We start from the raw sequence: 57,671 nt of genomic DNA on the forward strand, positions 1-57,671 counted from the left end.
GAACAAACACATCAAGTGTTCCGTAATCTTGAGGCTGTACTTGAAGCAGCAGGTGCTTCCTTTGAAACAGTCGTGAAAGCAACTGTTTTCATCAAGGATATGGAACAATTCGCTGAAGTGAATGAAGTGTACGGTGAGTATTTCCATACACATAAGCCAGCTCGTTCATGTGTGGAAGTGGCAAGACTTCCAAAGGATGCGCTTGTAGAAATAGAAGTAGTTGCATTAGTGAAATAAACAGGCACTCTCAATGAAAGCCGTTTGGTTTCATCATATGCAGGGAAAGACATCATCATGATGTCTTTTTTTATGCTGAGAATGTAAGCGTCGTCACGAATATGACAAATAATGTATAAATATCCCGATATTTCAAAAAAAGTTTAAAAAAAGAGCAGGAGAATCACCACGATCGTTGAATACCTAAGTAATGCTTTTATATTGGGAAAAGGTGGTGAACTACTGTGGAAGTTACTGACGTAAGATTACGCCGCGTGAATACCGATGGTCGCATGAGGGCGATTGCATCCATCACGCTGGACCACGAATTTGTTGTTCATGATATTCGTGTGATTGATGGAAATAATGGGTTGTTTGTTGCAATGCCTAGCAAACGCACGCCCGATGGAGAGTTTCGCGACATTGCACATCCAATTAATTCAAGCACTCGGGGTAAAATCCAAGATGCTGTATTAAATGAATATCATCGCTTAGGCGAAGAGGAAGAAACAATTGAATATGAAGAAGCTGGAGCTTCTTAATCATACGTGAACCTAAAAAGACAGCTTTAAGAGAAAATGAATGTTTTCTTTTAAATGCTGTCTTTTTTGCGTTCTTTCTCTTGTTTCTTAAGTCTTTCACCTGTTAGAAAATTATTGTACTTCCTTATGTATCCTTGAAATCAGTCTTTATTTAGGATATATTTTTCTATGGATAATAGGGATATTGGAGGCCAATCAATGGATAAGCGGTTCGCAGTGATTTTAGCAGCGGGAAAAGGAACGAGAATGAAGTCAAAGCTATATAAAGTACTTCATCCAGTTTGCGGAAAGCCAATGGTCGAGCATGTGGCAGATGAAGCGTTAAAGCTTTCTTTAGCCAAGCTGGTGACGATTGTCGGTCATGGTGCAGAGGACGTGAAAGAGCAGCTTGGAGACAGAAGTGAGTATGCACTTCAAGCAGAACAGCTGGGAACAGCCCATGCCGTTAAACAAGCAAAGTCGTTCCTCGCGCAGGAAAAGGGAACAACCATTGTCATTTGTGGTGATACGCCATTATTGACAGCGGAAACAATGGAAGCCATGTTAAGCGAGCATCAAAAACATCAAGCGAAAGTCACTATTTTAACAGCACATGCGGATGATCCAACAGGCTATGGCCGTATTATTCGTGACGAAACAGGTGCTGTCGTGAAAATTGTGGAGCATAAAGATGCGAACGATGCAGAGCGTCAAGTGAATGAAATTAATACAGGGACTTATTGCTTTTCAAATGAAGATCTCTTCCGTGTGATTGAGCAAGTGTCGAATGAAAATGCACAGTGTGAATACTACTTGCCAGACGTTATTGAAATTCTAAAAAATGAAGGGCAAACAGTTGCAGCTTATCAAACACCGCATTTTGAAGAAACACTTGGAGTTAATGACCGTATCGCTCTATCACAAGCAGAGCAATTCATGAAGCGACGTATTAATCATCAGCATATGAAGAATGGTGTGACCTTGATTGATCCTGAGAACACGTATATTTCGCCAGATGCTGCCATCGGTGAAGATACAGTAATTTATCCTGGGACGGTCATCAAAGGGAATGTAAAAATCGGTGCAGACGCCACTATTGGGCCAAACACTGAAATTGTTGACAGCATCATCGGAGATCGAACAGTTATTAAGCAATCTGTCGTCTGCGATAGTGAGGTTGGAGTTGATGTGACAATTGGACCGTTTGCTCATATTCGCCCATTGTCGAAAATTGGCGATGAAGTAAAAATCGGGAATTTTGTCGAAATCAAGAAAACAGTTTTTGGAGACCGCAGCAAAGCATCTCATCTAAGCTACATTGGAGACGCAGAGGTCGGAACTGATGTAAATCTTGGCTGTGGTTCCATTACAGTCAATTATGATGGGAAAAACAAATTCTTAACGAAGATTGAAGACGGCGCATTTATTGGCTGTAATTCAAATCTCGTTGCACCAGTCACTGTCGGAAAAGGGGCATATGTTGCAGCCGGTTCAACGGTTACAGAAGATGTACCGCAGGATGCATTGTCTATTGCTAGAGCAAGACAAGTCAATAAAGAAGATTATGTGAAAAATATTCATAAAAAATAATCCAAATACCCGGAGGTTTACCATGTCTAATCGTTATGCTGATGCGAATTTAAAGATATTCTCTTTGAATTCAAACCCTGAACTTGCCAAAGAAATTGCCGATCGTATCGGAGTTGATGTAGGAAAGAGCTCTGTTAAACGCTTTAGTGACGGTGAAGTCCAAATCAATATTGAAGAAAGTATCCGCGGCTGTGATTGTTATGTTATTCAATCAACAAGTGCGCCAGTCAATGAGCATATTATGGAACTGCTCATTATGGTGGATGCACTAAAACGCGCTTCTGCGAAAACTGTCAATATTGTGATCCCTTATTACGGATATGCACGTCAAGATCGTAAAGCAAAACCTCGTGAGCCAATCACTGCGAAGCTTTTTGCAAACTTGCTTGAAACAGCAGGTGCTACACGTGTGATTGCGCTTGATCTTCATGCGCCGCAAATCCAAGGTTTCTTCGATATTCCAATCGATAACTTAATGGCTGTGCCAATCTTAACAAACTATTTCGAACAGAAGAACTTGAATGATGTCGTTGTTGTGTCTCCTGACCACGGTGGTGTGACACGTGCGCGTAAAATGGCAGACCGCCTGAAAGCGCCAATCGCAATTATCGACAAACGCCGTCCAAAGCCAAACGTTGCTGAAGTCATGAACATTATTGGTAACATTGAAGGCAAAACGGCCATTCTAATCGATGATATCATTGATACAGCTGGTACTATTACACTTGCTGCAAATGCGCTAGTCGAAAATGGAGCAGCTGAAGTATATGCTTGCTGTACGCACCCAGTCTTGTCTGGACCAGCAGTAGAACGCATCACAAACTCTAAAATTAAAGAATTAGTTGTAACAAACAGTATTCAATTAACTGATGACAAGAAAGCTGGAAAATTCATTCCGCTTTCAGTTGGGCCTTTGCTTGCAGAAGCCATCATCCGTGTACATGAAGAAGAATCTGTGAGCTATCTTTTTAGCTGATTTTCTGATTAAAAAAGGCCCTAGGCATCAAGCTTAGGGTCTTTTTGCTATCATCATTCACGGCAAATAGGTTTAAAATGATTCGGTTATGGGTAATTATGAGAGTAGTGACAAAAAAGAAATAGGATGGTGCTGAATATGGCAACTTTAAAAGCAAATAAAAGAACTGATTTCAAACGTTCCACACTGCAAAAAATCCGTCATTCAGGACACGTTCCTGGTGTCATATACGGAAAAAATACAGACAATCTGGCTGTTTCATTAGACAGCATCGATTTATTAAAAACCTTACGTGATGAAGGGAAGAATACAATCATCACCTTAGATGTGGGTGGTGAAACGAAATCTGTGATGGTGACAGAATTACAAACAGATCCGCTGAAAAACGAACTTGTTCATGCTGATTTCCAAGTCGTTGACTTACAGCGTGAAATTGAGGCAGATGTACCAATACAGCTGATTGGCGAGTCTAAAGGGGTAAAAGATGGCGGTGTGCTTCAGCAGCCACTATTTGAACTATCTGTTACAGCGAAACCAAAAGATATTCCGCAGAATATTGAAGCTGATATTACAAACTTAGAAGTCAATGATGTCTTAACAGTTGCTGATCTGCCTGTTCAGTCATCTTATCAAATCAATAACGATCCAGAAGAAGTCGTTGCCTCCATTCTGCCGCCTCAGCAATCAGAGGTTCCTGAGCCAGATAGCGAAGAAGAGCCGCAAGAGCCTGAGGCCATTAAAGAAAAGGATGACGATGGAGAATAACTGGTCATTTAGAGACGTAACCCTCCCGCGGTTGCGTCTTTTGTGCTAGAATGAAAAGAATTCATACGTTTTTACATGAGGCAATCTGATTGGCTCATTTTTTAGGCGTGTGCTGTGTGACAAAGGAGGTTATTGGTTTCATGATTGCATTCGTTGGATTAGGCAATCCAGGAAAAGAATATGAAAAAACAAGACATAATGTCGGGTTTATGACAATAGATGAATTATCAAAAAAATGGGACATTCCTTTAAATCAATCAAAATTCCATGGACAATTTGGAACTGGGTTTGTTTCGGGGCAAAAGGTTCTACTTGTAAAGCCGCTTACATATATGAACTTATCAGGAGAATGTGTGCGTCCGCTAATGGACTATTACGATATTCCCCTTGAACATTTGAAAGTGATCTATGATGATCTTGATTTGCCAACTGGCCGGATTCGCTTACGTACAAAAGGAAGTGCAGGCGGGCATAATGGAATCAAATCATTAATTCAGCATTTAGGTTCACCTGAATTTGACCGGTTCCGTATCGGCATTGGACGTCCTCAAAACGGCATGAAGGTCGTTGATTACGTACTAGGACGTTTCTCAGAAGAAGAACAGCCTGACATCGCATCAGCCATTCAATCGTCTGTCGAGGCTTGTGAAGCGGCTTTAAAAAAGCCATTTTTAGAAGTGATGAATGATTTTAACAAGAAGGTATAAGAATGATAAGCGAAGCACATACTGATCATAAAATCTCAGCATGGGAGGATCACGTATGGCTTTGCATTATTACTGCCGCCACTGTGGTGTAAAGGTTGGCAGTCTAGATGAATCTGCTGTCCAAAGTGAAGCACTTGGATTTCATCACTTAACAAATGAGGAAAGAAACGATATGATTTCTTATAGGGAAAATGGTGATTTACATGTACAAACCATTTGTGAGGATTGCCAAGAGGCGCTTGAAAGAAATCCTGATTACCATCAGTATCATACTTTTATTCAATAAAAAAGCTTTGGTGTAGATATTAGACCAAAGCGTTTTTCTGTTTTAAACAAACAGGGAGGAGGAGCCAAATGAAAAACATACAATCATTTATCAAACAAAGTGATGATTTTCAGTCCATTTTTAATGGGCTAAAGGAAGGGTTAAAAGAACAGCTGCTTGCCGGACTATCAGGCTCCGTCAGATCTTTATTTACAGCCGCGATATCAGACGAACTGAAGCGGCCAATGTTTATTGTGACTCACAATTTATATCAGGCGCAGAAGGTAACAGATGATCTAGCAAGTGTGATGCCGGATCGCTCGGTTCTTCTCTATCCTGTCAATGAACTCATCGCTTCAGAAATTGCAGTGGCCAGTCCTGAGCTGAGAGCACAGCGTTTGGATGTCTTGAATCGACTTGCGAATGGAGAAAACCCCATTATCGTCACTCCCGCTGCTGCGGTTCGCAGGATGCTTCCGCCAGTTGAGCTCTGGAAGGAGAGTCAGATCCATTTAAAGATCGGTGAAGAAATTGATTTGGAGGCGTTTTCAAAACAGCTCGTACAAATTGGTTATGACCGGACGTCGATGGTTGCAGCGCCCGGAGATTTTAGTGTGCGCGGAGGAATCATCGACATCTATGCGTTAACGGAAGATCATCCAATCCGTATTGAACTGTTTGATACAGAAGTAGACTCGATTCGAACGTTTCATTCGGATACACAGCGTTCATTAGAAACCCTTCAAGAAATCAAAATAGGTCCTGCAAAAGAGTTAATTGTGAGAGGTCCTGAACGAGTGAGAGCCATTGAACAGCTTGATCAAGGGCTGGCGAAGAGCTTAAAGAAATTCAACTCAGATCAGCAAAAAGAACTGCTTCATCAAAATATTTCTGCTGATCGCGAGAAGCTGCTTGAAGGCATCGTGACACAGGAAATGACGAAGTACCTGTCCTATTTCTATGAAAAGCCTGCTAGTTTGCTAGATTACACATCGCAGGATACGATTATTATTTTAGATGAAATCAGCAGAATTCAGGAGATGGAAGAACAGCTTGAACAGGAAGAAGCCGATTGGACAATTAGTCTGCTTGAAGAAGGCAATATTCTCCATGATTTATCTCTATCTTTCCCGTTCCAAGAACTGATCAATCAGCAATCGAGATCCATTCTGTACTACTCTTTGTTCCTGAGACATGTCCAGCAGACAAATCCGCAAAATATCGTCAATGTATCTAGTAAGCAAATGCAGAATTTCCACGGGCAGATGAATGTGCTGGCGAGTGAAATTGAACGCTATAAAAAACAGCAATACACGGTTGTCTTCTTAGGTGCTGATGAAGAGCGGACAGAAAAGCTGTCGTCTGTTCTGCATGATTATGACATTGAAGCCGCTCTTGCTAAACCGGACGCTGAGCTTGTAAGCGGACAGGTGTATATTTTACAAGGTGAGCTGCAAACGGGCTTTGAATTGCCGTTATCAAAAATTGCTGTAATCACAGAAGGTGAACTCTTCAAGAAACGTGTGAAAAAGCAGGCACGTAAGCAAAAGCTGACCAATGCAGAGCGGATCAAGAGCTATTCAGAGCTTCAAGTCGGCGATTATGTGGTGCACATTAACCACGGGATCGGTAAATATTTAGGAATTGAAACGCTTGAAATCGGCGGCATTCATAAAGATTATTTAAATATTCATTATCAAGGAAGCGACAAGCTTTATGTACCGGTTGAACAAATTGATCAGGTGCAGAAATATGTAGGATCAGAAGGTAAAGAACCAAAGCTGTACAAACTAGGCGGCAGCGATTGGAAACGTGTGAAGAAAAAAGTGGAAACATCTGTACAGGACATCGCAGATGATCTGATTAAACTGTACGCAGAACGCGAGGCAAGCAAAGGATATGCTTTCTCGCCTGATCATGAGATGCAGCGCCAGTTTGAATCCGCGTTCCCTTACCAGGAAACAGATGATCAAATCCGTTCGATTCACGAAATTAAACAGGATATGGAGCGGGAACGTCCAATGGACCGTCTGCTTTGTGGAGATGTGGGTTACGGAAAAACGGAGGTGGCTATTCGTGCGGCCTTCAAAGCGATTGCTGACGGGAAGCAGGTAGCCCTGCTAGTTCCGACAACCATCTTAGCGCAGCAGCATTTTGACACAATCATGGACCGATTCCAAGACTACCCTGTCAAAATTGCGCAGCTGAGCCGTTTCCGTACAAGAAAAGAAACAACTGAAACGTTAAAAGGGCTGAAAAACGGAACGATCGATATGGTTATCGGCACACACCGTCTTCTTTCAAAAGACATCGTCTACAAGGATTTAGGACTGTTGATCATTGATGAGGAACAGCGTTTTGGTGTGACGCATAAAGAGAAAATTAAACAGATGAAAGCCAATATCGACGTACTGACATTAACGGCTACGCCAATTCCGCGTACGCTTCATATGTCCATGCTAGGCGTGCGGGATTTATCAGTGATTGAAACACCGCCTGAAAATCGATTCCCTGTTCAAACCTATGTGGTCGAGTACAATGGCGCTCTAGTCAGAGAAGCGATTGAGCGAGAATTAGCACGCGGCGGTCAAGTGTACTTCCTTTATAACCGTGTTGAGGATATTGAACGAAAAGCAGACGAAATCTCCATGCTGGTCCCAGACGCAAAAGTCAGTTATGCGCACGGGAAAATGAGTGAGAACGAGCTGGAATCAGTGATGATCAATTTCCTTGAAGGTGAATCAGATGTATTGGTCAGTACCACCATCATTGAAACGGGAGTCGATATTCCAAATGTGAACACGCTCATCGTCCACGATGCCGATAAAATGGGGCTCTCTCAGCTGTACCAGCTAAGAGGACGAGTCGGGCGTTCGAACCGTGTCGCTTATGCTTATTTCACGTATCGAAAAGATAAAGTTCTTTCTGAAGTTGCGGAGAAAAGACTTCAAGCCATTAAAGAATTCACAGAGCTCGGATCTGGGTTTAAAATTGCGATGCGTGATTTAACGATTCGAGGAGCAGGGAATTTACTTGGTGCTCAGCAGCATGGCTTCATTGATTCGGTTGGATTCGATCTCTATTCTCAAATGCTGAAAGAAGCCATTGAGGAAAGAAGAGGCGATACAACGGCTCAAGATAAATTCGAGCCAGAAATTGATCTGCAAATTGATGCTTACATCCCAGACACTTATATTTCGGATGGCAAGCAAAAGATTGAAATGTATAAACAGTTCAGAGCAATTGGATCGATTGAAGAGAGAAAAGAGCTTCAGGATGAAATGATCGACCGATTTGGTGAATATCCGCAAGAAGTGGCTGACTTGTTTACGATTGCGACAATGAAGGTGTACGCTGTCCAGGAACGTGTCGAGCTGATCAAGATGGAGAAAGGCATTGTCAGAATGACCCTTGATGAGAAAGCAAGCGGTGAAATCGACGGTCAAAAATTATTTGAGCTCGGCAGTAAATATGGACGTGAAATCGGATTGGGAATGGAAGGCAGCAAGCTGATTATTTCTGTCCAAACGAAAGGCAAGAAGACAGAGGAATGGCTTGAGGTTGTTCTTAACATGCTTCGAGGCCTTCAAGATGTGAAAAAAGAAACCATTCCATCTTCATAAAATTTTGTTTGTCTCTCGTGTATATTACGTTTGATGTGACGGATACTAAACTCAGGGTCAAGTGGTGAATGTTGCATAAAGTGGACGCTTTTGTTCCATTCACCCAACACATCATCAAACGAAAGAGAGGCAGCAGTGAATGAAAGCAACTGGAATTGTACGCCGCATCGATGATCTAGGTAGAGTGGTTATTCCGAAGGAGATTCGCAGAACATTGCGCATTCGGGAAGGAGATCCGCTTGAGATTTTCGTCGACCGCGATGGAGAAGTGATTTTGAAGAAGTATTCGCCGATTAGTGAGCTAGGAGACTTTGCGAAGGAATATGCTGATGCATTATTCGACAGTTTGGGTCATTCCATCCTGATCTGTGATCGAGATACGTATATTGCTGTATCCGGCAGTTCGAAAAAAGAGTACTTAAACAAATCCATCAGTGATTTACTTGAACGAACAATGGATCAGCGTAATTCTGTGTTAGAAGAAAGCAAAAAAGAAATTCAACTTGTCGATGGTATTGATGATGACGTATCTTCTTATACCATTGCACCTATTGTTGCAAACGGAGATCCGATTGGCGCCGTCGTCTTATTTTCTAAAGAGCGTTCAATGGGAGAAGTGGAGCATAAAGCGGCAGAGACAGCAGCTGGCTTCTTAGCCCGTCAAATGGAACATTAGGTCTAATAACTCTATATCATTTTGATAAAACGAAAGAATGCCGATGAAATCATTTGATTTTGTCGGTTTTTTATATGGAATGAAACAAAACGAGACATGTGCCGTCTACTCCTTAGAAAGGAACGTCTTTTTCACGTATGATATAATGAGTGCGTTTAACTGTAGATCTATTTTAAAGGAGTCATCCATGAAAAATGCTGTGAATCAGCCGCACTGGCTTTTCCAGGGTGCGGTGATTTTGACCATCGCAGGCTTGTTATCAAAGGTACTAAGTGCCGTTTACCGTGTCCCGTTTCAAAACATCGTAGGGGACACAGGGTTTTATATTTATCAGCAGGTATATCCTTTCCTTGGCATTGCCATCATGCTTGGTACAACAGGTTTTCCTGTCATGGTGTCCAAGCTTTTGAGTGAGCATGGGGAAGAGAATCGACGGATCATTACAAGGGTATCCTTGATCTATATCACTTTACTGAGCCTGGTCTTATTTCTTTGTCTTTACATAGGAGCAGGCACAATTGCGGGTCTTATGGCAGACAGTCAATTAATTCTGCTCATCCAGATGAGTGCTTTTGTGTTTCTATTTCTGCCGCTCACTGTGATGCTGAGGGGAGTTTTTCAGAGTGACGGTCTGATGCTTCCAACGGCTGTTTCTCAGTTGGTTGAGCAGCTCATCAGGGTAGGTGTCCTGCTTGTTTTATCCTTCTATTTCGTGAGGCATGGCTATTCGCTTTATGAAACAGGGGCGGGTGCAGTGTTCTCTTCTATCGCGGGAAGTGCGGCCTCGCTCATTTTGCTTCTTTTCCTTTGGCTGACCTATCGAAAGCAGTCTGCTGCAAGTATGTCAGGCAAACAGACACTTCGAAAAAAAGATGTTATGAAGAGTTTGGTGCTGTATACATTGACGATTTGTGTCAGCGGTTTGCTCATTTTATGGATGCAAATGATTGATGCTTTTCATCTGTATGCGCTGCTGCGCAGCGAGGGTCTCAGTGAAGCGGCGGCAAAGGCGGCGAAAGGTGTATATGACCGAGGCCAGCCTTTCTTACAGCTCGGAACGGTGTTTGCCATCAGCATCGGAACCTCACTTGTGCCATTTTTATCGGCAGCTATGAGGAATGGAGAGCGTGAAACGATACGGCAAAAAGTTCGGTCATCGGTTAAGACCACGTCGGTATTAGGGATAGGGTCAGCGGTTGGATTGATTTGTATTTTAGCACCAGTAAATACAATGCTTTTTCGTAATGATTTAGGCACCGATGTCTTGCAAATATTCTGTATATCGATCGCCTTTACATCGATTGCCATTACGCAGACGGCTTTACTGCAAGGGCTCGGGCATACTGTGTACCCTGCTGTTGTGGTGGTCCTCAGCGTGCTGGTGAAATGGATTCTAACGATTGCGCTTGTACCGTTATTTGGCATCCAAGGTGCCGCATGGTCAACTGTATGTGGTTTTCTCACAGCAGCCGTGCTCAATGCCGTTTATTTGAAGCATAAAGGATGGATTTCATTGAGAGAGCTGTTCCCGGTGAAAATTCTTTTATCAGCCGCCTTCATGGCTGTGGTCTTAATAGGATATCAGGCTCTGTTTTCATGGGTCATCCCCTTTGAAAACCGTCCGTTTTCCGTTTTAGAGTGCCTGACATCAGTTTTTATTGGTGGTTTCGCCTTTTTATATAGTATTCTTAAGCTAGAAGTATTTACGGACGATGAATGGAGACTCATTCCATTAGGAGAAAAGATTTTATATTTTAAACAGATGAGAGGGAATCAAAATGGCAGGTAAGATTACCGTCGTCGGTCTCGGGGCAGGCGACATGGATCAGCTGACGCTCGGTGTATATAAGCAGCTGAAGCAGGCGAAAGAAGTATTTATGAGAACGCAGGATCATCCGCTTACCGCAGAGTTGATGCAGGAGGTCCCAGCTCTCACCTTTTTTGATGAAATTTATGAAAAGCACGATCAGTTTGATCAGGTGTATCATGAAATTACCGAAATATTATTTTCAGAGGCAGCGGAAAAAGACATTGTGTACGCAGTACCTGGTCATCCATTTGTGGCAGAAAAGACCGTACAGCTGCTCGTTTCCGGGCAGAAAGAGCGCGGGATTGAGGTGTCTGTCGCTGGTGGACAAAGCTTTCTAGATGCGACATTCAACTCCTTGCAGATTGATCCCATCGAGGGATTACAATTCGTTGATGCAGGGGATATGAGAGCGGATGATCTGAAATTAACCCAGCACGTCCTGATTTGTCAGGTATATGATCAGATGACAGCTTCGAATGTGAAACTCACACTGATGGAAAAGCTTCCCGACGATTATGAAGTTTATATTGTGACTGCAGCTGGAAGCAGTCAGGAACAGATTACTGCCGTTCCTTTATTTGAACTTGATCGAGATGTGTCGATAAATAACTTAACGAGTGTTTATGTTCCTCCAATTCAAGATGAACAGCTGCTTTATCAACAATTTGACACCTTCCGTGACGTCATACGTACATTAAGAGGTCCGGGCGGCTGTCCATGGGATCAAAAACAAACAAATGAATCACTCAAACCATATTTAATTGAAGAATGCTATGAACTGCTTGAAGCGATAGATGAAGATGACACAGATCATATGGTGGAAGAGCTTGGCGATGTGCTGCTGCAGGTGCTGCTTCACGCTCAAATTGGCGAAGATGACGGTTATTTCTCAATCGATGACGTCATTCAGCATGTCACAGAAAAAATGATTCGGCGGCACCCCCATGTGTTTGGTGACACGAATGTTTCTGAGGCAGCAGATGTGGTTGCCAACTGGGAAAAAATCAAGCAGCAGGAGAAGCCAGAGCGGACCGGTTCTATTTTGCAATCGATTCCGGCGACACTTCCAGCACTAACAAAGGCATATAAGCTCCAAAAGAAAGCTGCCAAGGTAGGCTTTGATTGGACAGATGTTCAAGATATTTGGAACAAATACGAAGAAGAAAAGCAGGAATTTCTCGATGAAGTGGCAGAGAAGACGGACGAAGGTGCAACGAAGCAGATGAAAGATGAATTTGGAGATCTTTTGTTTGTTCTCGTCAATATTGGCCGGTTCTATCACTTAGAGCCTGAAACGGCACTCGCTTCTGCCAACACAAAATTTATACGGCGCTTTCAGCATATCGAACAAAAAGCAAAGGACATAGGCCGTTCATTAGATGACTTAACGCTAGAGGAAATGGACGATCTATGGAACGATGCGAAACGCATAGAAAGAGGTGAAGACACATGAGACTAGATAAATTTTTAAAAGTGTCCCGTTTAATTAAAAGAAGAACATTGGCAAAAGAAGTAGCTGATCAAGGCAGGATTTCTATTAACGGAACACAGGCGAAAGCAAGCTCTGACGTGAAAGAAGGAGATGAGCTGCAAATCCGCTTTGGTCAAAAACTAGTGACTGTTCAAGTCAACGAGTTAAAGGACACGACGAAAAAAGAAGAAGCGGCTGGCATGTATACTGTGCTAAAAGAAGAAAAAACAGCAGAATAGGGCTTGTTCTAAATGACCCTCTTATCACATACAATGCAGTAACATGCAAGTATGAGATATGGGGGATGTATAGATGAATCAATATTATAATCAACCTCAAGGCACGAAGCTGTCATCAGACGCAGAGCATAATGTCACAATGCGAAACAGAAAGCATTTAGATATTACTGGTGTCAAACAAGTGGAAAGCTTTGATAGTGAGGAATTTCTGCTGGAGACGGTCATGGGGATTCTCGCCATCCGCGGAGAAAATCTGCAAATGAAAAACCTAGACGTCGAAAAGGGCGTTGTGTCGATTAAAGGGCGTGTTTTTGATTTAATCTATGTGGATGAGCAGCACGGGGAGAAAGCTAAAGGATTTTTTAGCAAGCTGTTTAAATGACGCTGACAGTCCAGTTTTATACGATGCTTTCCATGGCGGCGATGGGCATCTGGCTGGGCGCATCGCTTGATACGTACAAGCTGTTTGTGAATCGGGAAAAAACAGCAAAATGGCTTTTGGTTATCCACGATCTCCTTTTTTGGATGGTACAGGGTCTCTTATTCTTTTACGTCCTGCTGCTGACAAATGAGGGAGAATTCAGGCTTTATATTTTTCTAGCCGTTGCTCTAGGTTTCTCGATGTATCAGGCATTGATGAAACATCTGTATCTTAAGATTCTCAAGTTTATCATGATGTGTGTATATCAGACCGTTCTCTTCCTGAAAAGGCTGGTCATGTCGATTGTCTTCCAGCCGATCCGCTGGATGATCACATTGGTCATAAGTGCTATACTGTTCTTGCTCCACTCGCTCTTACGTCTAGTTCGTTTTACGTTTCGGCTCGTGTGGAAGGTGCTGTCGATTGTTTGTTATCCGCTCATCTGGTTACTCAATGTGACCATTATTCATCGGATTCCCGAAAAATGGCGAACATCAATGAGATTGTTTTTCTCAAAAGGAGCAGGAATTTTACAAGGGGCCAAGAAATTATCTGGTACCATCAAAACGAAATGGAAACAATTCTGGACAAAGTGAGAGAGGAGGCCTTCAATCTTGAACAAGAGAAAAAGAAATATCGCACAAATTCAAAATGATTACCAAAAACAAATGGAACAGCAAGCGCAGCGCTTAAAACGCAAACGTCGCGGACTCCTTAGAAGGCTTACCGTGTTTGGTGTAATCGTGCTCATGTTTGCTGTCTTGGTGACAAGTGCCCTCTGGTCGCAATCGTCTTCACTAAAGGAAAAAGAAGAGAAGAAGGTTGCGCTCGAAAAAGAGTTGAAGCAATTACAAACAAAGCAGGAAGATATTTCTGATGAAATTAAGAAGCTGAAAAGCAAGGAATACGTACTCGAACTGGCACGACGGGACTATTATATGTCCAAAAAAGGCGAAAAAATCTTTGATGTGGGCAATAAGAGCGATTAGCCTTGTTGACACTTAAAATTCAGTTTATGTATAATTGAACAAATGAGATTTTTTTATAAGTCTAAGGAGGAGCACTTTTTTTATGTCGATTGAAGTTGGCAGCAAGTTACAAGGGAAAGTTACGGGCATTACAAATTTTGGAGCTTTTGTGGAGTTGCCAGGCGGTTCAACTGGTCTCGTTCATATCAGTGAGGTAGCCGATAACTATGTAAAAGATATTAATGAGCATTTAAAAGTCGGTGAACAAGTTGAAGTGAAAGTGATTAACGTTGAAAAAGACGGTAAAATCGGCTTGTCCATTAAAAAAGCAAAAGATCGTCCTCAACAACAATCAAGACCAAGCAGAAATGATTTCCGTCCGAAGGAATCGTTTGAACAAAAAATGAACAAATTCTTAAAAGATAGCGAAGATCGCTTAACATCTTTAAAACGTAACACGGAATCAAAACGTGGGGGGCGCGGAGCAAGAAGAGGTTAACTTGTTGCTGCTTTCTATATATTTTCACAACAAAGCATCTGCTGTTCAGCAGGTGCTTTTTTTCATGATCCATCCGATATTTTTTGAGATTTCGTCATTTAATTTAAAACTTTCTATTGACGGACAAGCGAATCCTTTGTATTATAGTTCTTGTGCTTCTTAGCGCATTTTCATTATGGCGGTGTAGCTCAGCTGGCTAGAGCGTACGGTTCATACCCGTGAGGTCGGGGGTTCGATCCCCTCCGCCGCTATCCTTTTAACTAGAACATAAAGCAAGGCCCGTTGGTCAAGCGGTTAAGACACCGCCCTTTCACGGCGGTAACACGGGTTCGAATCCCGTACGGGTCATCTTCGAAACAGCTTTCTATAGGAAAGCTGTTTTTTTGTGCCTTCGTAAAATTCTGATGAAAGACATCGACTTTCATGAAAGTATGCCTCTTTGACGAATAAAGCGTCGAACGTTTTATGGAAACGACAACTTCTTTTGACAAAATTTCTTTTTTACCTTCGCTATAATGACAAGCAACGAATATCAGGTGGGGGATGAGAAGATGGAAAAACTAGAAAGAAGAACTGATTTAACAGGAGCGGGGTTTGAAAGAATCAGTGCGGGATTAAAAAAGATGAAAAACCTGTTTCTTCATCACACGCATTCTCTTTTTTTCTATAAAGGGTTTATTTATGTTGTTCTAGGCTTTTTATTAGGACGAGCCTTTATATTATCTGAAATTATGCCGTTTGCTCTGCCTTTCTTTGGCTCCATGCTGCTTATTAAAAGAGATAAGGCGATGCTTGCTTGTCTAGCTTTACTCGCAGGGGCGATGACGATATCACCTCAAAATGCATTGTTTGTGTTTGCGTCGCTGCTCATGTTTCTCCTTATGTCAAAGGTGGTTTCTTTCATCATCAAAGACCCAGTGAAAACATTACCGGTTGTCATTGTTCTCTCAATGCTGATCACCCGAGGAGCGTTTGTTTACCTAGAGCAAGGTGCTGTGCAAAGCTATGATTACGTCATGGCGGGTGTCGAAGCAGGACTTGCCTTCATTTTGACTCTGATTTTTCTTCAAAGCCTGCCGATTTTTACAGTCAGGAAAATTAAACACTCTTTAAAGGTCGAAGAAATTATTTGTTTTATGATTTTAATTGCCTCAGTTTTAACTGGCCTTGCTGGGATCACATTTCAAGGAATGCAGGCAGAGCATATTTTGTCACGTTATGTAGTGCTGACGTTTGCCTTTATTGGCGGAGCCAGTATTGGTTGTACGGTCGGTGTTGTGACAGGATTAATTCTCGGTCTCGCTAACATCGGAAACCTTTATCAGATGAGTCTTCTTGCCTTTTCAGGCTTATTAGGCGGATTGCTGAAAGAAGGGAAAAAAGCAGGGGCAGCCATCGGCTTAATAGTGGGTTCCTTACTCATTTCACTGTACGGGGAAGGATCAGCAGGTCTCATGACCACACTGTATGAATCACTTATAGCGGTTGTGCTCTTTTTGCTTACGCCGCAATCAGTCACCTCCAAGGTAGCGAAATACATTCCTGGTACGGTAGAGCATGTACAAGAGCAGCAGCAATATGCTCGCAAGGTACGAGACGTGACAGCAAAAAAGGTAGATCAATTCTCTCATGTATTTCATGCGCTGTCTGAGAGTTTTGCGACATTTTACGAATCCATTCCTGAAGAGAAGAAGCAGGAAGAGGATGTAGATCTTTTTTTAAGTACGATCACAGAACGATCCTGTCAAACGTGCTATAAGAAAAATAAATGCTGGGTGCAGAACTTTGATACAACCTATGAACTAATGAAACAAGTTATGCATGAATCTGATGAAAAAACGTATGAGCATAACCGAAAATTGAAAAAGAAATTTAGTCAGCACTGCTCAAAATCAAAACATGTCGAGGAATTGATCGAAGAGGAGATCGCTTACTATAAAGCCAATCAGACATTGAAGAAAAAAGTCCAAGACAGCAGACGTCTTGTGGCTGAACAGCTGATGGGGGTCTCGCAAGTAATGGAGGATTTTTCCCGGGAAATAAAACGAGAAAGAGAACAGCATTTTATTCAGGAAGAGCAGATGATAGAAGCGCTTCAGCACTTTGGCATTGAAATCCAGCAAGTAGAAATCTATAGCTTGGAGCAGGGAAATGTGGATATTGAAATGAGAATCCCATATTGCCAAGGGCATGGGGAATGTGAAAAAATCATTGCTCCAATGCTTTCAGATATTTTAGAAGAACAGATTTTAGTCAAAGCAGAGCAGTGTGCAGAGCACCCAACAGGCTATTGCCACGTTGTATTTGGCTCTGCTAAATCATACCGAGTGGCTACAGGCGTGGCACATGCAGCAAAAGGCGGAGGACTGGTATCTGGAGACAGCTACAGCATGATGGAGCTTGGTGCGGGCAAGTATGCTGCAGCTATTAGTGATGGAATGGGCAACGGAGCACGGGCTCATTTTGAAAGCAATGAAACGATTAAGCTGTTAGAAAAAATATTGGCGTCAGGTATCAATGAAAAAGTGGCGATTAAAACCATTAATAGTATTTTATCTTTAAGAACGACGGACGAGATCTATTCAACATTGGATTTATCGATCATTGATTTACAGGATGCGAGCTGTAAGTTCCTCAAAATTGGTTCAACACCCAGCTTTATTAAACGGGGTGATCAGGTGATGAAGGTACAAGCAAGCAACTTGCCAATCGGTATTATTGATGAATTCGAAGTCGAGGTTGTGAGTGAACAGATGAAGGCAGGAGATCTATTGATTATGATGAGTGACGGCATTTTTGAAGGGCCAAAGCATATTGAAAATCATGATCTGTGGGTGAAACGGAAAATGAAAAGCTTTAAAACAGAAGATCCCCAAGAAATTGCTGATTTATTAATGGAAGAGGTCATTCGAACAAGAGCAGGCCAAATTGATGACGATATGACAGTTGTTGTCATCAGGCTCGACCACAACACACCAAAATGGGCTTCCATTCCGACCGGTACATTCTATCTTGAGAAACAAGAGATTTCTTAAAATATCGTATAATATGAATTTCTTCTGGCGATGATGGGGATATAAGCATTCAGTTACAATCCCAGGAGGAATGAAGATGCGAAAAGGTCACGTCAACCAAATCTTATTGATTACAGATGGCTGCTCAAATCACGGGGAAGATCCGCTTGCGATTGCCTCATTGGCAAAGGAACAAGGGATTACAGTCAATGTCATTGGCATTATGGAAGAAAACAGACACGATCATGAAGCGATGAAGGAAGTAGAGGGGATTGCTCTCGCAGGCGGAGGCATCCATCAAGTTGTCTACGTCCAGCAGTTATCTCAAACAGTACAAATGGTCACAAAAAAAGCGATGACACAAACCCTGCAAGGTGTTGTGAATAAAGAATTGCAGCAAATTCTCGGCAAAGATGCTGAAATTGAAGAACTTCCACCTGATAAGCGCGGGGAAGTAATGGAGGTTGTAGATGAGTTAGGAGAGACGGTTCACCTTCAAGTACTCGTGCTTGTTGATACAAGTGCAAGTATGAAACCGAAGCTGCCGACCGTAAAAGAAGCACTCATCGACCTTTCCATCAGTTTAAATTCAAGAATTGGAGAAAATCAGTTTGGGATGTGTGTATTTCCCGGGAAAAACTCAGATGCTGAAATTGTGTTGAATTGGACGCCTCGATTCGATTCATTATCATCTATTTTCCCAAAACTGACCACTGGAGGAATCACCCCAACGGGACCAGCGCTTCGGGAAGCACTTCAGCATTTCAAATCAGTTCGTTCACGCAAAGGGCTGCTTGAAGCAAAGGAAGAGCATGATGATGAATTCGGCTTCTAACATCCCGTTAGGCACGGTGATTCAAGGGAAATGGCACCACCATCATTACCGTATTGTAAAAGAGCTTGGAAAAGGGGCGAACGGTGTTGTCTATCTGGCCGAATCGCCACATGGGCAAGCGGCCCTTAAAGTGAGTGATGACAGTATGCTCATTGCATCTGAAGTCAATGTTTTAAAATCCTTTTCAAAGGCTCCTGTGAAAACCATGGGGCCTTCTTTTTATGATATGGATGATGCGATTTATCCTGGTATGCCTCAAAAACGCTCTTTTTATGTGATGGAATATGTCAGAGGCCCATTACTGCTTGAATTTGTGAAACAAAAGGGTGATGAGTGGATTGTGGTTTTAATGATTCAGCTTTTATCTAGCTTGGCTCATTTACATCAGGAAGGCTGGATTTTTGGTGATTTAAAGCCGGATAATCTCATTGTTTCTGGGCCCCCGGCCACGATCCGGTGCATTGATGTGGGAGGAACGACGAAAGCGGGCAGGGCAATTAAGGAGTATACCGAGTTTTTTGATCGAGGCTATTGGGGATTCGGTACACGAAAAGCTGATCCAACTTATGATTTATTTGCTCTGACGATGGTGATGGTGAACTGTGCGTATAAGAAAGAATTCAAAAAAGGAGCAGAACCAGAAAAGCAGCTTTATCGAGCTATTGAAGGACATCCTTTATTAAAGCGATATGAAAGGGTGTTAAAGGCTGCTCTACAAGGTAAATATCAATCAGCAGCAGACATGAAAAGTGCGATGCTGAAAGAAGGACAGCTGATTGCATCAAGGAAATCGCGCCAGAAGAAGCAGCAAAAAAACGCGCCAAAACCTGCTGTTAATCAAAATCAACAAGTGACCTCACGATCGCGGGCTGCAGCAGCAAAAAGAACGTCAGTGCGTAAAAAATCAGGCGGACTTTTTGAAACCATTCTTATCGTGTGCAGTGTACTCGCTCTTTACTGTGCATATGTGGTTTTGTTCCTGTTGTAGAGCCGGAAAAAAGCAGGCTTCTTCTTTGCTTGGAGCTACTGAAAGTGATAGGATATGTATATCTTTAAATTACCTGCTCTTTTGTGAGGAGGAAGTTGTGAGTAGAATTGAATCTTTTTTGAAAAAACATGATGTTTACCTTGAAAATACGACAGTCATTGTCGGGGTTTCCGGCGGACCGGATTCCATGCTCTTACTGCATGAACTTAACAAGCGCCGCAAAGGTTCCTATCAGCTGATTGCAGCCCATGTAGATCACATGTTCAGAGGAGAAGAGTCCTTCGCTGATTTGGCATTTGTTGAGGCTTACTGTAAGGAGCACGAGATCCCTTTTGAATCGTCCCGCATACAGGTCACCCAATATGCAAAAGAAAACCGCTTAAACAAACAGGCAGCTGCAAGGGAGTGCAGATATACTTTCTTTCGTCAATTGATGGAGAAATACAACGCTCAATTTATAGCGCTTGCACATCATGGAGACGACCAAGTAGAAACAATGATGATGAGACTTGTGAGAGGGACTGTTGGTATTGGACTCGCGGGTATCCAAGCAAAACGTCCTTTTCAAGGCGGATGGCTGATTCGTCCGCTCATTGGATACTCTAAAGACGACGTGCTAAAAGCTTGTGAAAAAGAACATGTCCCCTATGTCATTGATCAAAGCAATCATACGGATGACTACTTGAGAAACCGGGTAAGAAGACATATTCTTCCCGTATTAAAAGAAGAGGCACCTCATGTACATGAAAGCTTTCAGTTTGTAAGTGACATGCTGACTGAGGATGAGCAATACTTGCAGGCTTTAACAAAGGAACAAATGAACCAAGTGATAACGAGTCAATCGCCTAAGCAAATTGAGATCAAAACGAAGCCTTTGCTTGACCTGCCTTTGCCTTTACAAAGAAGAGGCATTCAACTAATATTAAACTATCTTTATGAAAACACTCAATCAGCGTTTTCAAACCAGCATATTCTAGGGACTTTAGACTGGTTATCTCATACAGATCAACCGTCTGGATCATTAGATTTGCCAAAAGGTTTACAAGCTGTCAAGTCTTATGATCACTGTATGTTTACCTTTGAACGATCGCATGTATTAGACCAGTCTTATGCTCTTCACTTAAAGGCTGAGCTCGGAGAAGAGCTTTTTCTCCCAAATGGACAGTCTATCGTCGTATCAAATCATGTTCCGAAGGATGCACGGAACGGAAACCATTTTTTCTTGCTTCAAAAAGATCATGTTCGTCTCCCTTTGATCATTCGCTCACGAAAAAATGGTGATCGAATCAAACTTAAAGGGATGAATGGATCAAAAAAGGTGAAGGATATATTTATTGATAAAAAAGTGCCTCTTGCAGAAAGAGACAGCTGGCCGATCGTCACTGACTCGGATCATCAAATCATCTGGATCCCAGGTCTGAAAAAATCCGTTTTTGAAGAAATTGATATGACAAACAGCGATCTCATTGTATTACAATATAGACAGCACGAAAATTTGTAGGGGGCAAGCAAAAGCATGAAACAAGATATTGAAAAGATTTTGATCTCAGAAGAAGAGATCCAGCAAAAAGTGAAGGAACTGGGTGCAACATTAACCAGCGATTATGATGGTAAATTTCCCCTGGCTATTGGTGTTTTGAAAGGGGCTCTTCCATTCATGGCAGACCTGATCAAACACATTGATACATATTTAGAACTTGATTTTATGGATGTATCTAGCTACGGAAAGTCTACCGTATCTTCTGGAGAAGTAAAGATCATTAAGGATCTAGATACTTCTGTTGAAGGAAGAGATATTTTGATTATGGAAGATATCATCGACAGTGGGTTAACTTTGAGCTATCTGGTAGAGCTTTTCCGATACCGTAAAGCAAATTCCATTAAAATTGTGACATTGCTTGATAAACCAAGCGGCCGCAAAGCAGACATCAAAGCAGATTATGTTGGATTTGAAGTGCCAGATGCATTTGTTGTCGGCTATGGATTGGATTTCGCTGAACGTTACCGAAACCTCCCGTATATTGGAGTGTTAAAACCATCTGTTTACGAAGGCTGATCAGCATACGTATACATGAGGTTATTGGTTGTGTTGGAATGATTTTCTATGATACTATTGAACATAGTTGTGCTTACTGTGGGAGGAGGTAAGGAATGAATCGGGTTTTTCGTAATACGATTTTTTATATACTTATTTTATTACTTGTGATAGGGGTCGTCAGTTGGTTAGGATCCCCAAATCAAAAGCCTGAGAACATGTCTTACAGCAAATTTTCGCAAAATCTAAGTGCGGGAAAAGTGGAGAGTATCTCCATTCAGCCTGTAAGAGGGGTTTATGAAATTCGTGGTCAATTAGATGGCGCGAAGAAAGATCAATACTTCATTACCCATGTTCCAGATGGTCAAGGTGTTGACCAAATTTACAGTGCACTGAAGAATACAGATGTAAAAGTAGAACCAGCACCTGAAACAAATGGATGGCTGCAAGTTCTGACAACCATCATTCCGTTTATCATCATCTTTATCCTGTTCTTCTTCTTATTGAACCAAGCTCAGGGCGGCGGAAGCCGAGTCATGAACTTTGGTAAGAGTAAGGCGAAGCTTTACACAGAAGAGAAGAAACGTGTGAAATTTAAAGATGTTGCCGGTGCAGATGAAGAGAAGCAAGAGCTTGTAGAAGTGGTTGAATTCCTGAAGGATCCACGTAAATTTGCGGAGCTTGGCGCAAGAATCCCTAAAGGGGTTTTACTAGTAGGACCTCCAGGTACAGGTAAAACATTGCTTGCGAGAGCATCTGCAGGAGAAGCAGGCGTTCCTTTCTTCAGCATCAGTGGTTCTGACTTCGTCGAGATGTTCGTCGGTGTCGGTGCATCACGTGTACGTGATTTATTCGAAAATGCGAAAAAGAATGCACCTTGCTTAATCTTTATTGATGAGATTGATGCAGTGGGTCGTCAGCGTGGAGCCGGTCTTGGCGGTGGTCATGATGAGCGTGAACAAACGCTTAACCAGCTTCTTGTTGAAATGGATGGTTTTAGTGCCAACGAAGGTATTATTATCATTGCTGCGACGAACCGTGCAGATATTCTAGACCCTGCATTGCTGCGTCCGGGACGTTTTGACCGTCAAATTACGGTTGACCGCCCAGATGTTATTGGCCGTGAAGAAGTACTGAAAGTTCATGCGAAAAACAAACCGCTTGACGAGTCAGTCAACTTAAAAGCCATTGCAAGCAGAACACCAGGGTTCTCTGGAGCAGATCTTGAGAACTTACTAAACGAAGCAGCACTTGTTGCTGCCCGTCAAAACAAAAAGAAAATCGATATGCGTGATATCGATGAAGCGACTGACCGTGTCATCGCTGGGCCGGCGAAGAAAAGCCGCGTCATTTCGAAGAAAGAACGTAATATCGTGGCTTACCATGAAGCAGGTCATACCGTCATTGGTCTTATCCTAGACGAAGCGGATATGGTGCATAAAGTAACGATCGTTCCTCGAGGTCAGGCAGGCGGATATGCGGTCATGCTTCCAAGGGAAGACCGTTATTTCCAAACGAAACCAGAGCTTCTTGATAAAATTGTCGGCTTGCTCGGCGGTCGTGTTGCAGAGGAAATTACGTTTGGCGAAGTAAGTACAGGCGCTCACAACGACTTCCAGCGTGCAACAGGCATTGCAAGAAGAATGGTTACAGAGTTCGGTATGTCTGATAAACTTGGTCCGCTTCAATTCGGTCAATCACAAGGAGGTCAAGTATTCCTTGGCCGTGATTTCAACAATGAGCCGAATTACAGTGAAGCGATCGCTTACGAAATTGACCAAGAAGTTCAGCGTTTCATTAAGGAGAGCTACGAACGTGCGAAGCAAATTCTCACTGAGAATAAAGATAAGCTAGAAATCATCGCACAGGCCCTTCTAGAAGTTGAAACATTAGATGCTGAGCAAATTAAATCTCTTTACGAAACTGGAAAGCTTCCAGAGCGTGTATACGCAGATGACGAAGAGAAAAACGATGATGTGAAAGTAAACATCAAGAAAAAAGAAGATGAGGAGATCTAATCTCCTTCTGTGAAAGCTGCCGGGATCACCGGCAGCTTTTTTATTTCGATTCATGAATGGATCGGTTTCGAATTGTTTACAAATGGAACTCAATTCGTGTATGGTATGATAGAAAGTCGAAAAATGCTCTTTTTGAGAAACTATTCAAAGTGGTGATGAAGTTGTTACTCGTGATAGATGTAGGAAACACAAATACCGTTTTAGGTGTTTATCATAATGGCGATCTAAACTACCATTGGCGAATTGAAACAAGCCGTCATAAAACAGAAGATGAATTTGGTATGTCCATAAGGGCTTTATTCGATTATGTGGGGCTGATGTTTGACCAAATAGAAGGGATTATCATCTCGTCTGTTGTCCCGCCTATGATGTTCGCACTTGAAAGAATGTGCGAAAAGTATTTTCACATAACACCCCAAATTGTAGGGCCTGGAATGAAGACTGGTTTAAACATTATGTGTGACAATCCAAAGGAAGTCGGGGCAGATCGAATTGTCAATGCAGTAGCAGCCATTCACCTATATGGGGCGCCTCTTATTGTGGTAGACTTTGGAACAGCAACAACCTACTGTTATATCAATGAACAAAAACAATACATGGGTGGAGCGATTGCACCGGGTATTACCATTTCAACTGAGGCTTTATATACAAGAGCGGCGAAGCTGCCGAGAATTGAAATTGTCCGTCCAGATCACATTGTTGGAAAAAACACCATCAGTGCGATGCAATCCGGCATCCTTTATGGATATGTTGGCCAAGTCGAGGGAATAGTGAAACGGATGAAGCAGCAAGCCAAACAAACACCGAAAGTCATTGCAACAGGCGGTTTGTCTACATTGATTGGAAATGAATCAGACTGTATTGATATTGTCGATCCGTTCCTCACATTAAAAGGACTGCAGCTCATTTATGAACGTAATCGTGTCGGTGTATTATAGGAGGTTTAAATCAAATGGATTACTTAGTTAAAGCGTTAGCATATGACGGAAAAGTCCGCGCATATGCTGCAAACACAACAGATACAATCAACGAAGCACAAAGAAGACATCATACGTGGCCGACCGCATCAGCAGCCATCGGCAGAACGATGACAGCAACAGTCATGATGGGTGCTATGCTGAAAGGTGAGAATAAGCTAACTGTCAAAATAGAAGGCGGTGGACCAATCGGCGCCATTATTGCTGATGGAAATGCAAAAGGCCAGGTACGAGGATATGTCTCAAACCCACAAGTTCACTTTGACTTAAATGAACATGGCAAGCTGGATGTGAGGCGTGCAGTCGGAACATCTGGAACGTTAAGTGTTGTCAAAGATATCGGGCTGAAGGACCACTTTACAGGACAAACGGAAATCGTCTCAGGTGAAATTGGAGATGACTTCACTTATTATCTTGTTTCTTCTGAGCAAGTGCCTTCTTCTGTAGGCGTAGGTGTCCTTGTCAATCCAGATAATTCGATCCTCGCAGCAGGCGGTTTCATCATTCAATTGCTGCCTGGTACAGACGATGCTGTCATTGAAAGACTAGAAAAGCGCCTGTCAACCATTGAACCAATCTCTAAACTCATTGAAAAAGGGATGACACCAGAACAAATATTAGAAGAAGTACTCGGTGAAAAGCCTCAAATTTTAGAAACTGTACCCGTCGAATTTTCTTGTAACTGCTCAAAAGAACGGTTTGCAAATGGCATTATCAGCCTAGGAAAAGCCGAAATTGATGATATGATTGAACAAGACGGACAAGCAGAAGCTCAATGCCATTTTTGTAACGAAACGTATGTATTTACAAAAGAAGAGCTGGAAGAGCTACGTGAAGAATTAACCCGCTAAGCTCTAAGCAGCGGGTTTTCTTTTTAGAATGGAAAGGAGCCGAAAGATGAGACTAAAAGCAAGAGTGGTATGGACATTTATCCTCGTGTTGCTCATGATTAATGCCGTTGTCATTGCATATGTATTAACAAAGTCACAAATGTCACAGGCCTCTTCTAACGGGAAGAGCGGTGAAGAAATTGCGTCGATTGGAAAAGAGAAGGTGACGCGTCAAGAATGGCTAAAGAAAATGGAAGACCGCTACGGAAAGGCGACACTTGAGCAAATGATCAATCAAAAGGTGGTCAATCAGCTTGCCAAGCAAAACAAGCTGGAGGTGTCTTCAAAAGAGATCAATCGTGAATTGCTTATGCTCAAAGCGGTGTCTAATAATTTCTATGAAGATGGACATACAAGTGAGAAGGAATGGAAAGAACAGATTCGTTATCAAATTTTATTAGAGCAGCTTTTAACAAGAGATGCCGTCGTTTCTGAAAAAGAAGCGAAATCGTTTTATGAAAAAAACAAGGACTTATATCAATATGATGATTCATACCGCATTCGCCATATCGTCGTGAAGACAAAGAGCGAGGCTAAAAATGTATTGAAAGATTTAAAAGGTGGATCTAGCTTCGAAGCCGTAGCAGCTGAACGTTCAATCGACCGTTACACCTCACCATACGGCGGAGATCTTGGATTTGTGACAGAAGAGCAGGAAAGTATCCCGGCCCTATACATACAAGAAGCTCAAAAGCTTCAGCCAGATGAATGGACGAAAGAACCGATTCAGACCAAAAACGGGTATGCCATTATTCAGTTAAAAGAAAAATTAAATGGCCGCTCTTTCTCCTACGAAGAAGTCAAAGATCAGATTAAAAGGCAGATCGCTATGGAAGATCTAGGTGAAAAGGCGAATGTCAAAACCCTGTGGAAAGAAGCAAAAGTCACATGGTTTTACGATGGAGAGCAGGACTAAAAGCATTGACAAAATTTTTTGAAATTGATAATTTAATATTAATACAATAAAATTACTCGGAGATAGAGGTGTTAGTGATGGCTCGTATTGCAAATTCAGTTTTTGAACTAATAGGAAATACACCAGTCGTTAAATTAAACCGTTTAGTAGATGAAGACAGTGCGGATGTCTACTTGAAACTTGAATATATGAACCCGGGCAGCAGTGTCAAAGATCGTATTGCTTTAGCGATGATCGAAGATGCTGAAGCAAAAGGAACATTAAAAGCCGGCGATACGCTTATTGAACCAACAAGCGGAAACACAGGAATCGGCCTTGCAATGGTAGCGGCTGCTAAAGGAATTAACGCGATTTTGGTTATGCCGGACACAATGAGTCAGGAGCGCCGCAACCTTTTACGCGCTTATGGTGCGGAGCTTGTCTTAACACCAGGTGCAGAAGGAATGAAAGGTGCCATCAAAAAAGCAGAAGAATTGGCAGAGGAGCATGGTTACTTCATGCCTCAGCAATTTAGCAACGAAGCCAATGCGGAGATTCACCGTCGTACAACTGGGAAAGAAATCCTTGAACAATTTGACGGCGAGCTTGATGCATTTATTGCAGGTGTTGGTACGGGCGGTACGATTACAGGTGCTGGTGAAGTCCTAAAAGAAGCCATCCCATCCATCCAGCTTTATGCAGTAGAGCCGACAGATTCCCCTGTATTGTCAGGCGGGAAGCCGGGTCCGCATAAAATTCAAGGAATTGGAGCAGGTTTTGTTCCTTCAATCTTGAACACAGAAATATATGACGGCATCATCCAAGTGAAAAACGAAGATGCATTTGAGCTTGCAAGAAAAGCAGCGAAAGAAGAAGGAATTCTTGGCGGTATTTCTTCAGGAGCAGCTATTTACGCAGCGCTTCAAACAGCGAAGAAGCTTGGTAAAGGGAAAAAGGTTCTCGCCATCATCCCAAGTAATGGAGAGCGTTACCTCAGTACACCTCTTTATCAATTCGATTAAACCAATCACCCCAGCATTTGCTGGGGTTTTTTCATGATTTCTGAAGATGGAAAGCAAATACTATTTTCTAAATAAATTGGATTGCATTACAATAAGATTAATGAAAATGAAAAAGGATGATAACATGACACAACGCAGGCCGATGGGCATCAAAATTCCTTTTACGAAAGATGCATTCTTGAAAAGATACGAACAATTAACTGCTCGTGAAACACATCATGTGCTTCTTGAAAGTGCACGCGGCGGTTCATATAGCATCGCTGGTATTCACCCGATCGCTAAAGCGAAGGGGAAAGATGGGATGACGACCATCCATTATCAAGATGAGGTGCTGTTCAAAGAAGGTGATCCATTCAGAGCATTTACAGATTGGTTTCAAACCCTTCAAACCGAAACGAACGATGAATACCCCGACTTTCAAGGCGGAGCGATTGGGTTTTTAAGCTACGATTATGCTAGATACATCGAGCATTTTAAGATGCTGGCAATTGATGATCTACAAACACCAGACCTTTATTTCCTCGTGTTTAATGATGTTGCAGTTTTTGATCATGAAGAAAACGCGCTGTGGCTGATTACGCACATAGAGGAAGCGGAATCAGGGAGTGAAGCGAACCAAAGGCTTGAAGAATGGAAGCAAAAATGGACAAGCTCTTCAGAAGAATCAGCACAATCACCTGTCAATGAATCTTCCACAGAATTTGTACCAGCAGCACCTTTCACTGAAGAAACCTTTGGGGAAGCAGTAGAGAAAATTAAGCAATATATCGCAAACGGTGATGTGTTCCAAGTGAACTTATCCATCAGACAAGATGAACAGCTTCACACTCACCCGTATAATTTATACAAAACGTTACGTCAAGTCAATCCATCTCCTTATATGTCTTACCTGCATACGCCTGACTTCCAGATTGTTTGTGGATCTCCAGAGCTGCTTATTAAGAAAAAAGGAACTCAGCTAGAAACAAGACCAATTGCCGGAACAAGATCACGAGGCAAAGACGACGCTGAGGATCAGGCGCTGGCAAAAGAGCTCATTGAAAATGAAAAAGAACGCGCAGAGCATGTGATGCTCGTTGATCTTGAGCGGAATGATCTTGGACGCGTATCCACTTATGGATCCGTAAAAGTGAACGAATTTATGGCGATTGAGAAATATTCGCACGTGATGCATATTGTATCCAATGTACAAGGAGAGCTGCGTGATGAATGTGACGCGGTAGATGTCATGAGAGCTGTATTCCCAGGTGGAACGATTACAGGTGCTCCAAAAGTGAGGACGATGGAAATCATAGAAGAACTTGAGCCAACAAGACGTGGGCTTTATACTGGATCTATAGGCTGGTTTGGATTCAATCAAGATATGCACTTTAATATCGTCATTCGTACTGCGTATTGTACAGAAGGAAAAGCCTTTATGCAGTCAGGTGCGGGGATCGTCATAGATTCTGTCCCTAAACACGAATATAAAGAATCGATTAAAAAAGCCTATGCAGTGAAAAAAGCATTACAGCTGAGCAAAGAAGAGACTATTTTGAGTTAGAGGTGAGCAGAGTATGATTTTAATGATTGATAATTATGATTCATTTACGTACAACCTGGTCCAGTATTTAGGTGAGCTTGGAGAAGAATTGATCGTGAAACGGAATGATCAAGTAACCATTCAAGAAATTGAAGAGCTCAAGCCGGATTTTCTCATGATTTCTCCAGGACCATGCAGTCCTGATGAAGCGGGAATTAGTATGGAGGCGATCAAGCACTTTGCAGGAAGCATTCCAATCTTCGGTGTGTGTCTAGGTCACCAATCCATCGCGCAAGTCTTTGGCGGGGATGTCGTTCGAGCAGAGCGCCTAATGCACGGTAAAACGTCAGAGATTAAACATGATGGAAAAGGTGTTTTCACAGGACTTCAAAATCCGCTCGTCGCAACGAGATATCATTCATTAATTGTCAAAAACGAGACGCTGCCAGAGTGCTTTGACGCAACAGCCAGCACAAAGGAAGGCGAGCTCATGGCGATTCGTCATAAAGAACTGCCGATTGAAAGTGTGCAATTCCATCCTGAATCGATTATGACGTCCTTCGGAAAAGAAATGCTGAAAAATTTCATTGAAACCTATCGTAAAAAGGGGCATGAAGTAAACGCATGATCATTTATCTGAACGGTCAGTATATAGAGGAGAAAGACGCGACTCTTTCTCCTTTTGATCATGGTTTTCTATATGGCATCGGTGTATTCGAAACATTTACCAGCCTGGCAGGACAAGTCTTCCTGTTAGATTGGCATCTTGAAAGGCTCAATCAATCATTACGTGACCTTTGCATCGAATCCACAATAGAGAAACCATTTGTACTCGACATCATTCATACTTTACTAAATAAAAACCAAATAGCCGGCGGCCATGCGAGAATTCGCTTGAATGTTTCTGCGGGCAGAGGCAATGGGTTTTCTGCAGACCCTTATGAAGAGCCTGTCGTTTTTGTCATGATCTCTCCATTCCGTCCAGAATCTATTTTGGATGAGAAAAAGGGATTCGTTCTTCAAACAAGAAGGAACACACCGGAAGGACCAAGGCGCCTCAAGTCTCATCACTATATGAACAACCTGCTCGCGAAAAGAGAAGTGGGGAACGACCCGGCGTTAGAAGGCATCTTTTTAACAAAAGAAGATGATGTGGCAGAAGGCATTACCTCGAATGTATTTTGGCGAAAAGATGATGTGGTCTATACACCGTCACTTGATACAGGCATTTTAAATGGGGTCACTCGTCGATACTGTATGGAAACGCTCCACGCGATGGGGGTCTCGCTAAAGGAAGGACGATACCCAGTCTCACATTTGCTCTCAGCTGATGAGGCATGGATGACCAATTCTGTTCAGGGAGTTGTACCTTTCGGGTGTATAGGAGACATCCACTTGCTCAAAAACAGCCGGACCATCTCAACAAAGTTAAGAATGCAATACACAAAAGAACGTCAAAGACCATAAAGAGTAGGTGGACACAATGACACAACAATTGATAAAACAGCCTAAAATCATTCAGGCCAAGCATCACACCCTTAGCTATGAAGAAAAGACATTGGTCATGGGCATTTTAAATGTCACGCCTGACTCTTTTTCAGATGGAGGAAAGTTTAATCAAGTAGATAAAGCGCTGGCTCATGCAGCGCAGCTGATAGAAGACGGGGCGCATATTATTGATATTGGCGGAGAATCGACTCGCCCGGGAGCGGCACTTGTCTCAGAACAAGAGGAGCTTTCAAGGGTTATTCCTGTCATTGAGAAAATCACAAAAGAATTAGATGTACCTATCTCTATTGATACGTATAAAGCCCGTGTTGCAGATGAAGCGGTAAAAGCTGGAGCCTCCATCATTAATGATGTATGGGGAGCGAAGGCAGATCCCCAAATGGCACATGTGGCGGCGAAGCACAATGTCCCAATCATTTTAATGCACAATCGGCCAGAACGAAACTACACACATCTGATTTCAGATATGATCGCCGATTTGAAAGAAAGTGTCCAAATTGCCCAGCAAGCGGGTGTCCGTGATGACATGATCATATTAGATCCAGGTGTAGGATTTGCGAAAAATAAAGAGGACAACCTGAAGGTCATGAATGAACTCGAACATTTTTGTCACCTTGGGTATCCACTGCTGCTGGCTACATCTCGAAAACGATTCATTGGTGCTGTCTTAGACCTGCCGCCTGAAGAACGTACTGAAGGAACAGGTGCGACGGTCTGCCTTGGGATTCAAAAGGGCAGTGCGATGGTCCGTGTACATGATGTAAAAGAAATAGCAAGAATGGCAAAAATGATGGATGCCATGCTGAATAAGGGAGGCGCTTATCATCGATAAAGTATATGTAAAAGGAATGGAATTTTACGGGTACCACGGTGTATTTGCAGAAGAAAATAAATTAGGGCAGCGATTCCGCGTGGACTTAACAGCTTCACTTGATTTAAGTAAAGCCGGACAAACTGATGACCTCAATGAGACCATCAACTATGCAGAGCTTTACCAAATCTGCAAAAGCATTGTAGAAGGCGAGCCGGTCAATCTTGTTGAAACACTGACAGAAAGAATTGCAAACCAAGTGTTAAAGGACTTTCCGACAGTTCAGGAATGTACAGTGAAGGTGATCAAACCAGATCCGCCAATTCCAGGACATTATCAGTCCGTTGCAATTGAAATGACGAGATCGCGCACATGAACAATACAGCATACATCGCATTAGGCTCAAACATAGGTAAAAAAGAAACCTATTTAAAAGAAGCCGTCAAAAAACTGCATGAACATCCAGAGGTTCAAGTGGAATTAATCTCATCGATATATGAAACAGCACCTGTAGGCTATGAAAACCAAGATGACTTTTTAAACATGGCCGTGAAAATTACCACTTCACTTCGTCCGGAGGAACTACTGTCTCTTACTCAGAAAATCGAGCAGGAGTTAGGCAGAACAAGAGAAGTGAGATGGGGACCGCGAACGGCTGACCTTGACATTTTACTTTATAATCGTGAAAATATTGAAACAGAACAACTTGTAGTGCCGCATCCGAGAATGTACGAACGTTTATTCGTTCTTGTCCCGATGAGTGAGATTTGCCCAGAAATCGGCGAAGTACAAATAAATGCCGTAACAGACCAAGAAGGTGTAAGCATATGGAAAAAGACATGTGGGGTAGAAGAATTCGTGCATACCGAAAGCTAAAAGGGTATACTCAGGAAGGGTTCGCGAAAAGACTAGGCATCTCTGTCTCTGTCTTAGGAGAAATTGAGCGAGGCAATCGATTACCAACAAACCAATTGGTTGGTCAAATAGCAGATGCTTTAAATATAACGGTGGAAGAACTTTCGCCAATTCTTGAAGAAGAAAGGAGGGGGAAAAATGTTTAAAATCGGGGATATCGAGATTAAAAACAAAGTAGTGCTCGCACCAATGGCTGGTGTGTGCAACTCTGCCTTCAGACTGACGGTGAAAGAGTTTGGAGCGGGCTTAGTCTGCGCTGAAATGGTCAGTGACAAAGCGATCCTGATCAACAATGCGAGAACAATGGGTATGCTATACATTGATGAACGGGAAAAGCCTTTGAGCCTTCAGATATTTGGAGGGGAAAAAGACACACTCGTCGAAGCGGCAAAGTTCGTAGACCAGAATACCACAGCTGATATTATTGATATCAACATGGGCTGTCCTGTACCAAAAATTACGAAATGTGATGCAGGAGCGAAATGGCTCCTTGATCCAAACAAGATTTATGAAATGGTCTCTGCTGTCGTAGAAGCTGTAGACAAACCAGTTACAGTGAAAATGAGAATGGGCTGGGACGAAGATCATATCTTTGCTATCGACAATGCCCGTGCTGTTGAACGAGCTGGTGGACAAGCGGTTGCGCTTCACGGACGGACACGCGTGCAAATGTACGAAGGAACAGCGAATTGGGATATTATAAAAGAGGTTAAACAATCTGTATCAATTCCTGTCATCGGCAATGGCGATGTCAAAACCCCTCAAGATGCAAAACGTATGCTTGATGAAACAGGTGTGGACGCTGTTATGATCGGAAGAGCCGCACTTGGAAACCCGTGGATGATTTATCGAACGGTTCATTATTTAGAAACGGGTGAACTGAAAGAAGAGCCAAACGTGCGTGAGAAAATGTCAGTGTGCAAACTTCACTTAGACAGACTCATTGACCTGAAAGGCGAGCATGTCGCTGTTAGAGAAATGAGAAAGCATGCAGCATGGTACTTAAAAGGGGTCCGCGGCAACGCTGACGTAAGAAACCAAATCAATCAAAGTGAAACGAGAGCGGAGCTTGTACAAGTTCTTGATGACTTTACGATCGAAGCCGAGGCAAAAGAGCTTCAAAGTATAAAAGTAGGATAAGACTATCTTTCTTTTTGTAGCTCACTGCTAGTGCATGTACTGGCAGTTTTTCTGCTTTTCTCTGCAAAATACATTATTGGAGTGATATAAATGAGTAATGAAGGGCTTAATAACGAAGAATTAAATGACCAATTCCAGGTCAGACGTGACAAAATGAATAAAATGAGAGAAGAGGGTATCGATCCATTCGGTGAACGATATGACCGTTCTCATCAATCTGCGCAAATTATCGCTGAATATGACGAGTTTTCTAAAGAAGACTTAGAAGGAAAAGCGGCTCAAGTAACAATCGCTGGTCGTATGATGACAAAGCGCGGAAAAGGAAAAGCTGGCTTTGCGCATATTCAAGACCTAGAAGGACAAATTCAAATCTATGTTCGTAAAGATAGTGTAGGGGAAGAAGCTTATGAATTATTCAAAAGCTCAGACCTAGGCGATATCATTGGTGTAACAGGAACTGTTTTTAAAACTAATGTAGGAGAACTTTCTATTAAAGCGACTAGCTTTGAGGTTCTGACAAAAGCACTTCGCCCGCTTCCTGATAAATATCATGGATTAAAAGATGTTGAACAACGCTATCGTCAGCGCTACCTGGACCTCATTGTAAATCCAGAAAGTAAGCAGACGTTTATTATGCGAAGCAAAATCATTCAATCCATGAGAAGATACTTAGATTCTAAAGGATACTTAGAAGTTGAAACACCAACAATGCACAGCATTCCTGGTGGTGCATCAGCGCGTCCTTTCATTACTCATCACAATGCACTTGATATGCCGCTTTATATGCGTATTGCGATCGAGCTGCACTTAAAACGCCTAATTGTCGGTGGTCTAGAGAAAGTATACGAGATTGGCCGCGTATTCCGTAATGAAGGGGTATCGACTCGTCATAACCCAGAATTCACTATGATTGAGCTGTATGAAGCATACGCAGACTACAAAGATATCATGAATCTGACTGAAAACTTAATTGCCCATATTGCCCAAGAGGTGCTGGGAACAACAACCATTCAATATGGAGAAGATGAAATTGATCTCAAACCTGAATGGAAGAGACTGCATATGGTTGAAGCGGTCAAAGAAGCAACAGGTGTAGACTTCTGGCAGGAGATGTCTGTAGAAGAAGCAAAACAGCATGCTGCTGATCATGGTGTTGAAATCACGAAAAATATGACAGTAGGTCATATTATCAATGAGTTCTTCGAGCAAAAAGTAGAAGAAACATTGGTTCAGCCTACATTCATTTATGGACATCCAGTGGAGATTTCTCCATTAGCTAAGAAAAATCCTGAAGACCCTCGCTTCACAGATCGCTTTGAGCTGTTTATCGTACGCCGTGAGCATGCAAATGCATTCACAGAGCTAAACGATCCAATTGATCAAAGAGAACGCTTTGAAGCTCAATTAAAAGAACGTGAAGAAGGAAATGACGAAGCACACCTAATGGATGACGATTTTGTTGAAGCATTAGAATACGGCATGCCTCCAACAGGTGGTTTAGGAATCGGGATCGACCGATTAATCATGCTTTTAACAAATTCTCCGTCAATTAGAGATGTACTGCTTTTCCCGCAAATGAGAAACCGCTAATACATCAATCAAAGCGCCATTTTATCTATGGCGCTTTTTATTTTTCATAAAATGAAACTTTTTTTAAAAAAACTATTGCAAGGAAAGAATCCAGATGGTATATTATTATTCGTTGCCGCAAAACAGCAACGAGGTTAAAAAAAGAAATTGAAAAAAGTTCTTGACTTTAACTGACGCAAAATGTTAAGATATTAAAGTCGCTTACGAGCGATAACGAAAATGATCTTTGAAAACTAAACAAGACAAAACGTACCTGTTAATTCGAGTTTTTATAAAAAAATCCTATGATACTTCATAGGTAGTCAGTCAAACTGGCGAAAAGCAAAACTTCGGTTTTGTACTTTTTCGGAGAGTTTGATCCTGGCTCAGGACGAACGCTGGCGGCGTGCCTAATACATGCAAGTCGAGCGGACAGAAGGGAGCTTGCTCCCGGATGTTAGCGGCGGACGGGTGAGTAACACGTGGGTAACCTGCCTGTAAGACTGGGATAACTCCGGGAAACCGGAGCTAATACCGGATAGTTCCTTGAACCGCATGGTTCAAGGATGAAAGACGGTTTCGGCTGTCACTTACAGATGGACCCGCGGCGCATTAGCTAGTTGGTGGGGTAATGGCTCACCAAGGCGACGATGCGTAGCCGACCTGAGAGGGTGATCGGCCACACTGGGACTGAGACACGGCCCAGACTCCTACGGGAGGCAGCAGTAGGGAATCTTCCGCAATGGACGAAAGTCTGACGGAGCAACGCCGCGTGAGTGATGAAGGTTTTCGGATCGTAAAGCTCTGTTGTTAGGGAAGAACAAGTGCGAGAGTAACTGCTCGCACCTTGACGGTACCTAACCAGAAAGCCACGGCTAACTACGTGCCAGCAGCCGCGGTAATACGTAGGTGGCAAGCGTTGTCCGGAATTATTGGGCGTAAAGGGCTCGCAGGCGGTTTCTTAAGTCTGATGTGAAAGCCCCCGGCTCAACCGGGGAGGGTCATTGGAAACTGGGAAACTTGAGTGCAGAAGAGGAGAGTGGAATTCCACGTGTAGCGGTGAAATGCGTAGAGATGTGGAGGAACACCAGTGGCGAAGGCGACTCTCTGGTCTGTAACTGACGCTGAGGAGCGAAAGCGTGGGGAGCGAACAGGATTAGATACCCTGGTAGTCCACGCCGTAAACGATGAGTGCTAAGTGTTAGGGGGTTTCCGCCCCTTAGTGCTGCAGCTAACGCATTAAGCACTCCGCCTGGGGAGTACGGTCGCAAGACTGAAACTCAAAGGAATTGACGGGGGCCCGCACAAGCGGTGGAGCATGTGGTTTAATTCGAAGCAACGCGAAGAACCTTACCAGGTCTTGACATCCTCTGACAACCCTAGAGATAGGGCTTTCCCTTCGGGGACAGAGTGACAGGTGGTGCATGGTTGTCGTCAGCTCGTGTCGTGAGATGTTGGGTTAAGTCCCGCAACGAGCGCAACCCTTGATCTTAGTTGCCAGCATTCAGTTGGGCACTCTAAGGTGACTGCCGGTGACAAACCGGAGGAAGGTGGGGATGACGTCAAATCATCATGCCCCTTATGACCTGGGCTACACACGTGCTACAATGGACAGAACAAAGGGCTGCAAGACCGCAAGGTTTAGCCAATCCCATAAATCTGTTCTCAGTTCGGATCGCAGTCTGCAACTCGACTGCGTGAAGCTGGAATCGCTAGTAATCGCGGATCAGCATGCCGCGGTGAATACGTTCCCGGGCCTTGTACACACCGCCCGTCACACCACGAGAGTTTGCAACACCCGAAGTCGGTGAGGTAACCTTTATGGAGCCAGCCGCCGAAGGTGGGGCAGATGATTGGGGTGAAGTCGTAACAAGGTAGCCGTATCGGAAGGTGCGGCTGGATCACCTCCTTTCTAAGGATATATGGAGCAGCGTATGTTTTCGTCTTGTTTAGTTTTGAAGGATCATTCCTTCAAAACATGTCTCTAGCGAGACAGGATTGTTCTTTGAAAACTAGATAACAATAAGTAATTCATTCACATTGAATGCAATGCAAAGTTCATCACACATAGTGATTCTTTCTAAAGTAAGAAATGGTTAAGTTAGAAAGGGCGCACGGTGGATGCCTTGGCACTAGGAGCCGATGAAGGACGGGACGAACACCGATATGCTTCGGGGAGCTGTAAGCAAGCTTTGATCCGGAGATTTCCGAATGGGGAAACCCACTGCTCGTAATGGAGTAGTATCCATACTTGAATACATAGAGTATGAGAAGGCATACCCGGGGAACTGAAACATCTAAGTACCCGGAGGAAGAGAAAGCAAATGCGATTCCCTGAGTAGCGGCGAGCGAAACGGGAACAGCCCAAACCAAGAGGCTTGCCTCTTGGGGTTGTAGGACACTCTATACGGAGTTACAAAGGAATGATATAAGCGAAGAGGTCTGGAAAGGCCCGCCAAAGAAGGTAACAGCCCTGTAACTGAAATGTTGTTCTCTCCAGAGTGGATCCTGAGTACGGCGGAACACGTGAAATTCCGTCGGAATCCGGGAGGACCATCTCCCAAGGCTAAATACTCCCTAGTGACCGATAGTGAACCAGTACCGTGAGGGAAAGGTGAAAAGCACCCCGGAAGGGGAGTGAAATAGATCCTGAAACCGTGTGCCTACAAGTAGTCAGAGCCCGTTAACGGGTGATGGCGTGCCTTTTGTAGAATGAACCGGCGAGTTACGATCCCGTGCAAGGTTAAGCAGAAGATGCGGAGCCGCAGCGAAAGCGAGTCTGAATAGGGCGCATGAGTACGTGGTCGTAGACCCGAAACCAGGTGATCTACCCATGTCCAGGGTGAAGTTCAGGTAACACTGAATGGAGGCCCGAACCCACGCACGTTGAAAAGTGCGGGGATGAGGTGTGGGTAGGGGTGAAATGCCAATCGAACCTGGAGATAGCTGGTTCTCTCCGAAATAGCTTTAGGGCTAGCCTCAAGGTAAGAGTCTCGGAGGTAGAGCACTGATTGGACTAGGGGCCCCTACCGGGTTACCGAATTCAGTCAAACTCCGAATGCCGATGACTTATCCTTGGGAGTCAGACTGCGAGTGATAAGATCCGTAGTCGAAAGGGAAACAGCCCAGACCGCCAGCTAAGGTCCCAAAGTATACGTTAAGTGGAAAAGGATGTGGAGTTGCTTAGACAACCAGGATGTTGGCTTAGAAGCAGCCACCATTTAAAGAGTGCGTAATAGCTCACTGGTCGAGTGACTCTGCGCCGAAAATGTACCGGGGCTAAACGTATCACCGAAGCTGCGGACTGTTCTTACGAACAGTGGTAGGAGAGCGTTCTAAGGGCTGTGAAGCCAGACCGGAAGGACTGGTGGAGCGCTTAGAAGTGAGAATGCCGGTATGAGTAGCGAAAGACGGGTGAGAATCCCGTCCACCGAATGCCTAAGGTTTCCTGAGGAAGGCTCGTCCGCTCAGGGTTAGTCGGGACCTAAGCCGAGGCCGAAAGGCGTAGGCGATGGACAACAGGTTGATATTCCTGTACCACCTCCTCACCATTTGAGCAATGGGGGGACGCAGGAGGATAGGGTAAGCGCGGTATTGGATATCCGCGTCCAAGCAGTTAGGCTGGGAAATAGGCAAATCCGTTTCCCGTAAAGGCTGAGCTGTGATGGCGAGCGAAATTTAGTAGCGAAGTTCCTGATTCCACACTGCCAAGAAAAGCCTCTAGCGAGGTGAGAGGTGCCCGTACCGCAAACCGACACAGGTAGGCGAGGAGAGAATCCTAAGGTGATCGAGAGAACTCTCGTTAAGGAACTCGGCAAAATGACCCCGTAACTTCGGGAGAAGGGGTGCTTCTTAGGGTGTTAAAGCCCCGAGAAGCCGCAGTGAATAGGCCCAGGCGACTGTTTAGCAAAAACACAGGTCTCTGCGAAGCCGTAAGGCGAAGTATAGGGGCTGACGCCTGCCCGGTGCTGGAAGGTTAAGAGGAGCGCTTAGCGTAAGCGAAGGTGCGAATTGAAGCCCCAGTAAACGGCGGCCGTAACTATAACGGTCCTAAGGTAGCGAAATTCCTTGTCGGGTAAGTTCCGACCCGCACGAAAGGCGCAACGATCTGGGCACTGTCTCAACGAGAGACTCGGTGAAATTATAGTACCTGTGAAGATGCAGGTTACCCGCGACAGGACGGAAAGACCCCGTGGAGCTTTACTGCAGCCTGATATTGAATGTTGGTACAGCTTGTACAGGATAGGTAGGAGCCTTGGAAACCGGAGCGCTAGCTTCGGTGGAGGCATCGGTGGGATACTACCCTGGCTGTATTGACCTTCTAACCCGCTGCCCTTATCGGGCAGGGAGACAGTGTCAGGTGGGCAGTTTGACTGGGGCGGTCGCCTCCTAAAATGTAACGGAGGCGCCCAAAGGTTCCCTCAGAATGGTTGGAAATCATTCGCAGAGTGTAAAGGCACAAGGGAGCTTGACTGCGAGACCTACAAGTCGAGCAGGGACGAAAGTCGGGCTTAGTGATCCGGTGGTTCCGCATGGAAGGGCCATCGCTCAACGGATAAAAGCTACCCCGGGGATAACAGGCTTATCTCCCCCAAGAGTCCACATCGACGGGGAGGTTTGGCACCTCGATGTCGGCTCATCGCATCCTGGGGCTGTAGTCGGTCCCAAGGGTTGGGCTGTTCGCCCATTAAAGCGGTACGCGAGCTGGGTTCAGAACGTCGTGAGACAGTTCGGTCCCTATCCGTCGCGGGCGCAGGAAATTTGAGAGGAGCTGTCCTTAGTACGAGAGGACCGGGATGGACGCACCGCTGGTGTACCAGTTGTTCTGCCAAGGGCATCGCTGGGTAGCTATGTGCGGACGGGATAAGTGCTGAAAGCATCTAAGCATGAAGCCCCCCTCAAGATGAGATTTCCCATTCCGCAAGGAAGTAAGATCCCTGAAAGATGATCAGGTTGATAGGTCTGAGGTGGAAGCGTGGTGACACGTGGAGCTGACAGATACTAATAGATCGAGGACTTAACCTATATTCTAATGTGAAGTTTGAACATTGTTATCTAGTTTTGAGAGAACATTCTCTCCATCAGGTTTGGTGGCGATAGCGAAGAGGTCACACCCGTTCCCATACCGAACACGGAAGTTAAGCTCTTCAGCGCCGATGGTAGTTGGGGGTTTCCCCCTGTGAGAGTAGGACGCCGCCAAGCTTCTATTAGGATCAGTTCCAGTCGGAACTGGTCTTTTTTGTGTTTTTGAATGACTTGCTTCTATATAATAGGTTCGTAAAGTGAGAATACGTTGTTCCTTCAATTTAACACTTCAGTCATCATATGAACCAGCAGCTCAAATTATCAAGGGTCATTAAAAGCATAGAAAACCTCTCCTTGGACTAAATAGACGTAAAGAGGTGATGGTATAGGGACACGAGATAGAAAGGCACCCCACCCCAAAGGGAATAGTCAGCGATTGTTGGATTTTTAACTTAAAAGAAGTGAAAAGAAACAAACAATAATAATGATAAGACTGTTGAGTGTTTGAAGCAGCAGAAAAATTAATGTGAAACGATTTGTTGAAAAATAGTAAAGATCAGTAATTATTTTTACACTTTTTTAGGCAAAAAAGATTTCTCAGAAAAATAAAATAATAATAGAATTTCTTTTTTGGATGTTTTTTATCCAGAGATATATGAAATAAAACAAGGATAACAAAGCTTCGAAATTGCTGTTTTTGCAATGATAGAGCCATATAAGCGCTCTTTTTAACAAAAAAACATAAAAAAATGAAAAAAAGGCTTTTAAAATGATGAGACAAGTGGTAAACTTCTTTAGGTGCCTTAACGAAAAGGTAAAAAAACAGCTTTAAAATAAATTCAAAAATTATTTTAAAAAAGTCTTTACAAACAATATCTTATCGTTATATAATACTATTTGTCAGATCGAGAGACACTTCGAAACGACACAATATGGAGGATTAGCTCAGCTGGGAGAGCATCTGCCTTACAAGCAGAGGGTCGGCGGTTCGAGCCCGTCATCCTCCACCATATTTATTCTTACATAATGTTAGGATAGATAAAGCCGGTGTAGCTCAACTGGTAGAGCAACTGACTTGTAATCAGTAGGTTGGGGGTTCAAGTCCTCTTGCCGGCACCACTTTCATATGGTAAGATAGACAAGTCGCTTTTAAAGCGAGCCATTAGCTCAGTTGGTAGAGCATCTGACTTTTAATCAGAGGGTCGAAGGTTCGAGTCCTTCATGGCTCACCATGTTTCATGCGGGTGTGGCGGAATTGGCAGACGCGCTAGACTTAGGATCTAGTGTCTTTATGACGTGGGGGTTCAAGTCCCTTCACCCGCATTGCCAAATAAAATAAAGAAATCCTGTAATGCGGAAGTAGTTCAGTGGTAGAACACCACCTTGCCAAGGTGGGGGTCGCGGGTTCGAATCCCGTCTTCCGCTTATACCATCCACGCCGGGGTGGTGGAATTGGCAGACACACAGGACTTAAAATCCTGCGGTAGGTGACTACCGTGCCGGTTCAAGTCCGGCCCTCGGCATTATAAATAAGCGCCCGTAGCTCAATTGGATAGAGCGTTTGACTACGGATCAAAAGGTTAGGGGTTCGACTCCTCTCGGGCGCGCCATTAAGATCGGGAAGTAGCTCAGCTTGGTAGAGCACTTGGTTTGGGACCAAGGGGTCGCAGGTTCGAATCCTGTCTTCCCGACCATCTTTTATGGGGCCTTAGCTCAGCTGGGAGAGCGCCTGCCTTGCACGCAGGAGGTCAGCGGTTCGATCCCGCTAGGCTCCACCAATATGATCTTTGAAAACTAAACAAGACAAAACGTACCTGTTAATTCGAGTTTTTATAAAAAAATCCTATGAAACTTCATAGGTAGTCAGTCAAACTGGCGAAAAGCAAAACTTCGGTTTTGTATTTTTTCGGAGAGTTTGATCCTGGCTCAGGACGAACGCTGGCGGCGTGCCTAATACATGCAAGTCGAGCGGACAGAAGGGAGCTTGCTCCCGGATGTTAGCGGCGGACGGGTGAGTAACACGTGGGTAACCTGCCTGTAAGACTGGGATAACTCCGGGAAACCGGAGCTAATACCGGATAGTTCCTTGAACCGCATGGTTCAAGGATGAAAGACGGTTTCGGCTGTCACTTACAGATGGACCCGCGGCGCATTAGCTAGTTGGTGGGGTAATGGCTCACCAAGGCGACGATGCGTAGCCGACCTGAGAGGGTGATCGGCCACACTGGGACTGAGACACGGCCCAGACTCCTACGGGAGGCAGCAGTAGGGAATCTTCCGCAATGGACGAAAGTCTGACGGAGCAACGCCGCGTGAGTGATGAAGGTTTTCGGATCGTAAAGCTCTGTTGTTAGGGAAGAACAAGTGCGAGAGTAACTGCTCGCACCTTGACGGTACCTAACCAGAAAGCCACGGCTAACTACGTGCCAGCAGCCGCGGTAATACGTAGGTGGCAAGCGTTGTCCGGAATTATTGGGCGTAAAGGGCTCGCAGGCGGTTTCTTAAGTCTGATGTGAAAGCCCCCGGCTCAACCGGGGAGGGTCATTGGAAACTGGGAAACTTGAGTGCAGAAGAGGAGAGTGGAATTCCACGTGTAGCGGTGAAATGCGTAGAGATGTGGAGGAACACCAGTGGCGAAGGCGACTCTCTGGTCTGTAACTGACGCTGAGGAGCGAAAGCGTGGGGAGCGAACAGGATTAGATACCCTGGTAGTCCACGCCGTAAACGATGAGTGCTAAGTGTTAGGGGGTTTCCGCCCCTTAGTGCTGCAGCTAACGCATTAAGCACTCCGCCTGGGGAGTACGGTCGCAAGACTGAAACTCAAAGGAATTGACGGGGGCCCGCACAAGCGGTGGAGCATGTGGTTTAATTCGAAGCAACGCGAAGAACCTTACCAGGTCTTGACATCCTCTGACAACCCTAGAGATAGGGCTTTCCCTTCGGGGACAGAGTGACAGGTGGTGCATGGTTGTCGTCAGCTCGTGTCGTGAGATGTTGGGTTAAGTCCCGCAACGAGCGCAACCCTTGATCTTAGTTGCCAGCATTCAGTTGGGCACTCTAAGGTGACTGCCGGTGACAAACCGGAGGAAGGTGGGGATGACGTCAAATCATCATGCCCCTTATGACCTGGGCTACACACGTGCTACAATGGACAGAACAAAGGGCTGCAAGACCGCAAGGTTTAGCCAATCCCATAAATCTGTTCTCAGTTCGGATCGCAGTCTGCAACTCGACTGCGTGAAGCTGGAATCGCTAGTAATCGCGGATCAGCATGCCGCGGTGAATACGTTCCCGGGCCTTGTACACACCGCCCGTCACACCACGAGAGTTTGCAACACCCGAAGTCGGTGAGGTAACCTTTATGGAGCCAGCCGCCGAAGGTGGGGCAGATGATTGGGGTGAAGTCGTAACAAGGTAGCCGTATCGGAAGGTGCGGCTGGATCACCTCCTTTCTAAGGATATATGGAGCAGCGTATGTTTTCGTCTTGTTTAGTTTTGAAGGATCATTCCTTCAAAACATGTCTCTAGCGAGACAGGATTGTTCTTTGAAAACTAGATAACAATAAGTAATTCATTCACATTGAATGCAATGCAAAGTTCATCACACATAGTGATTCTTTCTAAAGTAAGAAATGGTTAAGTTAGAAAGGGCGCACGGTGGATGCCTTGGCACTAGGAGCCGATGAAGGACGGGACGAACACCGATATGCTTCGGGGAGCTGTAAGCAAGCTTTGATCCGGAGATTTCCGAATGGGGAAACCCACTGCTCGTAATGGAGTAGTATCCATACTTGAATACATAGAGTATGAGAAGGCATACCCGGGGAACTGAAACATCTAAGTACCCGGAGGAAGAGAAAGCAAATGCGATTCCCTGAGTAGCGGCGAGCGAAACGGGAACAGCCCAAACCAAGAGGCTTGCCTCTTGGGGTTGTAGGACACTCTATACGGAGTTACAAAGGAATGATATAAGCGAAGAGGTCTGGAAAGGCCCGCCAAAGAAGGTAACAGCCCTGTAACTGAAATGTTGTTCTCTCCAGAGTGGATCCTGAGTACGGCGGAACACGTGAAATTCCGTCGGAATCCGGGAGGACCATCTCCCAAGGCTAAATACTCCCTAGTGACCGATAGTGAACCAGTACCGTGAGGGAAAGGTGAAAAGCACCCCGGAAGGGGAGTGAAATAGATCCTGAAACCGTGTGCCTACAAGTAGTCAGAGCCCGTTAACGGGTGATGGCGTGCCTTTTGTAGAATGAACCGGCGAGTTACGATCCCGTGCAAGGTTAAGCAGAAGATGCGGAGCCGCAGCGAAAGCGAGTCTGAATAGGGCGCATGAGTACGTGGTCGTAGACCCGAAACCAGGTGATCTACCCATGTCCAGGGTGAAGTTCAGGTAACACTGAATGGAGGCCCGAACCCACGCACGTTGAAAAGTGCGGGGATGAGGTGTGGGTAGGGGTGAAATGCCAATCGAACCTGGAGATAGCTGGTTCTCTCCGAAATAGCTTTAGGGCTAGCCTCAAGGTAAGAGTCTCGGAGGTAGAGCACTGATTGGACTAGGGGCCCCTACCGGGTTACCGAATTCAGTCAAACTCCGAATGCCGATGACTTATCCTTGGGAGTCAGACTGCGAGTGATAAGATCCGTAGTCGAAAGGGAAACAGCCCAGACCGCCAGCTAAGGTCCCAAAGTATACGTTAAGTGGAAAAGGATGTGGAGTTGCTTAGACAACCAGGATGTTGGCTTAGAAGCAGCCACCATTTAAAGAGTGCGTAATAGCTCACTGGTCGAGTGACTCTGCGCCGAAAATGTACCGGGGCTAAACGTATCACCGAAGCTGCGGACTGTTCTTACGAACAGTGGTAGGAGAGCGTTCTAAGGGCTGTGAAGCCAGACCGGAAGGACTGGTGGAGCGCTTAGAAGTGAGAATGCCGGTATGAGTAGCGAAAGACGGGTGAGAATCCCGTCCACCGAATGCCTAAGGTTTCCTGAGGAAGGCTCGTCCGCTCAGGGTTAGTCGGGACCTAAGCCGAGGCCGAAAGGCGTAGGCGATGGACAACAGGTTGATATTCCTGTACCACCTCCTCACCATTTGAGCAATGGGGGGACGCAGGAGGATAGGGTAAGCGCGGTATTGGATATCCGCGTCCAAGCAGTTAGGCTGGGAAATAGGCAAATCCGTTTCCCGTAAAGGCTGAGCTGTGATGGCGAGCGAAATTTAGTAGCGAAGTTCCTGATTCCACACTGCCAAGAAAAGCCTCTAGCGAGGTGAGAGGTGCCCGTACCGCAAACCGACACAGGTAGGCGAGGAGAGAATCCTAAGGTGATCGAGAGAACTCTCGTTAAGGAACTCGGCAAAATGACCCCGTAACTTCGGGAGAAGGGGTGCTTCTTAGGGTGTTAAAGCCCCGAGAAGCCGCAGTGAATAGGCCCAGGCGACTGTTTAGCAAAAACACAGGTCTCTGCGAAGCCGTAAGGCGAAGTATAGGGGCTGACGCCTGCCCGGTGCTGGAAGGTTAAGAGGAGCGCTTAGCGTAAGCGAAGGTGCGAATTGAAGCCCCAGTAAACGGCGGCCGTAACTATAACGGTCCTAAGGTAGCGAAATTCCTTGTCGGGTAAGTTCCGACCCGCACGAAAGGCGCAACGATCTGGGCACTGTCTCAACGAGAGACTCGGTGAAATTATAGTACCTGTGAAGATGCAGGTTACCCGCGACAGGACGGAAAGACCCCGTGGAGCTTTACTGCAGCCTGATATTGAATGTTGGTACAGCTTGTACAGGATAGGTAGGAGCCTTGGAAACCGGAGCGCTAGCTTCGGTGGAGGCATCGGTGGGATACTACCCTGGCTGTATTGACCTTCTAACCCGCTGCCCTTATCGGGCAGGGAGACAGTGTCAGGTGGGCAGTTTGACTGGGGCGGTCGCCTCCTAAAATGTAACGGAGGCGCCCAAAGGTTCCCTCAGAATGGTTGGAAATCATTCGCAGAGTGTAAAGGCACAAGGGAGCTTGACTGCGAGACCTACAAGTCGAGCAGGGACGAAAGTCGGGCTTAGTGATCCGGTGGTTCCGCATGGAAGGGCCATCGCTCAACGGATAAAAGCTACCCCGGGGATAACAGGCTTATCTCCCCCAAGAGTCCACATCGACGGGGAGGTTTGGCACCTCGATGTCGGCTCATCGCATCCTGGGGCTGTAGTCGGTCCCAAGGGTTGGGCTGTTCGCCCATTAAAGCGGTACGCGAGCTGGGTTCAGAACGTCGTGAGACAGTTCGGTCCCTATCCGTCGCGGGCGCAGGAAATTTGAGAGGAGCTGTCCTTAGTACGAGAGGACCGGGATGGACGCACCGCTGGTGTACCAGTTGTTCTGCCAAGGGCATCGCTGGGTAGCTATGTGCGGACGGGATAAGTGCTGAAAGCATCTAAGCATGAAGCCCCCCTCAAGATGAGATTTCCCATTCCGCAAGGAAGTAAGATCCCTGAAAGATGATCAGGTTGATAGGTCTGAGGTGGAAGCGTGGTGACACGTGGAGCTGACAGATACTAATAGATCGAGGACTTAACCTATATTCTAATGTGAAGTTTGAACATTGTTATCTAGTTTTGAGAGAACATTCTCTCCATCAGGTTTGGTGGCGATAGCGAAGAGGTCACACCCGTTCCCATACCGAACACGGAAGTTAAGCTCTTCAGCGCCGATGGTAGTTGGGGGTTTCCCCCTGTGAGAGTAGGACGCCGCCAAGCTTCTATTAGGATCAGTTCCAGTCGGAACTGGTCTTTTTTGTGTTTTTGAGAGGTTTGATACCATATAAATGTGGAAATAATATTGTTAGTTGAGCGATTATCTTGAAAAATCGATCGAAAAAATTTATAGTAAGATTAAAGTCAAATATAGTCAAAGTCAATGGAGGAGGAGGCGGAGTGGCACAAAATATTTCTGATATCATCGAGCAGTATTTGAAGGAAGTCTTGGATCAGAACGGTCGAGAAATATTAGAAATTAAACGCAATGAAATTGCAGATAAATTTCAATGCGTACCTTCACAAATAAACTATGTTATCAATACACGCTTTACGAGCGAGAGAGGCTATATCGTTGAAAGTAAGCGTGGCGGCGGTGGCTATATCCGCATCATTAAAGTCAAAATGAATGATGAAGTCGACTTATTGAACAATATTATTTCCCAAATATATCATCGTTTATCACAGGCTGCATCTGATCATATCATCATGCGTCTTGTTGAAAATAACATATTATCTGAAAGAGAAGCTAAGATGATGATTAGTGTCATGGACCGTTCTGTATTGCATATTGATTTACCTGAACGAGATGAACTGCGGGCTCGGATGATGAAAGCGATGTTAAATGCTTTGAAATTAAAGTAAAGCGGGTGAAAAGATTGATTTGTCAAGAATGTAATGAGAGACCAGCCACTTTTCACTTTACGAAAGTTATAAATGGAGAAAAACAAGAAATGCACATATGTGAACAATGTGCAAAAGAAAACAGTGATTCATATGCTATGAGTGGAAACCAAGGTTTCTCGATTCACAACTTATTATCAGGCTTATTGAATATTGATCCTAGCTTCACCACAAGTGCTAACAAGGGCTCGTCTATTTTTCAAGAAGCGAAAGAAGTGGATCAATGTCCTAAGTGTGGCTTAACCTTTCAGCAGTTCAGAAAAACAGGCCGATTTGGCTGTGCAGAATGCTATCGTACATTTGATCAGTATCTGAACCCTGTTTTACGGAAAGTCCATAGTGGAAATACAGTCCATAATGGAAAAGTACCAAAACGAATTGCCGGCAGCCTGCATGTTCGCCGGAAACTTGAGTTAATGCAGCAAGAGCTGAAGCAGCTGATTGAACAGGAAGAGTTCGAAAAGGCAGCGGAAGTTCGAGATCAAATTCGTGCATTAGAGCATGAGCAATCTCAGCAGAGGGAGGGAGATTAACGTCATGTCGCTCCAGCATTTTATTCAAGACGCTCTTAGTCAGTGGATGAAACAAAAAGGACCAGAAAGTGACATTGTTCTAAGCAGTCGTATCCGGCTAGCTCGCAATCTAGAGCATGTTCGTTTCCCAACTCAGTTTTCTCAAGCTGAAGCTGAAGCTGTTCTTCAGCAATTCGAGCAAAAGTTTGCTAGCCAGGAAGTGAAGGACATTGGAAACTTTGTTCTGATTCGAATGAATGAAACGCAGCCTTTAGCAAAGAGGGTACTTGTTGAAAAGCATTTGATTAGCCCCAATTTAGCTGAATCAAGATTTGGCGGCTGTTTGCTTTCTGAAAATGAAGAAATCAGTGTGATGCTGAATGAAGAAGACCATATTCGAATCCAGTGCTTATTCCCAGGTTTTCAGCTAGCCAATGCACTAAAAGCGGCTAATCAGGTAGATGACTGGATTGAAGAGCAAGTGGATTACGCGTTTTCTGAAAAGCGAGGATACTTAACAAGCTGTCCGACCAATGTAGGTACAGGTATCAGGGCTTCGGTCATGATGCATTTACCAGCATTAGCGCTCACAAGACAGATGAATCGGATTATTCCGGCCATTAATCAATTAGGTCTTGTGGTCAGAGGAATTTATGGTGAGGGCAGCGAAGCAATAGGGAACATCTTTCAAATTTCAAATCAAATGACACTTGGTCAATCAGAAGAAGACATTGTAGATGACTTGAATAGTGTGACCGCTCAGCTCATTGAACAAGAGCGATCTGCACGAAAAGCGTTATATCAAACATCTAAAATTGAACTTGAGGACAGAGTGTACCGCTCTTTAGGGATTTTGGCCAATTGTCGTATGATTGAATCAAAGGAAACAGCGAAGTGTTTGTCAGATGTGCGGCTTGGAATTGATTTAGGTATCATTAAGGGGCTTTCAAGTAATATACTGAATGAACTCATGATTTTGACTCAGCCCGGCTTCCTTCAACAATATTCAGGAGGAGCCTTAGAGCCAAATGAACGAGATATAAAACGAGCAGCGATTATTAGAGAAAGGCTGCGCTTAGAAATGCATAGGAATGGACAGGAGGATGAAACGATATGATGTTTGGAAGATTCACTGAAAGAGCTCAAAAGGTATTAGCACTTGCACAAGAAGAAGCCATTCGCCTAGGCCATAAGAATATTGGTACTGAGCACATTTTACTTGGCCTTGTACGTGAAGGTGAGGGCATCGCTGCCAAAGCGTTAGAAGCACTGGGCCTTGTTTCAGATAAAATCCAAAAAGAAGTCGAAAGCTTGATTGGAAGAGGGCAAGAGGTGTCTCAAGCTATTCCTCATTATACGCCTAGAGCAAAGAAGGTCACTGAGCTTTCAATGGATGAAGCAAGAAAGCTAGGTCATTCCTATGTAGGGACAGAACATATTCTATTAGGTCTTATTCGTGAGGGAGAGGGTGTCGCTGCCCGTGTCTTAAATAACCTCGGAGTGAGCTTAAATAAAGCACGCCAGCAAGTCCTGCAGCTGCTTGGAAGCAATGAAACAGGTGCATCTGCAGCAGGCTCTAATAGCAATGCGAATACACCAACACTAGATAGTCTGGCAAGAGATTTAACAGCTATCGCAAAAGAGGACAGCTTGGACCCTGTCATTGGCCGAAGCAAAGAAATTCAACGTGTCATTGAGGTCCTAAGTAGAAGAACAAAAAATAACCCTGTGCTGATTGGTGAGCCTGGTGTTGGTAAAACAGCCATCGCAGAAGGTCTTGCACAGCAAATTATTCATAATGAAGTGCCTGAAATCCTGCGTGATAAACGAGTAATGACCCTGGATATGGGAACTGTTGTAGCTGGTACGAAATATCGTGGTGAATTCGAGGATCGTTTGAAAAAAGTGATGGACGAAATTCGCCAGGCAGGAAATATCATTCTCTTTATCGACGAGCTTCATACACTTATTGGTGCTGGTGGAGCAGAGGGCGCGATTGATGCGTCTAATATCTTGAAGCCATCCCTAGCACGTGGAGAGCTTCAATGTATTGGGGCGACAACGTTAGATGAGTACCGTAAATATATTGAAAAGGATGCTGCGCTTGAACGACGTTTCCAGCCAATTCAAGTAGATCAGCCGTCTGTTGATGAAAGTATTCAAATCTTAAGAGGGCTTAGAGACCGGTATGAAGCACATCACCGTGTGTCTATTACAGATGAAGCGATTGAGGCGGCGGTGAAGCTGTCTGACCGTTATATTTCTGACCGATTCCTTCCAGATAAGGCGATTGATTTAATTGATGAGGCAGGTTCGAAAGTCCGTTTACGTTCGTTCACAACACCGCCTAACCTAAAAGAATTAGAGCAAAAGCTGGATGAAGTACGCAAGGAAAAGGATGCGGCAGTTCAAAGTCAAGAATTTGAAAAAGCAGCTTCTCTTCGCGATACAGAACAGCGTTTGCGTGAAAAAGTAGAAGTTACAAAGAAATCATGGAAAGAAAAGCAGGGACAAGAGAATTCAGAGGTATCTGTAGATGATATCGCAATGGTCGTTTCCAGCTGGACGGGAGTGCCTGTTTCGAAAATTGCTCAAACGGAGACAGATAAGCTTCTGAATATGGAACAATTGCTCCACTCTCGCGTGATCGGACAGGATGAAGCGGTTGTCGCTGTAGCAAAAGCGGTGAGACGTGCGCGTGCTGGCCTGAAAGATCCGAAGCGCCCAATCGGCTCCTTTATCTTCTTAGGTCCAACAGGGGTTGGTAAAACGGAGCTTGCAAGAGCACTTGCTGAGTCTATTTTCGGTGATGAAGAAGCAATGATCCGTATTGATATGTCTGAATACATGGAGAAGCACTCTACATCCAGACTTGTTGGGTCACCTCCAGGCTATGTGGGCTATGATGAAGGTGGACAGCTGACTGAAAAAGTGAGAAGAAAACCTTATTCTGTCGTTCTTTTAGACGAGATTGAAAAGGCGCATCCAGATGTATTTAATATCTTACTGCAAGTGTTAGAAGATGGTCGTCTGACCGATTCTAAAGGGCGTACCGTTGACTTTAGAAATACGATTTTGATTATGACATCAAACGTTGGAGCTAGTGAGCTGAAGCGCAATAAATATGTTGGGTTTAACGTGCAGGATGAAAGTCAAAATTACAAGGATATGAAAGGCAAAGTGATGGGCGAGTTGAAACGTGCGTTTAGACCTGAGTTTATCAACCGTATTGATGAAATCATTGTCTTCCACTCGCTTGAGAAGAAACATCTAAAAGAGATCGTGTCTCTCATGTCTGATCAATTGACAAAACGATTAAAAGAACAAGACCTATCAATTGAATTGACGGAAGCAGCAAAAGCGAAGATTGCCGACGAAGGAGTAGATCTTGAGTACGGTGCGCGTCCGTTAAGAAGAGCGATTCAAAAGCATGTAGAAGATCGACTTTCTGAAGAGCTTCTGAAGGGGAATATTGAAAAAGGTCAACATATCGTATTAGATGTGGAAGATGGAGAGATTGTCGTAAAAGCGACGGCTGCTACGAACTAATATAGTAAGAAAAAGTGTGAGGCATACCAGTAAGGTGTATGCCTCCCTTTACTTATTTTCTGACCAGTATAAGGAGTTGTATTCTTCAATCTATGGCTAAGACAAAATCAAAATTTATATGCCAATCGTGCGGTTATGAGTCAGCCAAATGGATGGGGAAATGTCCAGGCTGCGGCACGTGGAACAGTATGACAGAAGAGGTCGTTCGCAAAGAGCCGGCAAACCGTCGAAGTGCTTTTAATCATTCTGTTCAAACCATTCAAAAACCTTCACCTATATCTGCAATTGAAACATCCGAAGAACCCCGAATTAAAACAAATTTAGAAGAATTTAACCGAGTATTAGGAAGTGGAATTGTCAAAGGTTCTCTTGTTCTCATCGGCGGAGATCCTGGGATTGGGAAGTCCACATTATTATTACAAGTATCAGCACAGCTCTCAGACAAAAATCAGAATGTGTTATACATATCTGGTGAGGAGTCCATTAAACAAACGAAGCTAAGAGCGGACCGCCTTGGCATTGAAAGCGCCTCTTTACATGTTTTGGCTGAAACCGATATGGAGTATATAACGTCTGCTATACAGGAGATGAAACCTGCTTTTGTTGTGGTGGATTCGATTCAAACCGTTTACCAAAGCGATATCACGTCAGCTCCCGGCTCTGTATCTCAAGTTAGAGAATGTACAGCGCAGCTGATGAAGATTGCCAAGACAAATGGTATTCCTATTTTTATCGTTGGTCACGTGACCAAAGAAGGCTCGATCGCAGGTCCACGCCTTTTAGAGCATATGGTGGACACAGTTCTTTATTTTGAAGGCGAGCGTCATCATACGTTTCGTATCTTACGGGCGGTCAAAAACCGATTTGGTTCAACGAATGAATTGGGAATTTTTGAAATGAGAGAGGAAGGGCTCACGGAAGTATTAAACCCATCAGAAATCTTTCTAGAAGAGCGGTCGGCAGGTGTATCTGGTTCGTGTGTTGTTGCCTCAATGGAAGGAACAAGACCCGTACTTGTCGAGATACAGGCGTTAATTTCCCCGACAAGCTTTGGGAATCCGCGAAGAATGGCCACTGGCCTTGATCATAATCGAGTATCGCTGCTCATGGCAGTTTTAGAAAAACGCGTGGGGCTGCTGCTGCAAAACCAAGATGCGTATTTAAAGGTCGCAGGCGGTGTGAAGCTTGACGAACCGGCGATTGACTTAGCTATTGCCGTCAGTATTGCATCAAGCTTTAAAGATGCAGCGCCGCATCAAGCGGATTGCTTTATAGGAGAGGTCGGTCTGACGGGAGAAGTCAGAAGAGTATCAAGAATTGAACAGCGAGTGCAGGAAGCTGCAAAACTAGGATTTAAGCGAATGTTTATTCCTCAGGCGAATATAGACGGATGGAAAAAGCCGAGAGGGATTGAGTTAGTTGGTGTAGAAAATGTAGCGGAGGCACTTCGAATTTCACTAGGGGGATCATAGAAATGGAAAAAGAGAAAAAAGGAGCGAGAGAACTCGATCTCTTAGATATTGTACAGTTTGTGGCACCAGGAACACCTCTGCGGGCAGGGATTGAAAACGTCCTGAGAGCCAATACTGGCGGGCTCATTGTTGTTGGTTATAATGACAAAGTAAAGAGTGTGGTAGATGGAGGGTTTCACATTAATTCGGCCTTCTCCCCAGCACATTTATATGAATTGGCGAAGATGGACGGGGCCATTATTCTTAGCGATTCTGGTCAAAAAATCTTGTATGCGAATACACAGCTGATGCCAGATGCAACCATTCATTCATCGGAAACAGGCATGAGGCACCGGACGGCTGAACGTGTAGCAAAGCAGACAGGCTGCTTAATCATTGCCATTTCTGAACGGAGGAACGTCATTACCTTATACCAAGGGAATCGTCGTTATACGCTGAAAGATATTGGCTTTATTTTAACAAAGGCCAATCAAGCCATTCAAACACTTGAGAAATATAAAACGATTTTAGATCACGCCATTTCTGCGTTAAGCGCCCTAGAATTTGAAGAGCTTGTGACCTTTGGTGATGTATTATCCGTGCTGCACCGCTACGAAATGGTACTCAGGATCAAAAATGAAATCAATATGTATATCAAAGAGCTCGGAACAGAGGGACACTTGATCCGTCTGCAAGTCAATGAATTGATTACAGATATGGAGCAGGAAGCAGCTTTATTTATTAAAGATTACGTGAAAGAAAAGATCAAAGATCCGTATGTGCTGCTCAAACAACTTCAAGATATGTCGAGCTTTGAGCTTTTAGATGATTCCATTCTGTACAAGTTACTTGGATATCCAGCTTCTACAAATATTGACGAATATGTGTACACAAGAGGATATAGATTGCTCCATAAAATCCCTAGACTGCCAATGCCAATCGTCGAAAATGTGGTTGAAGCATTCGGTGTGCTAGATCGAATTATGGAAGCAGATGTACAAGAATTGGATGAAGTAGAAGGAATTGGAGAAGTAAGAGCGAAAAAGATAAAAAAAGGATTAAAAAGGTTACAAGAAAAACATTACATTGACCGTCAGCTTTAAGAAGAGAAATTTTTCTCTATGACGGTTAAAAATGGATGAATATGGGTATATTAATGATGGTTTTGTTTTCTGTTGCTCATGATAGGAAACTTAAACATATATTAATGTCAGATGAAGGTGGATTGACAGATGAAAAATAAAGGAGGTGAAGGTATGTTAAAAAGAATCGTTCAGGCGTTTTTTATCATTTTGGGTGCAGTTGTAGGGATTTTTATCATTCCAGAGTTATTTCTGCTTTTAAATGTAAAGGACATACCTTTCATAACAAATGCTTACTCATCAGCACTAATAGGAGCCGTTGTGTTCTTCATCATTGGTAAATGGTGCACAGGTTATGTGGTAAATTGGGTGAAATGGATCGAGGATTCTCTATTGAAGGCGCCTCTTCCTGATCTTATATCTGGAAGTTTCGGATTAGTATTTGGACTTATTCTAGCATATCTTATTGTAAACGTGATCCCGCTAAACAATATCCCATATCATATTTTTGGTACCATTATTCCGATTTTCCTGGCTTTCTTTTTAGGATACCTTGGATTTCAGGTAGGATTTAAGAAGAAGGATGAAATGATAGGGCTGTTCTCCCGATCTGCAAAGGTCACAAAGAAAAAGGGAGCAGCTGATGATGAACCTGAAATAGAAGATAAAAAGCTGAAAATTTTAGACACAAGTGTTATCATTGATGGAAGAATCGCAGATATTTGTCAAACTGGATTCTTAGAAGGCGTCATGGTCATTCCTCAATTTGTACTCGAGGAATTACAGCATATTGCAGACTCTTCAGATGTATTAAAGAGAAATAGAGGCCGAAGAGGTCTAGATATTTTAAATCGTATTCAAAAAGAATTGGATATCAAAGTTGAAATTTACGAAGGTGACTTCGAAGACATTCAAGAGGTTGATAGCAAGCTTGTGAAGCTGGCGAAATTAACTTCAGGTGTTGTTGTGACCAATGATTTTAATTTAAATAAAGTATGCGAACTTCAAAAAGTAGCAGTGTTAAACATCAATGATCTAGCCAATGCCGTTAAACCGGTTGTACTGCCTGGGGAAGAAATGAAGGTACAGGTCATCAAAGATGGAAAAGAGCATAACCAAGGTGTTGCTTACTTAGATGACGGTACGATGATTGTGGTCGAAGAAGGACGCAATTACATTGGAAAAGACATTGACGTGCTCGTCACAAGTGTGCTGCAGACTGCTGCTGGAAGAATGATTTTTGCGAAGCCAAAACTTCTGGAGAAGGCGCTCTAAAGGGAGAACGAACATGTATTATGAAGTAGTTATTCCGGCTGCGGGGCAGGGGAAACGAATGAAGGCCGGCCGTAATAAGCTTTTTATTGAGCTGAAAAGAATGCCGGTCATCATTCATACACTAAAGGTGTTTGACGCTCATGCGCAATGCAAACGCATGATCCTAGCGATCAATGAAGAGGAGCGTCAAGACTTTGAAAGGCTACTCAAGGTACACGCTTTTCAAACGCCTGTTTCACTTGTCACTGGCGGTGAAGAACGTCAGCAAAGTGTATACGAAGGATTAAAGGCTGTGAAAGATGCGGACATCGTGCTTGTTCATGATGGAGCAAGGCCTTTTATTAAGCATACACAGATTGACTTGCTCGTTAAAGCAGCGATTGAAAAAGGCTCCGCAGTTGTAGCGGTACCAGTGAAAGACACAATCAAACGCGTTCAAGAAGGCAAAGTGGAACAAACCATTGAACGTCAGAGCTTGTGGGCAGTCCAGACCCCACAAGCTTTTCGTCATTCTATTTTAAAAGAGGCGCATGAATATGCGGAGCGGACAGGCTTCTTTGGAACAGACGACGCCAGTCTTGTTGAACAATTACAGGGTGAGAATGTGTATATTGTCCAAGGAGACTATACCAATATTAAGCTGACAACACCGGATGATTTATTGGTTGCCAAGGCAATTATGGATGCGGAAAGAGGGTACTAGATCATGTTGAGAATAGGACAAGGTTTTGATGTACATCAATTAACAGAGGGGAGACCTCTGATTATTGGCGGGGTCACCATCCCTTATGAAAAGGGACTGCTAGGTCATTCAGACGCTGACGTACTGCTTCACACAGTGGCAGATGCATGCCTGGGTGCGATTGCTGAAGGAGATATCGGCAGACATTTCCCAGACACAGATCCTGAGTTTAAGGATGCAGATTCTTTTAAATTATTGCAGCATGTGTGGGCACTTGTGAAAGAAAAGGGCTACACACTTGTGAATATTGACTGCACCATCATGGCGCAAAAGCCAAAAATGGCACCTTACATTCAACCAATGTGTGAGAAAATTGCAGAAGCGCTTGAGGCAGATGTCACACAGGTGAATGTCAAAGCAACAACGACAGAGAAACTTGGATTTACAGGAAGAGGCGAAGGAATTGCCTCTCAGGCAACAGTGCTTCTTCAGAAAAAGTAAAATCCATTTTGATGAGAATGGGTTTTGATGATAAAATACGTTTATAAAAAATTGGTGTCAGACAACATGATGCAGATGAAAGGAAGTTAAACTCATGGGAAATGAAGTGCGTGTTCGTTATGCACCGAGTCCAACTGGTCATTTACATATTGGGAATGCTAGAACGGCTCTTTTCAACTATTTGTTCGCACGCAGCCAAGGCGGCAAATTTATTATTCGAATCGAGGATACGGATCAAAAGCGTAATGTAGAGGGCGGGGAGGAAAGCCAGCTTCGCCACCTGCAATGGCTCGGTATTGATTGGGATGAGAGCATTGATAAAGATGGCGGCTACGGTCCTTACAGACAATCAGAGCGTAATGATATTTATAAAAAATATTATGATGAGCTGCTAGAGAAGGACTTGGCGTATAAGTGCTATTGTACGGCAGAAGAGCTAGAGGCAGAGCGTGAAGCACAGATCGCCCGCAGCGAAATGCCTCGATATTCTGGTAAATGCAGTCATTTATCAAAAGAAGAAGAGGACAAGCTGATTGCTGAAGGAAGAGAGCCAAGCATCCGCTTCCGAGTACCAAAAGGAGAAATCATCAAATTTGACGACATGGTCAAAGGTGATATTTCATTTGAAACAGACGGCATTGGTGACTTTGTTATTGTGAAGAAAGATGGCACGCCAACTTATAACTTTGCAGTTGCCGTGGATGATCATTTGATGAAAATGACTCACGTTCTTCGCGGAGAAGATCATATTTCAAATACCCCTAAACAAATCATGATTTTTCATGCATTTGGCTGGGATGTTCCGCTATTCGGACATATGACGCTGATTGTGAACGAGAACCGCAAGAAATTAAGTAAACGTGATGAATCGATTATTCAATTCATCGAGCAATATAAGAATTTAGGCTATTTACCTGAAGCCCTGTTTAACTTCATTGCATTACTTGGATGGTCTCCAGTAGGCGAAGAAGAACTGTTTACAAAAGAGCAATTCATCGACATTTTTGATGTGAACCGACTTTCTAAGTCACCAGCTCTATTCGATATGCATAAACTAAAATGGGTGAACAACCAATACGTGAAAGCTCTTGATCTTGATCAGGTTGTGGCACTAACACTTCCACATCTTCAAAAGGCAGGCAAGGTAAGTGAGCAGCTGACTGAAGAAGAAAACACGTGGGTACGCAAGCTTATTTCTCTGTATCACGAACAATTAAGCTACGGAGCAGAAATTGTTGAGTTGACAGAGTTGTTCTTTAAGGAGCAAATTGAGTATAATCAAGA

The 57,671-nt window shown here is 44.0% G+C and carries 45 protein-coding genes, 11 tRNA genes and 6 rRNA genes (2 of these 62 cut by a window edge); all 62 read left to right on the forward strand.

All coding sequences use genetic code 11. The annotated features are described in order from the left end of the window. On the forward strand, positions 1-237 hold the 3' portion of the coding sequence (gene ridA / locus NSS65_RS00310; protein WP_024425639.1) for a 2-iminobutanoate/2-iminopropanoate deaminase. The gene continues 141 nt to the left of window position 1, outside the view; the window shows 237 of its 378 coding nt (coding positions 142-378); its start codon lies beyond the left edge, outside the window; the stop codon is at positions 235-237. Between the two features lie 224 nt (positions 238-461). After that, positions 462-758, forward strand: coding sequence for a septation regulator SpoVG (gene spoVG / locus NSS65_RS00315; RefSeq protein ID WP_008357439.1), 297 nt, complete (start codon positions 462-464; stop codon positions 756-758). Between the two features lie 198 nt (positions 759-956). Further along, positions 957-2,327 carry a bifunctional UDP-N-acetylglucosamine diphosphorylase/glucosamine-1-phosphate N-acetyltransferase GlmU gene (gene glmU / locus NSS65_RS00320; protein ID WP_326135445.1) on the forward strand — a complete coding sequence of 457 codons (1,371 nt, stop codon included), beginning with the start codon at positions 957-959 and terminating at the stop codon, positions 2,325-2,327. Positions 2,328-2,349: 22 nt separating this feature from the next. Then, positions 2,350-3,303, forward strand: coding sequence for a ribose-phosphate diphosphokinase (locus tag NSS65_RS00325; RefSeq protein ID WP_101676974.1), 954 nt, complete (start codon positions 2,350-2,352; stop codon positions 3,301-3,303). Positions 3,304-3,441: 138 nt separating this feature from the next. Further along, on the forward strand, positions 3,442-4,068 hold the full coding sequence (locus NSS65_RS00330) for a 50S ribosomal protein L25/general stress protein Ctc (protein ID WP_034284155.1): 627 nt from the start codon (positions 3,442-3,444) through the stop codon (positions 4,066-4,068). 140 nt (positions 4,069-4,208) lie between these two features. Beyond that, positions 4,209-4,775 (forward strand): aminoacyl-tRNA hydrolase, encoded by a 567-nt coding sequence (gene pth / locus NSS65_RS00335; RefSeq protein ID WP_024425643.1) that lies wholly within the window; start codon positions 4,209-4,211, stop codon positions 4,773-4,775. Between the two features lie 55 nt (positions 4,776-4,830). Next, positions 4,831-5,061 (forward strand): anti-sigma-F factor Fin family protein, encoded by a 231-nt coding sequence (locus NSS65_RS00340; RefSeq protein WP_003217967.1) that lies wholly within the window; start codon positions 4,831-4,833, stop codon positions 5,059-5,061. Between the two features lie 68 nt (positions 5,062-5,129). Continuing rightward, entirely contained in the window at positions 5,130-8,663 is a 3,534-nt protein-coding gene (gene mfd / locus NSS65_RS00345) for a transcription-repair coupling factor (RefSeq protein WP_041115203.1), read from the forward strand. Between the two features lie 139 nt (positions 8,664-8,802). After that, on the forward strand, positions 8,803-9,339 hold the full coding sequence (spoVT, locus tag NSS65_RS00350; RefSeq protein ID WP_034284159.1) for a stage V sporulation protein T: 537 nt from the start codon (positions 8,803-8,805) through the stop codon (positions 9,337-9,339). Between the two features lie 187 nt (positions 9,340-9,526). After that, a complete protein-coding gene (locus NSS65_RS00355; protein WP_326135446.1) occupies positions 9,527-11,128 on the forward strand; it encodes a polysaccharide biosynthesis protein in 1,602 nt (533 codons plus the stop codon). Then, entirely contained in the window at positions 11,118-12,602 is a 1,485-nt protein-coding gene (mazG, locus tag NSS65_RS00360) for a nucleoside triphosphate pyrophosphohydrolase (RefSeq protein WP_326135447.1), read from the forward strand. Before NSS65_RS00355 ends, mazG begins: the two co-directional genes overlap by 11 nt. Then, positions 12,599-12,859 carry an RNA-binding S4 domain-containing protein gene (locus NSS65_RS00365; protein WP_008341839.1) on the forward strand — a complete coding sequence of 87 codons (261 nt, stop codon included), beginning with the start codon at positions 12,599-12,601 and terminating at the stop codon, positions 12,857-12,859. The genes mazG and NSS65_RS00365 overlap by 4 nt, the downstream gene beginning before the upstream one ends. A 73-nt stretch (positions 12,860-12,932) precedes the next feature. Next, positions 12,933-13,241, forward strand: a complete 309-nt coding sequence (gene yabP / locus NSS65_RS00370) for a sporulation protein YabP (RefSeq protein WP_024425646.1) — start codon at positions 12,933-12,935, stop codon at positions 13,239-13,241. Continuing rightward, complete coding sequence (yabQ, locus tag NSS65_RS00375) at positions 13,238-13,876, forward strand: spore cortex biosynthesis protein YabQ (RefSeq protein ID WP_041115217.1); 639 nt, start codon at positions 13,238-13,240, stop codon at positions 13,874-13,876. The genes yabP and yabQ overlap by 4 nt, the downstream gene beginning before the upstream one ends. Before the next feature lie 18 nt (positions 13,877-13,894). Continuing rightward, positions 13,895-14,269 carry a septum formation initiator family protein gene (locus tag NSS65_RS00380; protein WP_003217952.1) on the forward strand — a complete coding sequence of 125 codons (375 nt, stop codon included), beginning with the start codon at positions 13,895-13,897 and terminating at the stop codon, positions 14,267-14,269. Between the two features lie 82 nt (positions 14,270-14,351). Then, a complete protein-coding gene (locus NSS65_RS00385) occupies positions 14,352-14,747 on the forward strand; it encodes a S1 domain-containing RNA-binding protein (RefSeq protein ID WP_008357409.1) in 396 nt (131 codons plus the stop codon). Between the two features lie 177 nt (positions 14,748-14,924). Continuing rightward, positions 14,925-14,998 (forward strand) — tRNA-Met (locus NSS65_RS00390). 25 nt (positions 14,999-15,023) lie between these two features. After that, positions 15,024-15,095, forward strand: a tRNA-Glu gene (locus NSS65_RS00395). 203 nt (positions 15,096-15,298) lie between these two features. Then, positions 15,299-17,782, forward strand: coding sequence for a stage II sporulation protein E (gene spoIIE, locus NSS65_RS00400; protein WP_326135448.1), 2,484 nt, complete (start codon positions 15,299-15,301; stop codon positions 17,780-17,782). A gap of 76 nt (positions 17,783-17,858) precedes the next feature. Further along, positions 17,859-18,596, forward strand: coding sequence for a VWA domain-containing protein (locus NSS65_RS00405; protein WP_034284249.1), 738 nt, complete (start codon positions 17,859-17,861; stop codon positions 18,594-18,596). Further along, complete coding sequence (locus NSS65_RS00410; RefSeq protein WP_211044128.1) at positions 18,580-19,584, forward strand: protein kinase family protein; 1,005 nt, start codon at positions 18,580-18,582, stop codon at positions 19,582-19,584. Before NSS65_RS00405 ends, NSS65_RS00410 begins: the two co-directional genes overlap by 17 nt. A 97-nt stretch (positions 19,585-19,681) precedes the next feature. Then, positions 19,682-21,085 (forward strand): tRNA lysidine(34) synthetase TilS, encoded by a 1,404-nt coding sequence (gene tilS / locus NSS65_RS00415; protein ID WP_326135449.1) that lies wholly within the window; start codon positions 19,682-19,684, stop codon positions 21,083-21,085. A 15-nt stretch (positions 21,086-21,100) separates the two neighbouring features. Continuing rightward, on the forward strand, positions 21,101-21,640 hold the full coding sequence (hpt, locus tag NSS65_RS00420) for a hypoxanthine phosphoribosyltransferase (protein ID WP_008357399.1): 540 nt from the start codon (positions 21,101-21,103) through the stop codon (positions 21,638-21,640). A gap of 95 nt (positions 21,641-21,735) precedes the next feature. After that, positions 21,736-23,637: an ATP-dependent zinc metalloprotease FtsH gene (gene ftsH, locus NSS65_RS00425; protein ID WP_034284252.1), complete on the forward strand. Its 1,902-nt coding sequence runs from the start codon at positions 21,736-21,738 to the stop codon at positions 23,635-23,637. A gap of 161 nt (positions 23,638-23,798) precedes the next feature. Next, positions 23,799-24,575 carry a type III pantothenate kinase gene (locus tag NSS65_RS00430; RefSeq protein ID WP_024427185.1) on the forward strand — a complete coding sequence of 259 codons (777 nt, stop codon included), beginning with the start codon at positions 23,799-23,801 and terminating at the stop codon, positions 24,573-24,575. A gap of 14 nt (positions 24,576-24,589) precedes the next feature. Then, positions 24,590-25,465 (forward strand): Hsp33 family molecular chaperone HslO, encoded by an 876-nt coding sequence (gene hslO / locus NSS65_RS00435; protein WP_061109549.1) that lies wholly within the window; start codon positions 24,590-24,592, stop codon positions 25,463-25,465. Between the two features lie 46 nt (positions 25,466-25,511). Then, complete coding sequence (locus tag NSS65_RS00440) at positions 25,512-26,420, forward strand: peptidyl-prolyl cis-trans isomerase (protein WP_326135450.1); 909 nt, start codon at positions 25,512-25,514, stop codon at positions 26,418-26,420. A gap of 77 nt (positions 26,421-26,497) precedes the next feature. Continuing rightward, positions 26,498-27,421 (forward strand): cysteine synthase A, encoded by a 924-nt coding sequence (gene cysK, locus NSS65_RS00445; protein WP_024425655.1) that lies wholly within the window; start codon positions 26,498-26,500, stop codon positions 27,419-27,421. A gap of 124 nt (positions 27,422-27,545) precedes the next feature. Beyond that, complete coding sequence (locus NSS65_RS00450; protein WP_081123873.1) at positions 27,546-28,964, forward strand: anthranilate synthase component I family protein; 1,419 nt, start codon at positions 27,546-27,548, stop codon at positions 28,962-28,964. A gap of 13 nt (positions 28,965-28,977) precedes the next feature. Beyond that, positions 28,978-29,571 carry an aminodeoxychorismate/anthranilate synthase component II gene (gene pabA, locus NSS65_RS00455; RefSeq protein ID WP_024425656.1) on the forward strand — a complete coding sequence of 198 codons (594 nt, stop codon included), beginning with the start codon at positions 28,978-28,980 and terminating at the stop codon, positions 29,569-29,571. Further along, positions 29,568-30,410 (forward strand): aminodeoxychorismate lyase, encoded by an 843-nt coding sequence (gene pabC, locus NSS65_RS00460; protein ID WP_144496862.1) that lies wholly within the window; start codon positions 29,568-29,570, stop codon positions 30,408-30,410. Before pabA ends, pabC begins: the two co-directional genes overlap by 4 nt. A gap of 16 nt (positions 30,411-30,426) precedes the next feature. After that, positions 30,427-31,284 (forward strand): dihydropteroate synthase, encoded by an 858-nt coding sequence (folP, locus tag NSS65_RS00465; RefSeq protein ID WP_144496863.1) that lies wholly within the window; start codon positions 30,427-30,429, stop codon positions 31,282-31,284. Continuing rightward, positions 31,277-31,639 carry a dihydroneopterin aldolase gene (gene folB, locus NSS65_RS00470; protein ID WP_144496864.1) on the forward strand — a complete coding sequence of 121 codons (363 nt, stop codon included), beginning with the start codon at positions 31,277-31,279 and terminating at the stop codon, positions 31,637-31,639. Before folP ends, folB begins: the two co-directional genes overlap by 8 nt. Then, positions 31,636-32,139 (forward strand): 2-amino-4-hydroxy-6-hydroxymethyldihydropteridine diphosphokinase, encoded by a 504-nt coding sequence (gene folK, locus NSS65_RS00475; RefSeq protein WP_024425660.1) that lies wholly within the window; start codon positions 31,636-31,638, stop codon positions 32,137-32,139. The genes folB and folK overlap by 4 nt, the downstream gene beginning before the upstream one ends. Then, positions 32,091-32,324, forward strand: a complete 234-nt coding sequence (locus NSS65_RS00480) for a helix-turn-helix transcriptional regulator (RefSeq protein WP_024425661.1) — start codon at positions 32,091-32,093, stop codon at positions 32,322-32,324. The genes folK and NSS65_RS00480 overlap by 49 nt, the downstream gene beginning before the upstream one ends. Further along, a complete protein-coding gene (gene dusB / locus NSS65_RS00485; RefSeq protein ID WP_024425662.1) occupies positions 32,317-33,318 on the forward strand; it encodes a tRNA dihydrouridine synthase DusB in 1,002 nt (333 codons plus the stop codon). The genes NSS65_RS00480 and dusB overlap by 8 nt, the downstream gene beginning before the upstream one ends. A gap of 90 nt (positions 33,319-33,408) precedes the next feature. Continuing rightward, the gene (gene lysS / locus NSS65_RS00490) at positions 33,409-34,908 is read left to right on the forward strand and encodes a lysine--tRNA ligase (RefSeq protein WP_034284259.1); all 1,500 of its coding nucleotides are present in this window, start codon (positions 33,409-33,411) and stop codon (positions 34,906-34,908) included. A gap of 342 nt (positions 34,909-35,250) precedes the next feature. After that, positions 35,251-36,799, forward strand: a 16S ribosomal RNA gene (locus NSS65_RS00495). A gap of 182 nt (positions 36,800-36,981) precedes the next feature. Then, positions 36,982-39,912 (forward strand): 23S ribosomal RNA (locus NSS65_RS00500). Positions 39,913-39,973: 61 nt separating this feature from the next. Further along, positions 39,974-40,089: ribosomal RNA gene (gene rrf, locus NSS65_RS00505) — 5S ribosomal RNA — on the forward strand. Positions 40,090-40,846: 757 nt separating this feature from the next. Next, a tRNA-Val gene (locus NSS65_RS00510) sits at positions 40,847-40,922 on the forward strand. 33 nt (positions 40,923-40,955) lie between these two features. Beyond that, positions 40,956-41,031 (forward strand) — tRNA-Thr (locus NSS65_RS00515). Between the two features lie 37 nt (positions 41,032-41,068). Beyond that, a tRNA-Lys gene (locus NSS65_RS00520) sits at positions 41,069-41,144 on the forward strand. A gap of 8 nt (positions 41,145-41,152) precedes the next feature. Next, a tRNA-Leu gene (locus tag NSS65_RS00525) sits at positions 41,153-41,235 on the forward strand. A 30-nt stretch (positions 41,236-41,265) separates the two neighbouring features. Next, positions 41,266-41,337 (forward strand) — tRNA-Gly (locus tag NSS65_RS00530). Positions 41,338-41,349: 12 nt separating this feature from the next. Beyond that, a tRNA-Leu gene (locus NSS65_RS00535) sits at positions 41,350-41,435 on the forward strand. A 10-nt stretch (positions 41,436-41,445) separates the two neighbouring features. Continuing rightward, a tRNA-Arg gene (locus NSS65_RS00540) sits at positions 41,446-41,522 on the forward strand. A 7-nt stretch (positions 41,523-41,529) separates the two neighbouring features. After that, positions 41,530-41,606 (forward strand) — tRNA-Pro (locus tag NSS65_RS00545). Between the two features lie 8 nt (positions 41,607-41,614). After that, positions 41,615-41,690: transfer RNA gene (locus NSS65_RS00550), tRNA-Ala, on the forward strand. 125 nt (positions 41,691-41,815) lie between these two features. Continuing rightward, positions 41,816-43,364: ribosomal RNA gene (locus NSS65_RS00555) — 16S ribosomal RNA — on the forward strand. A gap of 182 nt (positions 43,365-43,546) precedes the next feature. After that, positions 43,547-46,477 (forward strand): 23S ribosomal RNA (locus NSS65_RS00560). Positions 46,478-46,538: 61 nt separating this feature from the next. Further along, positions 46,539-46,654, forward strand: a 5S ribosomal RNA gene (gene rrf, locus NSS65_RS00565). Together the 16S, 23S and 5S rRNA genes with 9 tRNA genes alongside form the textbook arrangement of a ribosomal RNA operon. A gap of 177 nt (positions 46,655-46,831) precedes the next feature. Further along, on the forward strand, positions 46,832-47,296 hold the full coding sequence (locus NSS65_RS00570) for a CtsR family transcriptional regulator (RefSeq protein WP_003217184.1): 465 nt from the start codon (positions 46,832-46,834) through the stop codon (positions 47,294-47,296). Positions 47,297-47,310: 14 nt separating this feature from the next. Continuing rightward, positions 47,311-47,868, forward strand: coding sequence for a UvrB/UvrC motif-containing protein (locus NSS65_RS00575; RefSeq protein WP_024425862.1), 558 nt, complete (start codon positions 47,311-47,313; stop codon positions 47,866-47,868). Between the two features lie 4 nt (positions 47,869-47,872). Then, entirely contained in the window at positions 47,873-48,964 is a 1,092-nt protein-coding gene (locus tag NSS65_RS00580; protein ID WP_024425579.1) for a protein arginine kinase, read from the forward strand. Beyond that, positions 48,961-51,396, forward strand: coding sequence for an ATP-dependent protease ATP-binding subunit ClpC (gene clpC / locus NSS65_RS00585; RefSeq protein WP_007496263.1), 2,436 nt, complete (start codon positions 48,961-48,963; stop codon positions 51,394-51,396). Before NSS65_RS00580 ends, clpC begins: the two co-directional genes overlap by 4 nt. Before the next feature lie 92 nt (positions 51,397-51,488). Then, on the forward strand, positions 51,489-52,868 hold the full coding sequence (gene radA, locus NSS65_RS00590) for a DNA repair protein RadA (protein WP_025092231.1): 1,380 nt from the start codon (positions 51,489-51,491) through the stop codon (positions 52,866-52,868). Between the two features lie 2 nt (positions 52,869-52,870). Then, complete coding sequence (gene disA / locus NSS65_RS00595; RefSeq protein ID WP_024425581.1) at positions 52,871-53,950, forward strand: DNA integrity scanning diadenylate cyclase DisA; 1,080 nt, start codon at positions 52,871-52,873, stop codon at positions 53,948-53,950. A 153-nt stretch (positions 53,951-54,103) separates the two neighbouring features. Next, positions 54,104-55,204, forward strand: a complete 1,101-nt coding sequence (locus NSS65_RS00600) for a PIN/TRAM domain-containing protein (RefSeq protein WP_024425582.1) — start codon at positions 54,104-54,106, stop codon at positions 55,202-55,204. Positions 55,205-55,217: 13 nt separating this feature from the next. Next, positions 55,218-55,907, forward strand: coding sequence for a 2-C-methyl-D-erythritol 4-phosphate cytidylyltransferase (gene ispD, locus NSS65_RS00605; RefSeq protein ID WP_041115162.1), 690 nt, complete (start codon positions 55,218-55,220; stop codon positions 55,905-55,907). 3 nt (positions 55,908-55,910) lie between these two features. Further along, complete coding sequence (ispF, locus tag NSS65_RS00610; protein WP_003216928.1) at positions 55,911-56,387, forward strand: 2-C-methyl-D-erythritol 2,4-cyclodiphosphate synthase; 477 nt, start codon at positions 55,911-55,913, stop codon at positions 56,385-56,387. 94 nt (positions 56,388-56,481) lie between these two features. Next, on the forward strand, positions 56,482-57,671 hold the 5' portion of the coding sequence (gene gltX, locus NSS65_RS00615) for a glutamate--tRNA ligase (protein WP_070326870.1). It continues 262 nt past the right edge of the window; 1,190 of the gene's 1,452 nt are visible here — the first part of the coding sequence; the start codon lies at positions 56,482-56,484; the stop codon falls past the right edge of the window.

Origin of the sequence: Bacillus sp. FSL K6-1006 (assembly GCF_038593175.1) — a bacterium.
Taxonomy (GTDB): Bacteria; Bacillota; Bacilli; order Bacillales; family Bacillaceae; genus Bacillus; species Bacillus safensis.

Coding starts and splice junctions, on each gene's coding strand:
- NSS65_RS00330 (WP_034284155.1), top strand. CDS start 3,442: ATGGCAACTTTAAAAGCAAATAAAAGAACTGATTTCAAACGTTCCACA.
- NSS65_RS00365 (WP_008341839.1), top strand. CDS start 12,599: ATGAGACTAGATAAATTTTTAAAAGTGTCCCGTTTAATTAAAAGAAGA.
- folK (WP_024425660.1), top strand. CDS start 31,636: ATGAACAATACAGCATACATCGCATTAGGCTCAAACATAGGTAAAAAA.
- NSS65_RS00600 (WP_024425582.1), top strand. CDS start 54,104: ATGTTAAAAAGAATCGTTCAGGCGTTTTTTATCATTTTGGGTGCAGTT.
- dusB (WP_024425662.1), top strand. CDS start 32,317: ATGTTTAAAATCGGGGATATCGAGATTAAAAACAAAGTAGTGCTCGCA.
- hpt (WP_008357399.1), top strand. CDS start 21,101: ATGAAACAAGATATTGAAAAGATTTTGATCTCAGAAGAAGAGATCCAG.
- pth (WP_024425643.1), top strand. CDS start 4,209: ATGATTGCATTCGTTGGATTAGGCAATCCAGGAAAAGAATATGAAAAA.
- glmU (WP_326135445.1), top strand. CDS start 957: ATGGATAAGCGGTTCGCAGTGATTTTAGCAGCGGGAAAAGGAACGAGA.
- lysS (WP_034284259.1), top strand. CDS start 33,409: ATGAGTAATGAAGGGCTTAATAACGAAGAATTAAATGACCAATTCCAG.
- NSS65_RS00385 (WP_008357409.1), top strand. CDS start 14,352: ATGTCGATTGAAGTTGGCAGCAAGTTACAAGGGAAAGTTACGGGCATT.
- folP (WP_144496863.1), top strand. CDS start 30,427: ATGACACAACAATTGATAAAACAGCCTAAAATCATTCAGGCCAAGCAT.
- NSS65_RS00580 (WP_024425579.1), top strand. CDS start 47,873: ATGTCGCTCCAGCATTTTATTCAAGACGCTCTTAGTCAGTGGATGAAA.
- NSS65_RS00355 (WP_326135446.1), top strand. CDS start 9,527: ATGAAAAATGCTGTGAATCAGCCGCACTGGCTTTTCCAGGGTGCGGTG.
- spoVT (WP_034284159.1), top strand. CDS start 8,803: ATGAAAGCAACTGGAATTGTACGCCGCATCGATGATCTAGGTAGAGTG.
- yabP (WP_024425646.1), top strand. CDS start 12,933: ATGAATCAATATTATAATCAACCTCAAGGCACGAAGCTGTCATCAGAC.
- ftsH (WP_034284252.1), top strand. CDS start 21,736: ATGAATCGGGTTTTTCGTAATACGATTTTTTATATACTTATTTTATTA.
- yabQ (WP_041115217.1), top strand. CDS start 13,238: ATGACGCTGACAGTCCAGTTTTATACGATGCTTTCCATGGCGGCGATG.
- ispD (WP_041115162.1), top strand. CDS start 55,218: ATGTATTATGAAGTAGTTATTCCGGCTGCGGGGCAGGGGAAACGAATG.
- radA (WP_025092231.1), top strand. CDS start 51,489: ATGGCTAAGACAAAATCAAAATTTATATGCCAATCGTGCGGTTATGAG.
- pabC (WP_144496862.1), top strand. CDS start 29,568: ATGATCATTTATCTGAACGGTCAGTATATAGAGGAGAAAGACGCGACT.
- cysK (WP_024425655.1), top strand. CDS start 26,498: ATGGCTCGTATTGCAAATTCAGTTTTTGAACTAATAGGAAATACACCA.
- spoIIE (WP_326135448.1), top strand. CDS start 15,299: ATGGAAAAACTAGAAAGAAGAACTGATTTAACAGGAGCGGGGTTTGAA.
- ispF (WP_003216928.1), top strand. CDS start 55,911: ATGTTGAGAATAGGACAAGGTTTTGATGTACATCAATTAACAGAGGGG.
- NSS65_RS00405 (WP_034284249.1), top strand. CDS start 17,859: ATGCGAAAAGGTCACGTCAACCAAATCTTATTGATTACAGATGGCTGC.
- disA (WP_024425581.1), top strand. CDS start 52,871: ATGGAAAAAGAGAAAAAAGGAGCGAGAGAACTCGATCTCTTAGATATT.
- hslO (WP_061109549.1), top strand. CDS start 24,590: ATGGATTACTTAGTTAAAGCGTTAGCATATGACGGAAAAGTCCGCGCA.
- NSS65_RS00480 (WP_024425661.1), top strand. CDS start 32,091: ATGGAAAAAGACATGTGGGGTAGAAGAATTCGTGCATACCGAAAGCTA.
- NSS65_RS00340 (WP_003217967.1), top strand. CDS start 4,831: ATGGCTTTGCATTATTACTGCCGCCACTGTGGTGTAAAGGTTGGCAGT.
- mazG (WP_326135447.1), top strand. CDS start 11,118: ATGGCAGGTAAGATTACCGTCGTCGGTCTCGGGGCAGGCGACATGGAT.
- NSS65_RS00325 (WP_101676974.1), top strand. CDS start 2,350: ATGTCTAATCGTTATGCTGATGCGAATTTAAAGATATTCTCTTTGAAT.
- NSS65_RS00410 (WP_211044128.1), top strand. CDS start 18,580: ATGAATTCGGCTTCTAACATCCCGTTAGGCACGGTGATTCAAGGGAAA.
- mfd (WP_041115203.1), top strand. CDS start 5,130: ATGAAAAACATACAATCATTTATCAAACAAAGTGATGATTTTCAGTCC.
- NSS65_RS00450 (WP_081123873.1), top strand. CDS start 27,546: ATGACACAACGCAGGCCGATGGGCATCAAAATTCCTTTTACGAAAGAT.
- clpC (WP_007496263.1), top strand. CDS start 48,961: ATGATGTTTGGAAGATTCACTGAAAGAGCTCAAAAGGTATTAGCACTT.
- pabA (WP_024425656.1), top strand. CDS start 28,978: ATGATTTTAATGATTGATAATTATGATTCATTTACGTACAACCTGGTC.
- NSS65_RS00440 (WP_326135450.1), top strand. CDS start 25,512: ATGAGACTAAAAGCAAGAGTGGTATGGACATTTATCCTCGTGTTGCTC.